We start from the raw sequence: 57,671 nt of genomic DNA on the forward strand, positions 1-57,671 counted from the left end.
CTGAATGTTTTCAACAGTAAAAGATGGATCATCAGAAGGAGTGAAAATCAGTTCTGCAGCTTTTGGATCTGCAATTGTTCCTTTTACGATTTTTGATGTTGTATAAACATCTGATTCTGTAATAAAAGTAAGCTTTGTGATTGTTTTTCCTACAAGTTCATGCTGAGGGTAATAATCATTGGCTGCAGGAGCCTTAAAGCCAATCTGTTTTTTGCCCCAGAAGAAATTACTGAGTGTAGTAAGACCATACTCTTTGCCATCTGAATCAGTTGCAATAATTGTCTTTAATGTGCTGAGCGGCTTGTCTGTAAGCACTTCTTCATCATTTTCATCTTTAGTAACAGTTTTTGCAATTTCTGCACCTGAAAATTCTTCGAGTTTTACAACTTTGATGCTGGTTTTAGTTTCAGAAAGTTCTTCTTCGGATTTATACAAAGCGATTGTTGGAGAAAAATCATGATGGGCTTCTCCGGCTGCAAGAGTAACATAAAGAGTTCCCATATCTTTTGGACTTGCCTTGATTTTGCTGAAGGAAACTTTATCAGCAGATTTAGCTGCTTCTTTATAATATTCTGGAGTTTCGCTCAGGATATAGTAGCTGTAATCCGGAGACTGGAAAAGATTCTGCTTTCCACTATAACGGATTGTAGAAGCACCACGGCCCGAAATTGTTAGATCGAAGGATGCTGAATCATCTGTAATTTCTGTTCCGCCCAGACTCTTCAGCAGTTCTTTTGAAATCTTTACAGGGCAGGTAATTCCTCTTGCAACAGCTTGTGCTGGTGTTGTTTCAATGTGGTATGTACCATAGCTCATTGAACCATTAGCAACCTTTTGTGTTGCTGATGTATAAGCGTCAAAATTTCCGTCTGTAGTTTCTGACTTGAAGAATTCTTCATACGGAATATTAACAAGTGCATATACTGAATCATCGGCAGGAGGATTATCCTGATTTCCGTGATTACAGCCACTTAAAGTTAAAGCAAACATTACGGCTAACAGACCGTAGTTGAGTAAACTTCTTTTCATTTTATTACCTCGAATTGTTATGAAATAAAGTTAGGTGATACTAACTAAAACTAATATATCCTAATGTTTTATGTTAAACAAGTAAGTTTTAACTAACAAATTTGTTTTTTTTACTGAAAACTTATTGATTACATTCTGTGGATTTGTTAGATTTTTTTTGTGAACAAAAATACATTTATAATTTTCCTTTTTATTTCTTTTCTTTTTATTTCCTGCGGTCAGGTTAAAACTTCAGAAAGTTTTACAGCCATGAATACGTATATGACTGTCAGTATTTATTCGAGTTCTTCAAAGAAGGGGAAGAATGTATGCCGTGAAATTCAGGAAAAGGTGTGTGAGCTGGAAGGTATTTTGTCTACTACGCTTACTGATAGTGATGTGTATCAGTTAAATCATAATAAAATACTTAATGCGCCTGTAAATCCGGAACTATCCGAGATTCTTGGTTTTTCAAAACAGATGTATTTACGCACCGGTGGTGCTTTTAATCCTGCGCTTTATCCTGTTATCCGGGAGTGGGGCTTTACTACAGAAGAGTACAAGGTTCCTTCGCCAGAACGTGTTCAGGAACTTCTTTTGAATACGGATTTTTCGAAGGTAGAATGCAATACTGCAGGCCTTTTGCTTTCTGATAGAATGGAGCTTGATTTTGGAGCTATTGGAAAAGGTTATGCTGCAGATAAGGCTGTGGAAATATTAAAATCAAACGGAATAAAAACTGCACTGCTTGATTTTGGCGGAAATATTCAGGCGGTTGGAAAAAAGCCGGACGGAAGTCTATGGCGTGTTGGAATTAAAAATCCGTGGGAAGGCGGTGCTGCTGCAGCCCTAAGTGTTGAGTCAAAGGCAGTTGTTACAAGCGGTGGCTATGAGCGATATTTTGAAAAAGACGGTGTGCGTTATATTCATATCTTTGATCCGAAAACTGGCTGTCCGAGCAACAGCAATCTTGAAAGTGTAACAATTGTCTGTGAAAGCGGAAAATATGCAGATGCTTTAAGTACTGCTCTTTTTGTTATGGGAAAAGAAGTCGCAATAGATTTTTACAAGGCTAATACTGATTTTGATTTTGTGCTTGTTACAAAAGAACGAGAACTTATTTACAGTGCGGGACTTAGCAGTTTTATAAAACCGCTAATTGAATTTTCCCGCATTGAGTGTGTATCTGATTAGTTTATTTGTCTGTAGAATTCTGCTTTAGTAAATCACGGATTTCTTCAAGAAGAATTGCTTCGTCAGATTTTACAATAGCAGGTGGTTCTTCAGGTTTTTCCTGTTCCTTTTTCTTGAACTTTTCGAAAATCTCAATAACAATAAAAATACAAAGTGCAACAATCAGAAAATCTACAACAGTCTGAATAAAGTTACCGTACTTAATTTCTGATTCGCCGATTTTTATGCTCAAAGATGCAAAATCAAGTTTACCGAGTGCAAGTCCGATAAGCGGCATAACAATATCATTTACAAGACTTGTTACAATTTTTCCGAATGCACCACCGATGATTACACCGACAGCCATATCAATTACATTTCCGCGGGAAATGAATTTCTTAAAGGCACCGAGTTCCTTTTTAGCAGCTCCAAGGCCGTTCTTTATAGTTTCCATATTTTCCTCCTATAAAAATGCCGGGCATATAACCCGGCATTTATTTTTTACTTCAAGTTGATCATTGATTTGTCATAATCTGTTGGTGGAACAAAGCCCATCAAAGTCATGAGAGTTGCAGGCCAAGAAGAGATTCCAAGACCGCTGTTGAGTTCAAGTTCGTATTCTCCCTTGTACTCTGGGTCGTAGATGATACCTGGAACTGGGTTCAATGAGTGAGATGTCTTTGGCTTTGGTTCGCCGTCAGCACCCATAGCAACTGAACCGTCCTTCTTGTGCTCGTACATATCGTCTGAGTTTCCGTGGTCAGCTGTAAGACAGAGGATACCACCTGCCTTTTCAATAGCTGCCTTAAGACGGCCAAGCTGGAGGTCCATACCTTCCATAGAACATACAACAGCGTTGAATACACCAGTGTGTCCAACCATATCACCGTTAGGGTAGTTGAGACGGATGTGGTCATATTTTCCGCTTTCAATAGCTTCGATTACTTTGTCAGTAATTTCAGCACACTTCATCCATGGGCGCTGTTCGAATGGAACAACATCAGATGGAACTTCAATATATGTTTCAAGATTCTTGTCGAATTCACCAGGGCGGTTACCGTTGAAGAAGTATGTAACGTGACCGTATTTCTGAGTTTCAGAAATTGCCATAAGATGAACACCAGTCTTTGTAAGATATTCACCCATAGTGCGGTCAATGCTTGGTGGGTTTACAAGGAACTGAGCTGGCTTGTGGTTATCACCATCGTATTCCATCATACCTGCATATTCAACAGCAGGGCGGCGTACGCGGTCAAAGTGAGTAAAGTTGTCTTCTTCGAATGCTGCAGTAATTTCAAGAGAACGGTCTCCACGGAAGTTGAAGAAGATTACGCTGTCGCCGTCTACGATTGGTCCAACAGGTTTTCCGTCTTTTGCAATTACGAACTCGTGCATATCCTGATCGAGAAGGCCAGCGTTTTCGTTACGGTATGTATTGATAGCTTCAGTAGCGCTTGCAAACTGACGACCATCAGCCAAAACATGAGCGTGCCATCCGCGCTCTACCATGCTCCAGTCAGCACCATAGCGGTCCATAGTGATGTACATACGTCCACCACCAGAAGCAATCTGATAGTCTACATCGCTGAACTCAGCAAGGAATTTTTCGAGTGGTTCAAAATATTCAAGAGCAGATGTTGGAGGAACATCACGTCCGTCCAGAAGAGCGTGAACGCGGAGAGTCTTTACACCTTCTTTGTGAGCCTGAGTAATCATAGCCTTAAGGTGATCAATGTGAGAGTGAACGTTTCCGTCAGAAACAAGACCCATAAGGTGGAATGTAGTTTCTTTGTCCTGAACGTTCTTTACAAGCTTCTTCCATACAGCACCTTCAAACATGCTGCCAGAAGAAATTGATTCACCAACAAGTTTAGCACCCTGAGCAAATACACGACCACAACCCATAGCATTGTGACCAACTTCAGAGTTACCCATATCATCATCACTAGGAAGTCCTACTGCAGTTCCGTGTGCCTTAAGCTGAGTGTGAGGGCAGTTCTTTGTAAACCAGTCCAGATACTTCATTTTAGAAGCCTTAACTGCATCTCCCTCTTCATACTTTCCATATCCAACGCCGTCCATAATTACAAGGACAACAGGACCACGACGACCCTTCCAGTTAGGGTTCTTTTCCAATGCATGCATTGTGTCTGCCATTTGTATTGCTCCTATAAAAATATATCAAATTAAACAATATTTACTATAATAATGAAAAAATAGATGTTTTACAACGAGGCAAAAAAAAAGCCGCGTTTCACAAAGTGAAATGCGGCCTCTAATTTATTCAGAAGAATAAATGGAATTATTCAGAATCTTTTGTAATAGTGATGGTCCTGGTTTCACCATTCTCAGTTTCTGTAATTATATACTCTGTTTTATCGTCATTTGAAGTAATATGTGCGCTTGAAGGTATTTTTGAAAAATCATAATTTCCTTTCATTTCTTCAAGTTCTTCATTTGTAAATGTATTAGTTATTAAAATCTCTTCGTTTTCACTATCATATGAGTAAGTATCAAAAGATAACATATTTAAAAATTCAATTTCGTTTTGAATTTCTTCATCTGTCATTTCAGAAAAATCCATTCCAGGAAAATTAGCTTTTGTATAAACAGTTGTGGTTGTTCCAGATGTGAAAACATAATTACCATTAGTAATAGTTGCTTTTAATGTAATAACAATTCTAGAAAGTGTTGGTAATTCAAATTCGGTTACCATAGTCCAGTTTCCATCAGAAAGAGTAATTGACTGGTAACTATTATCGTCATTATTTTTACATCCAATAAATAATGCTATTGAAAGCAAGAAAATTCCTAACATTTTTACGAACTTATTCATTTAAGCCTCCTTAAGAAATTAGTTCAAATTTAGTAATTACTATAATACTAATGGAAAAATTACTGTTTTACAACAAAAATATAAAAAGCAGTCTTTCACCAAGTGAAAAACTGCTACTGTTCAGTTTTTTTCTAACGATTAGTTTTTACTTAAATAAATTGTTGTAATTCTTGTATAAGGTTCTGATTCTGTACTTTGACTATTTTCATCCGGATTTATCAATTTTGTAAGTGTAATAATATATCGTGTATTTGAAGAATTTAAGGATACAAACAGGCAAAAAAAAGACCCGAAATCTTGCGATTTCAGGTCTTGATGGAGAATAGGGGGTTCGAACCCCTGACCCTCGGCTTGCAAAGCCGATGCTCTAGCCAGCTGAGCTAATTCCCCAAGGAATGAGTGTATAATATAGAATTTCTTTTTTTTGTTCAATACATTTTTTCAAAAATCATTTTCATTCTTGCGAATATAGGGGTTATGGCTTATAATTGAGGATATTATAGGAGACTTTTTATGAGTGATGGATTGGATCCAGAAATTGCAGCGCTTTTATCACAATCAGAAACTGGAGACTCGGCAGATAATGCAGTAACAGATATTTCAGATTCTGGAATGTTCAAATCTCCTTCTTCTGGAAGTAAAGAAACTTCTTCAAGTTCAGCAGGTTCTGTTTCTGTAAGATCTCTTCATGAAGTTGATTTAAGCCGTACTGAATTTGCACCTATCGAAAAGTTTACAAACGATACTCCTTCAGAAATATTTAACGATACAAAATATTATAAGACAGCACTTACTGGTGAAAATCAGTCAGCTCAGCGTGTTCATCAGATTCTTTCAAAATATCTTACCTGTCAGGATCCTAAAGACCGCGCTGTTTACCGTCAGCAGATAGTAACATCTTATTGGGAACTTCTTCGTGGAATGGTAGGTAAGATGGGATATACTGATACCCCGATGCCAAAGAAAATGCTGGTTCGCTTTGGCGTTGTTCTTCCTTCTCTTTTCAAACAGGAAACAAAGGATTTCTTTTCGAAGATTTTTGTTGAAAACCGAGAAGGTGAACCAATCATGTATGTTGATGAATGGTTCAAAGAGATTGCATCGGGCCGCATGAACAATTCTGCAACCGATGAAAAGAAGCAGGTGAAAACAGCCAATATGACACCTGATCAGGCTGCTTCTGCAGAACAGTCTCGTCTAATGCAGCTTCAGTCAAAGAACTCTGGAAAAATGCAGAGTACTGAAAATATCCTGAACATCAAAGAAAATGAACGCCGTATGCTCGAAGGTGAGCTTAAGCGTGATATAGAAGATTTGTGTGAGCATAATCAGGTGCTTGGACTTGAAAATCATTCTGCTGGATATACAGAAATGCAGCGTAAGCTTCTGCCGGAAATTACAGATATTCTGCATCGTCTTTCAAAGAATGATAAAGAGCTTTCTAAGGTTCTGGAAGAATTCAAAGAGGCAAAGGCAACTTACGATAATGTTCAGGACAAAATCAATGCAGGTGGTGGAGCAGCTGTAACAACAAATGATACAGAAGCCGTTAAGATAGAGTTTGAAACTGTTCGCCAGATGGCAAAAATGACAGTTGGTCGTCGTGGTAATCAGTTCCCTATTTTTACACGTGAATTCTACCATTGTACTGAGCGTGGTACAGGTACCCGTGAAAACGTAATCGATGTTCTTACATGGATTGAATCGCTCGATCCGGGAGTATTTCACAGAATACATAAGAATGTTCCAAACCGCATTGTGCCTTATGTTCTGCTTGTTCCAACTTATGGAGACCGTGGTTTCTGCTGGGAACCTTTCGACCGCTATAATCGTGTAACAAGCCGTGGACGTATTGTTGTTCCAATGTATCCTAAGGATTTAAAGATTGCCGTTCTTACAGCTGTAGCTGATTTACGCTGGCAGGTTGCTAAGGAAAAGGCTTCGTATTACTGGATGGAAGAAGGTCTTACCGGTCAGTACTATCAGCATTTTGACCAGATGAAACTGAAGGGTGATGTAAAGGAATTCTTTATTGAAGATTACATTCTCTGGATGACAAAGGAATCTACTGGTGTTCAGCGTCTGGACAAGGATGTTCGCGGAATCTTCTGGCGTAATATGCCATTCCCTAAGCCTCTTAAGGAAGAACTCCGCAAACGCTCTCTTGTTTATGATGAGCTTTGTAAGAAAGATGCCAACCGCGAAATGTCGGATGGTTATTGATTTCCCGTTACTCGCCGCTTAATGCAATTACAGGATCCAGCTTTGCCGCACGGCTTGCTGGATTCAGTCCAAAGAATATTCCCACAAATACCGAGAACACAAAAGAAATTATGCAGGCGTTCGTGCTGATAATCAGTGCGTTCGACTGTACATATTCCACTGCAAGACTTACGATAATTCCGACAATTATTCCAATTATTCCACCGAGAAGGGTAATGCTTGCTGATTCAATCAAAAACTGCTGTCTTATATCTGCAGGGCTTGCACCAAGGGCTTTTCGAATACCAATTTCCTGTTTTCGTTCAGTAACCGTTACAATCATGATATTCATAATTCCAATACCGCCAACCAGAAGGGAAATTGCTGCAATAGCACTGAGCATAATACTCATTGTACTTGTGATTTCGCTCATCTGTTCCAGCATAGACTGCATACTCATTACATTTACAGAATATTCTGAACCTGTCTTTTCTGTGTAATAGCTTTTGATTTCAGTTGCCAGTGCAACAGCTTTATCTGAAGAAGTTGTCTGAACCATTACAGTTGCTGCAGCCGGATTCGGTTTAATCTTCTTTGCGTAAAAGCCGCGGGGAATAAATGCAGAACCATTTTCCATACCTGTAGTCTGTTCTTTAAGTACGCCCACAACTTCAAAATTAAAAGTAGTGTTGCTTGCAACAAGAATTACCTGTTTGCCGACAGCATCTCCAGCAGGAAAATAGTTTTCTGCAGTATCATGATTCAAAATGATTTTCTGAGTTCCTTCTTCATTATCAGTTACAGTAAAGAAACTGCCTTTTTCAAGTTCAAGATTGTACATTTCCAGATAGCCTGTTTCAATAGCACTGCAGTTTACAGATGATGAAGTTTCTCCGTAAGTCATTGTTGCATTAAGCGTATTTTTGTACCAGATTTTTTTGATGTTTTTGATATTATCAAAAAGGTCTGTGCGGGCCGCTTCATCAAAAGTAACAGAAGAGGAATTTCCGCGGCGGCTCATAAAACCTGCACTGATACTTACAACATCAAGGCCGGCACTTCCAAAAGTGTCCTGAATCTGCTTTGTAGAACTGCTTCCCATACTTGTGATTACGATAACTGAAGCAACACCGATAATTACACCCAGCAGAGAAAGGAAGGTTCGTGTTTTATTGCTTTTGAAGTTTTTGAAAGCATTTATGAAGTCTTCTAACATGTGTTACTCCGTTACAATCTGACCGTCGAGAATTTTTATACAGCGTTCTGTAGATTCACCGATTCTCGGGTCGTGGGTTACGATAATTATGGTTGTGTTCTGCTCATTATTGATTTTGCGGAACATTTCCATAACCTGTTTTCCAGTTTCTGTGTCCAGAGCTCCAGTCGGTTCGTCTGCCAGAAGAATCTTAGGTTCTGTTACCATGGCGCGGGCAATAGCAACACGCTGCTTCTGACCACCCGAAAGCTCATGAGGTTTATGATGAATGCGTTCTCCAAGACCGACAGCCTCAAGAGCTGCCTTCGCTTTTTCAATACGAACGGCGCGGTCAACTTTCTGATATTTCAGAGGAAGCATAACGTTTTCAAGAATATTCATTGCAGAAATCAGATGATACTGCTGGAAAACAAATCCGACCGTTTTATTACGCAGAACTGCAAGTTCCTTTTCTGTCATAAGGGCAGTCTCGCGGCCATTTATCTTTACAATTCCCGAAGTAGGGCGGTCCAGACAGCCAATCATATTCATGCAGGTTGATTTTCCTGAACCGGAAGGTCCCATGATAGAAACAAATTCTCCCTGATGAATATCAAAACTGATTCCCCGGAGCGCATGAACTTCGTTTTCTCCCATGACGTAAGTTTTAACTACGTCCTGTAAGCTGACTACAGTTTCCATGATAAGCCTCCAGATTACATCGGACCGCCAGGTCCACCACCTGGGAAGCCACCTGGCATACCACCAGGCATTCCGCCGCCACTGTTTTTATTCTTACTGTTTCCACTTGAAGAACCTGGTCTGTTTCTATTCATGCCGGAAGCACGTGGTTTTGACTGCTGAATCAAAACTTCTCCACCTTCAAGGCCTTCAAGAACCTTTACGTATTCAGAACCATAAGGCTGAACTTTTACAGATTTTTTCTGTTCACCTTTAGCAAGTACAACAAATGGCTGTTTGTTTTCATAACCTATTGCATAGCGGGAAACAACAACATATTGCTCTGTTGGACTGATTTCAATTTTTCCAGTGAAAGAAAAGTTTGGAAGAATTTCATCAGGATAATCATCTATACGAAGTTTTACTTTTACAACAGTTGCGCCACGAGATGTCACAGTACCAATTGCAGGCCAGCCTGTTACATAACCTTTTACAGTTTCGTTGCTGTATGCTGGGAAAGTAAAGTTTACAGTCTGACCGATTTCAAGCTTAGAAACATCTGTTTCAGTTACTTCAACTTCAGCAGTCAGATAGTCGATGTTTACCAGAGTTCCAACTTCATCCTTAGCTTCGAGAGAATCTCCAACTGCAACATCGAGATCTGCAATAATTCCATCAAAGGTTGCAGTAACCTTGCGGTCTTCAACTTTCTGCAGCAGCGAATTCCGCTCCGTTTCCAGCAGCCTCAACTCACGCGCCGAGGCGGTCAACTTCTTAGTTGCCATGTTGTATTCCTGCTTTTCGAGGTTGTAAAGCTGCTCCGAATCATCCAGCTGAATGATGATATCGCCTTTCTTTACTTTATCACCGGCCTTTACATAAACCGCAGTAACAGTACCCGCACTGCGAGCCTGAAGAGTCTGTTCCTGAGCTGCAGCAACAGTACCTGAGATTTCGATTATATTTTCATAAGTCTCAACATTTGCTGTATAGAAAACCTTTTCAGTTCCAGAAGAACTTAAAAGAGTTTTTAGTAAAACAAGCCCAATACCAATTACTACCAGAACGGCAGCGCAGATTATTATGATTTTAATTTTCTTTTTCATTTTGTTACCTCGTTATCAGGAATAAAGTTCATAACAACATCATCGTTATACATAATCAAATCAATCTGATTCATTACTTTTTTTACGATATAAGAATTAAGATTTGTTTTTGCTGAAAGGTAATCGCTTTCGGTTGTAAAGCCCTGCTTATACATTGCAGCAAGATCTCTTTCCAGATCTTCATACATCAAAAGATTTTCTTGTACAGTTTTCTGTTCCCAGAGAAGTGAATCGAGCTTCTGCTGAGTTTCTACGATTAAGGTTTCGTAATCAATTTCTGCAGTTTCTATTGCAAGCAGTTCCTGTTCCTCTGTAAGGGAATCCTGTTTTTTAGAAATTGTATTTTTACGGAATGTATTAGGATTGAGGCTGATACTAAAATTGAGGGCAGGGTAGTTTGAAGTTCCACCTATAGGCATACTTACACCGGCTCCAAGTGAAAGCCCTCCGATGCTTCCTGTAAGTCCTGCATCAATTGAATCTGAATCAGTTGTTGAATTATCAAAGGTATAACCGGCTGTAGCAGAAAGCGAATAGTTCTTATTTGTGCTTCGCTCCATGATGTTAATCTTATAAGTCCATTTTGCACTTTCAATAGAAGTGTAGTTTTCCTTATCAAAATCAAGAATGTTCAGTGGTGTGCTTACTTCAATATCAGATGGAACCAGAGTCATAAGGTCTGTGTTATCATCTATCTGAATGTCATAACCACACTTTTTATAGAAGACAATAAAGTCATGGATAAAAGAATGCAGGCTGCTTTCAATATTGTGCTCGTCTGTAATTACTTTAAGTTCTGCTTTTCTGTAAGTAGAAGATGCTTTTGAATACCCCTGAATCTTTATTTTTTCAAATTCAAGAGTATCACTGTAAAGGTCTTCTTTTGCACTCATAATAGAGTTAATAGAAGAGAGAAGGGCTTTGAGTTCAGTATAGAATTCTTTTTCAGCTGAAAGAACCCGCTTGCCAAGTTTGCGTTCTGCTTCAATAACAGAGCGTTCTGCTTTTAAAAGGGAGATCTTGTTTGTAAGAGCTGAAGAGGAAATAATGTCTACTCCAAGTGAAACTGAAGTATCAGAAATTGAAGTGTCATCAGTTGTGTAGTTTACATTTGTCTGAACTGATGCAGAAAGATTTGATGCCTGTGGAAGTTCTGCTTTTACAGAAGGTTTTGCAGATATTGTAGTTCCGTCTTCTGAAAGTTTTATAGTTATGTTTCCACTTGCAAGACTAAAATCAAAACCTTTGTCGATTTTTGTAGCATCATAAGAAAGCTGTGTCTTTTTCGCAGCAATAGTAAGATTTTTTAGTTCGTAATCGTTTTCAATATATGAAAGTAGAAGTTGTGTTGTATCCGGCAAAGCTGTTGATGTTGTTTCAGCAGCGATGTTAAAGCCCAGAGTGCACAGTACTGTAATAATCAGCAGTTTCCTTTTAATCATTAATATCTCCTGTTGTATCTACATATATAAAAATGGAAATTTGAAAAAAGGAAACAGGTTTTTGGTGAATCTAAGAAGACTCTTAATGATTCTTATTTTTACTTAAGATTCTGGAGAATTCCGATTATGTCTGCTCCACCGATGAATGTTCCGAGTGTACTTCCAAGAGAAGAAAGAATAAACACCAGAAGAGTTCTTAAAATACGGTTTCTATAGAAGCCTTTAAGAGAAGATACATCTTCCTGAAGGTTTTCCATATCACTAACCTTTGGTTTACATACAATTGCCTGAACAATAGCTGTACAGAAACCAATTCCTATAAAAGGACAGAGGGAAGTAAATGGAGCTCCAACAAATCCAACGAGAATTGCCAGTGGATGTCCAAAGGCTACTGCTGTAAGAATTGCAGCCGGAATAGCATTCCAGAGGAACCAGGTAGAAAGAATCTGTGTTCCTGCATGAACTCCACCATATACAAAGCCTGCAATAATCAAACCGATAATACAAGCAGGAATTAACACTGCAAGAATTTTACCAAAAATACCAGGCTTTGGAAGAACTTCAAGTTCCGCTACATTTGAAGAAGCCTGTCCGGCTCCGAGTTTTTCAAGATATGCCTGTACTCCAGGTAAGTGACCTGCTCCAAGAACGGCAACAATATTATTACCTTCTGATTCCCAGATTTTTGAAGCAAGATACTGGTCTCTTTCATCTATTAAAACTTTCTTGATAACAGGCATGTAATCAGAAAGTTCATCCATCATAGAGTCCATTTCATTACGCTGCTTAAGCTTTTCAATTTCTTCTGGATCAACTTCTTCTTTGCTGAATGCGCTTGAAATAAGAGTTGCAAGAAGCTTGCATTTTCCCCAGAAACTGTTTTTGCCCCAGGCTCGTTTAAGGGTAATCTGAATAGGGCGGTCTACAAGAGTACAGCGGATATTGTTTTCTTCTGCTGCATTCATTGCCGCAATCATCTCATCACCTGGCTTTACACCGGCATTAAGACCCATTCTGCGCTGATATGAAGAAAGCATGATATTTGCAAGCAGAAGGAATCCCTGCTTCTTTTTAAGAACCTTTACCAGGTCCAGCTGACTGTAACGTGACGGATTTTTAATAGAATCTGCACGTTTTTCATCAAGCTCTACGGCTACGCAGTCTGGCTGTATATTTTTTATAGTTTCAGTTACTTCTTCAACACTTTCTTTAGAAACGTGTGCTGTACCTACAAGTGTTATCTTGCGGCCATTAAAGTCCAGTTGAATCTGAGTCTGGCTCATTGCATCAATCCCCATTCGGCAATCCTGTATTCAAAGAACATAGGAGCCTTCATACTTGTAACTTTAGCGTAATATTCTCTGGAGAGATCTTCCGCCTTGTTCAATTCATAATAAAGTCCCATGTAGAATAGCATTTTACCGCGGTTATTGCTATTAGTTTCTTTTGTGATTTTTTGAATCAGATTTGATTCTGCATTTCTATTGTAAGCATCGTTATAGAATCGTACGAGATCATATTCAGTTGTTTTGTTATCCAGTTTTTTAAGCTGTGCAGTAAGAACCTTTTTTGCTTCGAGAGGTTTATTGAGTTTGTACCAGCAGGCAGCAATCATAAGGCTATAGGCATAACTTGGGCTGTATTCATAAGTTTTAGTAAAGTATTTAATTGCATTTTCGTAATTCTTAGCATGGAATTCGAGAATAGCTGTAGATTCATATGCATAGAAATACTTTGGATTTGTTTCGATTACCTTATGATAGTTCTCGAGAGCTTCGTCAAACTGGCCTAAATCATCATAATTTCCGGCAAGATATGCATAGGCAAGGAAGTATGATGGATCAAGTTCAACGGCCTTTTTCCATGCATTTGCTGCATCCTTAAATTTTCCCTGATAACGGAGATATGTACCGTAGTCCATCCAGTAATCGTAGTTGTTAGGATCATATTTAAGAGCCTGCTGTACGAACTTTGTAGCACGAAGATAGTTTTCATTATCATAAGCAAGTTTTCCCATGTAGGCGAGGGCAGCTGCATTTTCAGGATCCTTGTCGAGGATTTTCTGGAAGTTGTCATTAGCTGATTTCAAATCATCTGTGTAGTAAGACATCTGAGCGTAGCCGAAAAGTGCGTCTGTATTCTCAGGATCTCCACGAAGTGCTTTTTTATATGAATCACGGGCCATTTTATACTTTTTGTTTACAGCATATTCCTCTGCTTTCTGAATATTTACAGAAGGATTGTATGGATCTGCTGCAAGAATACGGTCTGTTGATTCTTTGTATGCCTTTTTATCACCTTTTGCCCTGTTACACATAGCAATCAGTTCAAGTGCATCCATGTTTTCAGGTTCAACTGCAAGAATTTCTTCTGCTATTGCAATTGCGTTTTCATACTGGCTGTCTGAAAAATAAAGAGCACCAAGAAGATTTTTTAGTTCAAGATCGTTCTTCAAAGAAGAAGGAATCTCATCAAAATGAGCTATTGCGCCTTTAGTATCTCCTTTTGCAAGCAGTGCTTTAAGCTGCTTTACGAACTTTACGTTTGGAGGATCTTCCGGTTCCTTCTTTTTAGTTTCTTTTTTAGGTTCTGGAGTAGAAACTTCTGTTTTTGGAGTGGTGTCATCTGCAGGTTTTGAAGCACAACCTGTGATGAAGATAGTAGAGCTTAAAAGGGCTCCCGCAGCAAGAATCAGTACAATCTTAGAATTATTTTTCTTGATCATTCTTTTTACTTTCCTTTGTATATAGTTGAAATTAACCGAATCATTGGCTAAACTATTAATACAATGAGCATTCGGATATTAAAAAAAGCATTAGGACTGCTTATTGTCGATATCGTTATTATCATCGGCATTTTTGTCCTGCAATTTAGAACAGATTCCAATATTATTAAAAAAATCGGAAACCTGCAGATTACCCTTGAAGCTATTGATGAGCAGTCAGGTGTAATAGCCTATAAAAATAAGGCCAGACTTTCCTATAACGGTATCAATTTCTTTTTTGATGACCAGAATCCTGCTGTTATCACAAAGAAAGGCGTTGAATCTGCCGTTCAATTGCGAGATGTTCAACAGGAAGAACCACTCTCTATTACTTTAAACTTCACAGAAGGCGTAAAAGTTACGTTTGAACTGGCTTCTGAGGATCCAGCATCTTCTCTTGCTATTATTACTGATTTGCCGGATTCAGTTTCTGATTTTTCTATGCCTTACAATTATTCATCGAATATGAGCATAGTAAAGGCAGAAAAAGACAGCCTTGTTCTTAGCGGAAAACGTAATGCGTGGGAACTTGCAGGTCATGCTGTAAATACCGGACACTTTGATTTTACCTCTCGTAATTCTGTTGCAACTTATTCTATTTATGATGCTAATCAGAAATTTACATTTGATGATATTATTGATAATCCTATTGCAAGTCTTTCTGAATATGCAAAGACAGTTTCGCAGTTTAAGCGGGATCTTATCAATGCCTTTGAAACAAATAACGTTGAATCAAATATCACAGAACAGGTAGCAGTTTCTTATGTTGCAGCACAGGCTGAATCAAGAAAATACACAAATGCTATTGAAAATGTTCCTGAAAGTATAAAGAAGAGCAAGCAGAGAACTTATCTTTCTGCACCATATTTCAATACTCTTGAAGATATGAATAATAACCTTGAAAAGGTTATGAAAGAATATGAACGTCGAATTGCTGAAAGTGCCGACAGAGGAACTTTTGACTTATTTACTGTTCATAAGATTTCTGATTTCATTTATCTGAATCCAAATCAGACTGTTGTAAAGAAACTGCTTACAAATGCAGCTGGTGCTGATCCATATAACCTTTCAATTGCACAGATTTCTGGAATTATTCAGGTTTATGTAGATCTTATGAGTCTTTCACCGGATTATGCTTCAATTCTTGAGCCTATTCTTGATCCTTCAATTGAAAAAATTACAGAGGCATGTAAGTTTGAGGGTAATATACTGACTATTTCTGAAAATGATACCTTCCTTTCTGTAAATCAGGCTGTTGAAATCGGTATTGCACTTTTGCGCTATGGTAGACTTACTGAGTCTGAAACTCTTGAAAAGGCTGGTTATGCAATTGTTAATTCTTACCTTTCAGAGAGTTCTTCATTCGATTTGCGTACTCTCAGTAATCTTTATCCGATTGTTGCATATAATAATACCTTCTATCCTCATTTTGAGAAGATTTATGATACAAATGGAAAGATTATCTGGGCATGGACTTGTGCTAAGACAATCAGACTGGAACATGGTGTAGATCAGGATATTCTTACTATAGACTTCCCAGAGGGTGATACTCACTACATTATTATGAAGGGTATTCCTCAGTTCTACAGTATTTATATTTATGATATGGCATTCAGAACTGACCCTAGATTCGAAACTTATAATTCTTCCGGTTATGTATATAAGAAGCCTTCTGAAACTCTGCTCTTGAAATCACGTCATAAGACAGAATTTGAAAAGGTTCGTCTTGGATATCGTGCTCCAAAACCTGCTCCTGCAGTTGTAGTTGAAACTAAACCTGCTGTAGTAGAAAATACAGAAGAAACTGAAAATACAGCAGAAGCACCTGCTGAAACTGAAGAAGAAAGCAACGAATAAGAATATTAGATTTCTTCAATATAATCCTTAGAGTTCGAACGCTTAAGAACTATAAGGGTTATATCGTCTTTATATTTTTCATGTCCTATAAAATCAAAGAATTTGTCCATTATGCGGTTCATAATCATAATGGCACTTTCATGGTGATAATCCTGAAGAGTTTTGATGATTCTTTCTTTTGTGAAGTCCTTTCCACTGCTGTTAGTGCAGTCTGTAAGTCCATCTGTATAGCAGATAATGATATCATCTGGTGATGCACGGAAACTTATAGGAGGGAAGGAAACATCCAGACCTTCAACACCAAGAATACCGTATTGCTTTTCATTTTCCGGCTTTAATTCGATAACTTTATTTTCCGCAGCGCTGTACAAGAGTGGATATGGATGTCCAGCGTTTGCAAATTCTACACTACAGACATCTTTTTTATTAAATTCACTGAAGCGGAAAAGAAGACCTGTTATATAGTTTTCAACATCAACTTTTTCTTTTATATATGATTTATTGATATCCTTAAGAACGTTTGAAATTGATTCTTCCTGATTTTTTCCAGTAATAAAATGCTGGCTTATAATGCTTTTAGCAAGAATTGTCATGAGGCCAGCTGGAATACCATGACCGGATACATCAAAAATTCCCATTCCGTCAAGAATGCCGTCTGAGAAGTAATAATCATAAAGGTCGCCGGAAACATTATTATCAACAGCATTATAGGAAATCGCTAAATCCCAGCCGCGGAAAACCCTGTTTTTAGAAGGCAGGAAGTTCTTCTGAACATGGGCAACTGTTTCAAGCCCCTTTGAAAGTACATAGTTTGCTTCTGAAAGTTCTTTTGTTCTTATAGCTACAACATCTTCAAGATGATTTGTAAAGTCAGCGAGTTTAATATTAAGTTCGGTGTTATGCATATACATAGCGCCAAAACGAAGCAGAAGTGAACCAAGGAAGATGAAAAGAGTAATCTGCCAGCCATAAATCGTAAAGAAAGGCAGGTTAGGACTAAGATTTCCAAATTTTAGTACTGAATCAATGATTACGCCTGCAATAACAGGAGAAAAGCCTATGAATAAGAAAATGGCATCTTTTCTGTTTTCTTTATCAATAAGGGCTTTGATAAGCCGTGGGATACTGAAGGCAAATTGTATTGATGCAAAAAAATATAAGATAGGCATAAAATTATTAAGACTTTTTGTTGAAGTACGGGTAAAACCCCAGATTAAGGGAATAATATATATAATAAGTCTTGCAATGATAATAGCAGGAGGATTTTTTTCCTTTAAGTATGCAATGATAAATGAATTTGCAAAATATATTGTTGTAGCAGAACCTCCATAAAGGAAAAGGCGAATTACCCATGTATAAGAAAGCCATGTCGGTTTTGCCCATAAAATCTCTGAAAGGAAGAAAGGAAGGAGGAATAGAATGGTATTTAGATTTAATAGTGCGAAGAACAGATATACATTACGATTTTCATAATTTTTCATTACTACATAAAGGAAAATATAGATAAAGAAGATTACGAGCATGATTGCGGCAAAAGAAAGAATAATCTTTGCATTAAAGAAATTAATTCTTTCGCTTGCAGTATAAATATCCGGACGCTCTCCAAGATACATTTTTGTTGCAACACTTCCGAAGGCATCTGGCCATACTTTTATGAGAACTGTATTTATTCCAACCTGATCAAGATTTGATTTAGAGAACATAAAGTACTGGCCGGTAAAGCCTGCACTGTTTGCAGCCGGAGGAAATTCTCCGTATTGTCTTATGCTTATATTATTTAAGAAAAGAAGATCTGCACCACGAATATAGCCGATGTAAAGTCCAAGATCACGGTATCTAAGGTCTTCCGGAAGAACAAATTGTATTTTCAGCCAGATATAATTATCTTTATTTTCAAGAACCTTGATAAGGTTGCTCATATTTTTTTTGCTGAGAGGTTTAAAATCAAAGGTGAGTGGTAATACATCTCCAAGTTCATATTCTGGAGGTGTTTCAAGATATGATACAAAATTGGAAACGTCGTATCGTGCAGTTTTGTTATTACTGCTGCAGGCAGAGAAGGTGAATACTGTTATCAGAATGATAAAAACTGCTAAAACAGACCGTTTCATCTAAAATAACAGTATAAACCATAATAGCAAAAAAAGCGAATTTAATTAGAAGCGCTCTGCTTTTTTACCGTTCTTCTTGTAGAGTGCAGCTCCACCATTTTTGCGTGATGAAGAACGTTCTGTCTGTGCATGAACGTTTGGCTTATTTCCCTTTGCATTAAGACGGCCACGAGGTGCCTTATCTGATTTTGCAGAGTCTCGTTTACCACGAGAAGGGCGTTCACTGCGAGACGGAGCAAAATCTGCTTTGTCATTATGAGGTCTGCGAGGTCCTCTTCCGCCGTCTTTTTCATCAAAGTGCATATGCGGAAGCTTTCGGTTAGATTTTGACATCTCAATAGCTTTGCGTGCAGAAGCAACAGGAAGACTTACAAGAGAGAACTTCTGAGCAACATCGATGTCGTCTACGAGGCGGCCTGGAATATGAAGCAGTTCGCTGAAGTAGTCTGCAATTTCTTTAGCACGGTATCCGTCTTTTTTACCAAGAGAAATGAAAATACGTTTCTGATCACCGCGTGGTGCAGAAGAAAGTGTATTGATTTTTCCGTAGTGCTTTGGAGAAAGCTGATCGCCGTATACAGTTGAGAGAACTCCGGCAAGTACCTGCTGTGCATCCTGTCCTTCGCAAAGAGCTGCAGCGAGGTCTGTGAAAAGTGGAGTGAGGAGTTCAGATTTTACGGTGGATACGGTGGTTGTGCTTGTCGAAACTACCGCAGATGTCGCATCGTTGTTGAGTTCTTCGGATGTTTCGATACACTCGCTTTGCGAGCTCTCAACAATCGTATTGAATACTTTTTCCTTCAACTCTTTGATAACGCGTTCGTTCTTTACGTTCAAAACTTCGTTTACACTTGGAATTTTTCCTTCGATAAACTCGCTCTTTGTGGCCTTCTTAATATTCTTTGAAAGGAAGCCGAGCTTACGACGTTCTTCCGGACGAACGAATGTAACTGCAATACCTTCTGTTCCGGCGCGGCCTGTACGACCAATGCGGTGAACGTAAGTTGCTGTATCAAAAGGAAGAGAGTAGTTTACAACGTGAGAAACTCCCTTAATATCGATACCGCGGGCAGCTACGTCTGTTGCAACGAGGATGCGTGTCTTTTTCATGCGGAATCGTTCAAGAACTTTTTCACGCTGGTTCTGCATGATATCGCCGTGAAGGGCAGCCGCTTCGTAACCGCGGAGGTCGAGTTCGCGTGTAACACGGTCTGCATCTGATTTTGTCATTGTAAATACAAGACCATAGAAATCCGGTGAAATGTCGATGAGGCGAACAAGAGCTTCAATCTTTTCGCTTTCCTTTACAACCCAGTATTTCTGGTCGATGAGGAGTGCTTCGTCAATTACATTTTCCTCTTCGATAATGTCATACTCGCCCATAAAATCGCCGGCAATCTTGAGGATTGGGGCAGGCATAGTTGCACTGAAAAGAAGGATACGGCAGTCTGGATTAGCGTGACGGAAAATTTCTTCGATGTCGTCAATAAAGCCCATATCCAGCATTTCATCACCTTCATCAAGAATGAAGTATTTGATTTTGCTGAGGTCGAGAGTTTTGCGGTCGATGTGATCTTTAATACGTCCCGGTGTTCCAACAACAACTTCGCAGCCACGCTTGAGGTCTTTAATCTGAGCAGCGTAAGAAGCACCACCATAAAGTACAGTAGTTCGTGGATAGTCTGAAGTAGAAAAAGACTGCATCTCAGTGCAGGTCTGCATTGCAAGTTCACGGGTTGGTTCAAGAATCAAAGCTTCAACATGGTCAGACTTACCGCGTACGTTCTGAATAATAGGTAATCCAAAAGCGGCAGTTTTTCCGGTACCTGTTCTGGCACGAGCAATGAGGTTAGTATCTCCTGTAAGAAGGCGCGGAATAGCGAGCACCTGAATTGGAGAAGGTGTAACAAAGCCTTTTTTCTCAACGGCTTTCAATGTGTATTCATCAAGTCCTAAATCTTCAAAAGTTACAGTGTCTGGAGTTTCGTTTTCGATTTTTTCGTCAGTGAATGTCGAGTCTGCAGTCTGATCTGCAGTGTTTTCAATAAAATCTGTCATATAAGTTCAGATAATATACAAGAAATTGCAAAGTTAAGCAACAAATGTCAAAGTTTGCAATAGTCATAAGAGCTTCTTCATTCTAAAATAATCATCGTCAAAATTGGCTTCCGGTCGCGTATTTGCAAGACAAAAACGCGCAATATTGCGCTAGACGTTGTTTGTGGTATAGAAACTATTATACTGCCGCTCTCGCGGCAGCCACAAACAAAGTCTTTTTGCCCTGCAAATCCGCTTCCTCGCGCCAAATTTTCCTTAATTCTTTAAAATATCGGAGTACTTTTGGTTTTTTCAAGATTTCTGTGATTTATTGATCTCACTGTAAATTTCATATTGATTGAATTTTTCATTTTTTTGATGTATAATATAGAGAATATGGCACAAAAATTTAAAATTAACCAGAAAGTGGTTTACCCAAGTCAGGGTGTTGGAATTGTAAAGGAAGTTTTTGAGAAGTCTTTTAAAGATAATACTGTCCTTTACTATAAGATTTATATTGAAGCCTCTGATATGGTTGTTATGGTTCCTGTTGAGAATGCAGAGAATCTTGGTATTAGACAGATAGTTTCTGCCAAAGAAGCGCAGGAAGCTTTGAATCTGCTTTCAGATGATTTTGAACCAATCACTTCAGACTGGAAACTCCGCTATCAGATGAACCTTGACCTTCTTAAGAAGGGTACTGTAAAAGATATCGCTACAATTGTTCGCTGCCTTTACAACAGAAGTAAGGTAAAGGAACTTCCAATCCTTGAGCGCAAACTTTATGATTCAGCAAAGAAACTTCTTGAAGATGAAATTGCTTATGCACTTGGAAAATCTTCAAAGGATATTGAAGCCGAGATTCATACAAAGCTCGAGCCACCTGGAGCAACTCCAAAAATCAAACATACAATGATTCTTGATGATGATGAAGATGATGATTTGATGGATGATATTTCGGAAGGAAATAACAGACGCAGCTCAGATGATTCTGATGATGAAGATGATTCAGCTGACGATATGGGTGCGGATGACGATTTTGACGACGAAGACGATTCATTCTAAAATTGCAATTATCATTACTGCGGCCGGTTCTTCTACAAGAATTGGCGGCGGTATAAAAAAAGAATATCTTCCTTATAAAAACGGCACAGTCCTCTCGGTCTGTGCTGAAACTTTTTTAAATGCCTGTGAAGGGCTTGAAATTACAGACTTTATAGTAACCTGTCCTGCTGGCGGAATTGATAAGTGTATCGAAGCCCTCGGTAAAATTGCTCCTGAAGTCAGAATTACTGAGGGTGCTGAAACCCGGCAGAAATCTGTTTACCACGGATTACTCGCTGTAACGGGCCAGCCTGATATTGTTTTGATTCATGACGGGGCAAGGCCTTTTGTGAGCCGGGAAGTTATTATGGAAGCACTGGAAGCTGCTGTAAAATACGGAGCTTCTGTTCCAGGCATTACTCCAACTGATACTCAAAAAGAAATAGACAGTGAAGGTTTTATAACCCGTCATCTGGTGCGCAGCAACCTTACTGCAGTGCAGACGCCTCAATGCTTTGAGTTTAATAAACTTCTCGAGGCTCACGGCCGCGCAGCAGCAGATGGTAAAGAATACACCGACGACACAGAAATCTGGGGTGTATATTGCGGCCGTGTCCGTGTAACTCCAGGCGACGTAAATAATATAAAAATCACATATCCGTCAGATTTGGAAATCCTGAATCGAGTTCAGGATGACAGCGACTTACAAAATGACCAGGAGGTGCCGGATGATTCGAGTTGGGCTTGGTTATGATTTACATCGCCTCGTTGAGGGCAGACGTCTGATTCTTGGCGGCGTTGTTTTTGATTTTGAAAAAGGGGAGGACGGCCATTCTGACGGCGACGTTCTTCTTCATGCAATAACTGATGCACTTCTTGGTGCTGCCGGTCTTGGAGATATCGGTTCGTATTTTCCACCTGAGGATGCTAAGTGGAAGGATGCAGATTCTGCAGAATTGCTGAGAGCAGTGTGGAAAGATGTCCGCAATGCAGACTGGAAACTTGGAAACCTTGACTGCGTTATAAAACTTGAAAAACCAAAGTTCCTGCCTCATCGTCAGGAAGTAATAGAAAGTATTGCTGCCATCCTTGAAGTTGAAGCTTCTCAGGTCTTTGTTAAAGCAAAAACCGGCGAGAAACTCCCGCCGGTTGGTACATCAGATGCCATAGAGGCACAGGCAGTTTGCTTGCTTGAACGATAGGCGTATGGGCGGCTTGCATAGTCTCGCCGCTTGAGGCGTTTTCTGGTTGAGCCTAAAACGACCCGCTGTCGCAGCTCGTTTTTTAACGGCTCTTCTATTATAGCCTACTCCGGTAACTGAAGAATCAAATCAACTTCGTTTTCTGTAAGCTTTACATTTTCTGCAATTTCTGCAATTGTCCAGCCCTTACGCTTAAGGGTTCTTACAGTCTCGTTAATCTGAGGATTTATTGTATTTCCCTTTGCTCTTGGCTTTTTAGCAAGTTCCTGCTGAGTCATCTTCTGTAAGATGTTGAACTTGTTATCAACATCGCGGTTGATGCCTTCAAGATCGAGCTGTGTCTTCTGAATACCTTTCTGAACAGAATTGAGTGCTTCAATACGCTTTTCTGTATCAGTGATAATACCATCAAGATCTTCAAGTTTTCCGATAGCTGTAGTAAGTTTAGGTCCACTCTGGAGAATCTTATCAACGTTTGCCTGAACCTCTTTGATTTCCTGTGGCAATGAAACAGCCTGACGGTTACAGTTTGTAAGTCTCTGTTCGAGTTCCTTAAGTTTTTCAAACTGATTATCAACATCAGTCATAATGCGTGTTACAACTTCATCTTTTTTGTCCAGACGTTCATATTGTTCAGAAACGTACTGAAGACGGTCGTTGTAATTACGTACTGTAACTTCCATAGATTGCAGGTCATCAGAAGTTGTGTTCAAAGACTGAATACGATCATCAATTGTGTTTGAAAGAGCGAGCATCTTATTGAACTGCTGCTCAAGACCAATAACGCGGTTTTTCTGTGCTTCCATTCCTGCAAGCTGGCGGTTAATTTCTTCGTTTATCTTAAGGATAGAAGTATACTGAACATTCATCTTATCAGCTGAATCTGCATAGCCCTTAAGTTTTGTGAATGAATTGTTAAGCTCTGCAACATTTGCTTCGAGCTGACGGCGCATCTTGTCTGCAGTTTCATAGTTCTGAATGTTAGATTTAACGTCCTGCAATTCCTTTTCAATGTCGCCGAGACGGGTCTGAATAAGGTTTGCGTTGTCCTGCATCTTAAGAGTGAAGGCAGATTGATTTGCAGCATTTCTGTCTTCTGCTTCCTTGATGTCTTTCTTGAATGCTTCTGTTCTTTCTTTTGCAGCTGCTTCCTGTTCTTCGAGACGAGACTTAGTATCTTCAAGCATTTTCTTGTACATACTGCCCATCTGATTTAAAATTGATTTTGACTTTTCTTCGTATTCTTTAATAGAAGTACCGGTCTTGTTTTCAAGATCAGCAATCTTGTCGTTGAGTTCATTATGCTGATTCTGAACTGCAACTGCGTAATCATTCATATTCTGGAGAAGCTTCTGTGCTTCTTCGTTAATCTTATCATCAGACTGTGCCTTGAACTTTTCAAGGTCAGTATTGAAGATTGCGGCTGAATCCTCGAACTGAGTTTTAAGCTGCTGCTTCCAGGTATTGAATTCTGCAAGAGCGGCATCGATTGAAGAGGAACCTGTTTCCTGTCTTGTCTTAAGAGATTCTTCAAACAGCTTAAGGTCTCCAAGCAATTCTTCCTGAAGCTTTGAAAGGGTAGTCTGTACAAGTTCTTTATTGTTTTCAATTTCTTTCTTAAGAACTTCTTCAGATGTTTTTGTAAGAGTGTTGAGGGAATTATCTGTATCACTCTTATAGCGGTTAACAAAGTCCTGAATGTCTTTAATTGAATCTTCCATTTCCTGCTTTGTGCGTTCAATGGATGCTGCAACCTTTGTGTACTGATCAGAAGCTCTTGTCTGAAGTCCTTCAATTCCTGTCTTGAACTCATCAAGATATTTAGTCTCAAGCTTTTTACGGTTGTCTTCGTATGTGTTGGAGATTTTTGTGAGCTTTGTATCAAGGTCGCTCTTCCATTCAGAAAGATCAGAATCAATCTGATTGCTCTTTGTTGAAAGAATCTGATTAAACTCTGATTCAAATTCCTGAATCTTAGCACTCATGCTGCCGGTTGCAGTTTCTTTGAGGCTGTCGAGTGAGCGGTTGATTTCTGTAATCTTAGATTCAATTTCGGCTGAATCTTCTTTGATTGTATTACTGAATTCTTCATGCTTCTGCTTCTGGCTTGTAGTAAAGGTATCGAAGTCTCTGAGAATTCTGTTCTGAACTTCAGCCATTGCAGCCTTAAGGCTCTTTTCGAGTGTATCGATATCGCTTTCTGAAACCTGAATCTGTGACAGTTTGTATTCAATATCTTTCTTATAGGCATTGAGCTGACTGTCAACATTTTCAAGAATATTGAGGTGTTTAACTTCGCTTTCTGAAACTGCCTTGCGAACAGAATCGGTAATGATTTTTGTAAGGCTTTCGAGACGAGCGTTTGTTTCGTTCTGGAAGTTGTCGAGACGGGTTGTAGTATCTCCCTTAAAGCCTTCAATCTGGCGGTCTGCTTCGTTCTGGAAGTTTTCAAGTTTTGCAGTTGTATCCTTTTTGAATTCTGCAATCTGAGTTTCTGCTTCATTCTGGAAACTTCCGATTTTTGAAGCAGCATCTTTCTTAAAGTCTTCAATCTGGTTATCAGCTTCGTTCTGGAAAACTTCAATCTTTGTATTTGTTTCTTTTCTGAAATTATCAAACTTAGAATTGCTTTCTGCCTTGATAGTTTCATACTTCTGTGCAGAATCACTCTGAAGTGCTTTAAGTGCCTGCTCTGTTTTAGCCTGGAACTCTTTGATTTTTGTTCCTGTCTCAGAAAGAATTGCAGTAATCTGATTATCTGCCGAGGTCTGAATACGATCAATCTTTTCTTCAGTTTCTTTCTGGATTTCTTCAATATGATTTTCAGATGAGTTCTGGAACTGTTCAAGTTTGTCAGACGTTTCTCTCTGAATGGCTGTAATCTGAGAATCAGATGCATCCTGAAGCTGTTCAATCTTTGAAGTTGTTTCTTGTTGAATTGCGTTAATCTGAGCTTCTGTTGCAGACTGAAGTCTTTCGAGTTTCTGGAGAGTTTCGTTCTGAACGTTGTCGAGGCTCATATTCATCTGAGCAATCTTTTCTTCGAGTTCTGGTTTAAGAGCTGCAGCCTTGCGTTCTGCTTCATCACACTGAGTCTTGATTGCCTGTACAGAAGATTCTGCATTCTGAACGGAAGTTGTAGCTTCTGAAGCAACCTGTTTGAGGGTTTCAGTAAGTTTTTCCTGCATGTCAGAAATTTCTGTCTGGAGAGAAGCTGAACGTTCGTTGCACTGACGAAGACTGATTTCGAGCTGACTGCGGAGGTTTTCAATTCTTGCCTTGTAATCATCTTCTGTATTAGAAAGCTCTTCGATACGGTTTCCAAATACATTCTGAAGGCCGTCAATCTGCTGTGAGTATTCATCCTGAAGAGACTCAAAGCGACCGATGTATTCTTCCTTGATTTTTGTATATTCTGAATTGTAGATTTCGTTCAGGCTCTGAATCTGTTCATCCTGAGAATCCTTGAGTTCTGCAAGCTTTCTGTCGTTTACGCTCTGTGATTCATTTATTGCTGCAGCAAAATCCTGAACAAGGCGTTCATGCTCTTCTGCAAACTTTTTATGTTCTTCTACAAAGAGCTGGTTGAAGTCATTTACCTTCTTATTATTTGTAGCGGTTGCATTCTCAAAAGCAGAAGTATAGGCTTCCTGGAATTTCTGGAAGTCACTGTTGAACTTTTCAGAAAGGGCAGAGTAGTTACCTTCATTTTTCTTCTGAATGCTTTCCATCTGCTTTGTGTATTCTGCTTCAAGCTTATTGCTGTCTTCATTAAAGCGGGCAAGTGTTTTTGCAATAATTCCGTCGTTACGTCCGCCGATAGATTCAAGCTGCTGATTGTATTTTGTCTGAAGTGCATCCACTTTACCGGCAAAGGCTTCTGAAAGCTGTCCGAGTTTTTCGTTGAACTTTTCGTTAATCTTTATGAGATTTGTTTTTGCATCTGTAAGGAGCTTGTTTTCAGATTCTTTGTAAGAAGCAGTTGCAGCGGCTGTCTTATCTTCAAACATTTTGATAAGTTCTTTTTCTTTTGCTTCAAGTTCAGAATGAATGATTCCTGTTCTGTTTGTAATGTCATTTCTGATTGCGAGAGTCTGCTTTTCGAGTTCACTCTGAAGGGCTGCTGTCTGATCACCGAGTTCTTTAAGATATTTATCTGTTCTCTGCTGAGCCTGCTCGCTGAGGTGAACAAAGGCTGTGTTTTCAAGTTTTTCTGCACTTGCTGCAGCATCATTATAAGCTTCCTGAATACTCTGTCTGATTTCACTGAGAGCTTTTTCTGCATCTCCCTGAGATGCTTTAATATCTGCTGTAAGTTTTGCAGCACGGGTTTCGTAGTTCTCAATGAGGGTAGTGCCAACAGCCTTAAGCTGTTCTGCATTCTTTGCTGAGAATTCCTTTGAGATTTCTGGAATTTTCTTTTCGATTGCGACAATCTGCTGCTGCTGTTTTGAGAGCTTTCCATCAAGAGAAGTAATTACACCGCTTTCCTTATGAAGACGTTCAAGATTTTCTTCAACCTGAGCTGTCATATCATTGAGCTCGTTGAGAATTTTTGAATATGCATCAATCTGAGATTTAATGTTTTTTACTGCATTGATGCTCTGATCAAAGGTCTGCATCTTAGCATTAAAATCTTCATTCTGCTGCTTTAAAAGTTTTACTGCGGCATTTGCCTGTGTCTGCTGTGCGTTGAAGTCTGAAATAATCGTATTGAATCTGGTCTGAATTTTTCCAAAAGCTTCGTTGAGTTCATTAGTTTTCTTGTTTGCAAATTTATTGATTCGTTCCAGAGGGTCGTCTTTCTTACTCAGCATACGGAAGTACAAAGACACTCCCATTGAAATGACTGTAGAAAAGAGAATTGCGATTACGATTTCCATTTTTTATCCCCACCCAATTTTTTATTGTTATTCTGAACCAAAGAACCAGTCTGATAACTGGTTATAATGCCAGAAAGTTAAATCAGCTATTTTTGATTTTTTACCAATCCATCCGCAATGCGGAAGAATCAGCCAGGCTGTTTTCATGCCTGCGTTGTGCGCTCCAAGAATGTCGTATTTGTGATGATTTCCCACATAAAGAATTTGTTCCGGCGGCAGGTTGAATTCCTTTGCCAGTCGGAGAAATGGAGTAGGATCCGGTTTAAGAGCTCCCGCCTCTTCTGAACCAAGAACTACATCACATAAATCACGGACTCCCCAGATATCACCCTTCTGTTCAGGAGGGAAATCAGAGAGAAGTCCAAGTTTATATCCATTATCTTTGAGTTTATGAATGAATTCCAAAGCCCCTTTGCAAGGCTTCAGGTTTACAAAGTATTTTTCCAGTCCTTTGTAAATAATCTTTTCAAGTCTTTGTTCTGCTTCTTCCGGCGAACACTTGAGCTTTTTTGCCATGTGCGAAGCCTGGAGTTTTACAAATTCTGGAGTTGGCTCAGTTCTATGCATAATGTTGCGAACGAGACCATATTTCAAGAAGAAGAAAGAATGAAACAGAAAATAAGGAGCAATACGAAGATTGAACTTCCATGCCCTGTAGAGAGTACCATCGATGTCAAATGCAACAGCCTTAATCTGTTTTAAATCAACATTATTCACCTTTCCATTATAACATAATATAGAAAAAACGTATATATAATTGTGCAAGGGAGATATTTTAAGTATAATCGACTTCTATATATAGGGAAGAAGAAATGCCTGGTTTTTATGATTATTATGATGTGGCTGTTGTAGGAGCCGGTCACGCGGGAATTGAAGCAGGACTTGCCTGCGCACGAATGGGATTGAAAACTGTACTTATTACCCAGACTCCAGATGCAATTGCCAGAATGAGTTGTAACCCTTCTATTGGTGGAATCGCAAAGGGAAATATTGTTCGTGAAATTGACGCACTCGGCGGCCAGATGGCTAAGCTGATTGATAAATCTATGATTCAGTTCCGCATGCTTAATAAGAGCCGTGGCCCTGCTGTTCAGGCACCTCGCTCTCAGGCTGATAAGATTACTTATTCTCAGCTTGCACGTAAAACCTGTGAAACAACTGAAAATCTTTATACATTGATGGATACTGTAATTGATATCCTGACTACTGCATCTACAACACCTCTTCCTCCGAACAGCGATAGTGCTGCGGAGAAGGGAACTATCCCTGGCGAGTTCCGTGGAGACGGACGCACAGAAGCTGCAAAGAGCGGAATGCGTCAGAAGGTAACCGGCATTGTCACTGAACGCGGCAGAATTATTCCTGTTCGCTCTGTTGTTCTTACAACCGGAACCTTCCTTGGCGGACGTATTTTTATTGGTGAATATGATGCTCCTTGCGGACGTGTAGGGGAGCCTGCAGCATACGGTCTTACAGAAAGCTTGCATCGTCTTGGTTTTACAACCGGTCGTCTTAAGACAGGAACACCACCGCGCATCCTTCGCAAAACTGTAGATTTTTCTAAACTCGACGAACAGCCGGGTGACACAGAAGTAATTCCTTTCAGTTTTGAGACAGAGCGTGTAGAACGTCCTCTTGTAAACTGCCATATCGTATATACAAACGAAGAAACTCATAAAATAATCCGCGACAACATTGGCCGCTCGCCGCTTTATTCTGGTAAAATCAGTGGTATTGGTCCTCGCTACTGTCCTTCTATTGAAGATAAGGTTATGCGCTTTGCAGACCGCGACCGCCATCAGATTTTCGTAGAGCCGGAAGGTCTTGAAACAGATGAGATTTATTTGAATGGACTTTCTTCGAGCCTTCCTGAATGTGTACAGGATGCTTTTATGCGTACAATGCACGGTTTTGAAAATGCCGTACAGAGCCGTCCGGGGTATGCCGTAGAATATGATTTTGTTGAGCCAACTCAGTTGTACCCTTCGCTTGAAACAAAGCGTGTCGCAGGCCTTTTTAATGCCGGACAGATTAACGGAACCTCTGGTTATGAGGAAGCAGCCGGTCAGGGACTTATTGCCGGAATGAATGCAGGTCTTTATGCGCGTGAGCACATTAAGCTTTGCGGACCTCTTGCAGAAATCCCTCATACACTCAATGGTGTTGCTTCAAGTACAGAGCCAGGTGCTTTCCGCCCTAAGGCAGATATGACAAACGAAGAAAAAGCAAAGTTTGCCGAAATCTCAGAACGCGAAACTCACGAACTCAACGACTATGAGCGTGGCGTTCAGAAAAATGCCGGCTTTGATGCCTTTGACAAGATTCCAGACTTTGAGCCGGTAATTCTTGGTCGCGACGAGGCTTACATCGGTGTTCTTATTGATGACCTTGTAACTCTCGGAACAAAAGAGCCTTACCGTATGTTTACTGCCCGCGCAGAATACCGCTTAAAGCTCCGTCACGATACAGCAGACCGCCGCCTTGCAAAATACGCTTTCCGCTGTGGACTTAAGACTCAGGCTCAGTTTGATGCTGTAAACGAAAAATATGCGCGTCTTTCAGAAATTGAAGCACTGCTTCTTAAAAAGCCTGATATGGAAAACCCCGGCTACCCTGAAGCAGACTGGGAAATGGCAAAAATTGACGCAAAATATAAGTATTATATAGAAAAGCAGGATAAGCGCGTGGAAAAACTTCACAAAATGGAGAATGCCCGCATTCCTGCAGACTTTGATTACGGCAGTATTCCGTCGCTTTCGGCAGAAAGCCGCAATAAACTCGAAGCAATCCGTCCGGTAACTCTGGGACAGGCAAACCGTATCAGCGGAATCAGAAACAGTGACATTATGCTGTTAATGGTTTACCTGAAACGCTAGGGTGTTATATCTCGTTGATTGTTGAACTGTAGTAGGCTTCCAGTTGTGGGCGGCAGTCTATAAAGATTGACCCCATAACTGGGTCAAAGTGTTTTCCTAAATCATTTCTGATAATTTCAAAAGCTTTATCAAAAGACTTTGCTTCCTTGTAGCAGCGTTTACTTACAAGTGCATCAAAAACATCTGCAAGCGCCATTATACGTGCTTCAAGAGGAATTGCTTCTCCGCTAAGCTTTTCCGGATACCCAGTTCCATCCCATTTTTCATGATGATAATGAGCAACGTTTACAGCAATCTTCCGGAAATCTTCGTTATCAATTCCTGTAAGAACCTTTTCTACGATTACCGCACCTTTTGCAGGATGTTCCTTCATCTTTTCATATTCCTCTGGAGTAAACTTTCCAGGTTTTCGGAGAATGGAATCATCTACGGCAATTTTTCCAAGATCATGCATAGGAGCCGCTTTTACCAGCAGCTTACAGAACTCTGGAGAGATTATTGTAATCTCTTTATGTTTTAAAAGTTCTTCTGCAAAAATCTGAATACAGTCGCTGGTACGCAGAATATGGCCACCCGTAGAGTTATCGCGGCTCTCAACCATAGTCGCAATTCCCCTGATGATGGAATCCTGCATGTCAGTAACCTGTTCGGTTTTTTCTTTAACAAGATGAGAAAGTTCTTTGTTGAAGGAATTGAGTCCTTTTATATAATTCTGCTGTTCTGTGTCATCTCTAAGTTCCAGAAAATATCCCATCTTCATTCTGCTTGTAGAAATTCTGTGAATTGTGCAGATACCGGCTTTATTCCCATATTGAATTCTGAAATCTTCGTTACAATGTTCATTCCACTCCCATTTTGGATCTTTGTAATGAAGATTTTCAATAATGTTTGAATAGGATTTTGGAATATAAGAATCGAGAGAGAGGTCTCCTAATTTCGGAAAAAAGGTGAGAGCAAAAGCATCACAGCCTAAAAAACGTTTTTTATTATCAAAAGCAATATAACCATAGCCTGTACGGTTTTTATATACATTAAGCAGATTCAATTGAAGATCATAAGTATTTGTTTTTGCCGAAAAATACAGGAAGAAAGCTTCCATAATAATATAGGTATATGGCATTAAGTTTATTCTGGTGCCAAGTGAAATCGGAATAATATAAGCCATTGTGCCGAATATCAGCATGCATAAAAGAATCTGCAGGGATTTTTTGGAAACATTTTTCTTTGTAAAAATTGAATGAATAACGGTGAGTATTGCGCTAAGGTTTATTAGTGCAAGAAACCCTATGTATAAAATCATTGCAGGACCCATTTTAAATTTTATTAGTGTTAAGCCATACTGTTTTATAATATATGGGTCACTAAAGAAAAAGCCTGTTTCTTTTGTTGTAGCTAAAAGAATGCTGATTACAGTTGCTGTGATTACAAGCCCAAAGCGAAGAATAAAATAAAAACGTTTATGACACATGTCTATGACAACAACAAGTCCAAATAGAATTGTAAAAATACTTCCGATATATGAAAGAAGATTTCCCGAAAGAGCTCCTTCCAGAGTGTCTGCATGTACAGACATTGCATATCCGAAATTTGATACAAAGGTTGTCAGAAATAGTGTAAGGTAGTTTTTGTTAAGATTATTTGAATTGAATTCGTAGTAGATGTAAAGTGCAACAAGTGAGATGAATAACGCTATTAAATAAATGATTCGTAAATCCATCATAATTTATTATAAACCCTCTTCTTTGTTTTCACTAGTTTTTTTGGAGTATGTCTACACAATGGCTTCCTGCTCCTGTCAGTTCCGGCTGTTCACAGATTGAAAGCTGGAATTGACAGAAGGCTTCAAATTCTTCCGGACTCATTTCGTTGAGTTCGCGGCGCATATAATCTGCAGGTCCATCTGCAGAAATAATTTTGATTCGTTTAAGACCTCCGGCCGCGGCGTTTAGTCTGTTGATATCTTCAAGACGAACGTAGTCATATAGTTCGCTTTCATCACAGATGGTGTGGAAATCTGGACTGAGTCCGCCCTTAGCTGCGACTTCATTCCATTTATGTTCCTTAAAACAGTAGGAAATCACACTGTATTCATTCATTACATAGGCAACAAGAATTATTCCGCCTTTTTTTGTGATTCTCTTTGCTTCATTAAGTGCCTTGAGTTTTTCTTCGTCGCCATGAAGATGATAAAGTGGTCCGAAGAGTAGGGTAACGTCAAAAGTTTCGTCATCCAGAAAGTGAAGGTTACGGGCATCTCCCTGCCAGGTTTTGATGTTTTCATGCTTGGCGCGGAGTACTTCCAGATTATGCTTTACAAGTTCTACGGCAGTCACATCATATCCACGGTGGCAAAGTTCAACTGAATAACGTCCTGTGCCTGCTCCAAGGTCGGCGATTTTTGCAGTACCAGCGTCAAAGTTCTTAAGGGCTTCTTCAATGAAATGCATGGTGGTACGGAATTCTACCTGCCCATGGCGGGTTGTGAGACGGTGTTCTTCGTGGAATTTGTTATAGTATTTTTCTAAATCTGCCATGCTGCGTCGACAGATTTTACTGCTTCTTTCTTCTCGTTGTCGCTCATAAATGACTGACGGAAACTGTTTTTAACGAGTTCCTTAATCTCATCCATTGTAAAGTTCAGGTCGTTGTGACAGATCCAGAACTCATCGAGAAGGGTAGTCTTAAAGAATACAGGGTCATCAGTGTTTATGTTTACGGCAATTCCCTTGTCGTAGAAGGCACGAACCGGATGATCCTTAGCTTTCTGAACAATCTTCTTTGTAAATGTATTTGATGTAATACAGATTTCGATTGGAAGTTGTGATTTTTTGAGTTCTTCCATCAGTTTTTCATCCTGAATGGCAGTAATTCCGTGACCAACGCGTTCTGTATGAAGATAATTGATGGAATCCCAGATACTTTCCGGACCTACGTCTTCACCGGCATGTACTACTGCATGCCAGCCTTCTTTAAGAGCAAGTTCGTAAACTGGAGCAAAGTCTTTTGCAGGGCCTTTTGCTTCTGCTCCACCAAGACCAATTCCAATTATGTCTTCACATGGATACTGCTTTAAGAGTTCATAGTTATGCATTGCGTTATCACAACCAAAAGTACGGCTTACATCCATCAAAAGCTTAATGGTAATACCGGTTTCTTTTTTGATTTCTGTGATTTTTTCGTGGAAAACACGAACCATGTCTTCGTATTTAAATCCAAGTTTTAGGAATGCTGTAGGCGCAAAGAAAACTTCTGTATAAGTAATGCCGTTTTTAACAAGATAGTCCTTAAGTTCATCAAAAACTATACGGAAGTCTTCAACAGAAGAATACAATCCCTGAATTTTAAGGAACGACTGAATGAAGCCGTTCAAATCATTATATGAAAAGAGCTCTTTCTGCTCTTCTTTTGTCATTTCTTTGTCAAATTTATTCTTGTAGAGCTTTTTAATTCCGTTTAATGAAATTACTGCTTCAAGATGAATATGAAGTTCTGCTTTTGGAATAGCTGATAAAAATGTTTTAAACTCTGACTTGTCCAATTTAATCGTCTCCTAACTTTTAACAACAAAGACAATTTTATCACGGTTCTGTGTATATTGCAAATGCTGTATAGTTATACTTAACAATTATCGGACGAAAAGTTACGAATCTTTAGGAATTTCTGGATGCGTGCTTTATCTCTTTCTCTTTATAGAGTACCTGGTCTGCTTTTGAAAGCAGTTCATCAAGTTCACAGTTTTCAGGAGTAAACTCAACATAACCAAGACTGATGGAAAGGGTAATCGGAAGTTCTGCTTTTTCAGAATAAAGCCTGTTCAGCTGATCCAAACGCTGTCTTATTGCAGATATATAGCCTTTTGTAAGTCCGGTTGAAACAATTGCAAATTCATCGCCGCTGAGACGTCCGACTATATCTGATTCGCGGAAAGCTTCAATAAGAATCTTTGCTTCTGTCTGAATTGCTATGTCGCCTACTTTATGACCCCAGGTATCGTTGATTTTTTTGAGGCCATCCATATCTGCAAAGAAAACAATACCACTTTTTCCGTTTTTGGCGGCACGTTTGAGTTCTTTTTCTGCATGGTCAATAAAGCCACGGCGATTAAGAACCTTTGTCAGTTCATCTTCGATAGACTGGATATTAAGTTCGTGATTATTCTTTAAAAGCCGTTCGTTACGGTTAGAAAGCACTTCGTTTATATCCAATGTCTGATTAAATTCATAGGCATGTGCAATGGCGTTTATAATCAGCTTCAGATATATATGATGCATTTCAAATTTTGTGTTTGGAACCTGAATTATCAGATATCCATACTGCTTTTCACCCGCAAAAATAGCATGAAGGATATAAACTCCTGACATCTGTGCAAAATAAGTATCCGGCAAAAGCTTTTTATGAGGATTGATTTCAATTCCTTTATCATCATAAGGAATAATCTGCTTGTTATTATCAATATAACTGCGTAAATATGCCTTATCTGGAATAACAATGGTCTCTTCTTTCTTAAAACTTACTGGTTTTTCATAAAGAACAACTGCCATTGAGCTGAAATTAAGCTGCACTGTAATTTGTGAAAGGGTTCCGAAAAGTTCTTTTAAGGTATGAGTGGTATGGAAGGTATCAATCAGTGTGTAGATTGCTACTGTATCAGAAAAGTGTTGTGTATATTTTTCCAGAGTTTCTGAATTTAAGCGCTGATTCTGAATGTTTTTTCCTTCCTGATTTTTACTTGCAAAGGTTGTATTACTCTGTGTAATACAGCCGCAGGATTGTCTGTAAATAGGAGAGGCGGAAGTTTTTGTCTCTCGTGGAATTGTTGCGCCGGTAAGCAGTTTATGTGCAAGTTCTGATGCCTTGTATCCCTGCTCAAAAATATTCTGATCTATAGTAGAAAGTGAAGGAGTTGTAAAGGAAGCTCTGGTAGAATCATCAAAACCAATGACTTTTACCTGTTTTGGAACTTTTACTCTAAGTTCTTCAAGGGCTTCCATGCAGCCTTCTGCCATGAGGTCATTTGCAGCAACAAGAGCATCAAATTCTATTTCATTTTTTGATTTAAATCTGTCTAAGGTGATGTTTTTTGCAGCTTCTCTTATAAAATAGCCTTCTATTGTCCAGTCCGGGTTGTATTTCAGACCATTTTTCTGCAGGGCTTTTTTGAAGGCATCAAAACGAACCAGAGCTTCACTGGAATTGGTAGCATTTGCTGAAACAAAACCGATTTTTGTACAGCCGTGAACATTTTTAAGATGGCTTACAATCTGATCAAAGGCTTTGTCGCAGTCGCAGCTGGTATAATGTACATCTTTGAACGGTAAATCTACGGCAATTGAAACAATCGGTTTTTTTGTAAAAGGCTCTAAAAATTTGCGCAGTTCTTCTTCTTTGATATAGGTCTCGTAGGTGCTTGAGACCAGCATGAGCAGGTCAATATCATCAGAATTCAGAATTTCGGCAGAAGCCCAGTACTGATATTCATAAAGTCCATAAGGGTAGTGCGGCTGATTTGTCTGAGCAAGAATCAACTGCACATCCTTATCTTTTGTATAATAAGCGGCTGCTCCCTGAGCTACGGTAAGGGCATATTCTACTGTCAGATTATGAACAAATAATGCTACCTTTTTCATTGCAATAATCAATTATGTATCAGATTTCGCAATTCCGCAATTATTTTTTTGAATTCGTCACATGCATCCTGAACTGGACCTGTCTGAGACATATCTACGCCAGCAACTTTAAGTGCTTCAATAGGATAACGTGAACCACCGCTCTTAAGGAACTTAAAGTAGTCTTCTCGTTCAGCTTCTCCGCCGTTTGTAACGCGTTTTGCAAGAGCAAGAGCTGCAGAAACACCTGTAGCATACTTGTAAACGTAGAATGCGCTGTAGAAATGAGGTATACGGAGTCCTTCCATATCGCTGTTAGATTCAAAATGCATTTCCGGACCAAAGTACAATTCAAGAAGTTCACGGTAAATCTTGCGGAGCAGTTCTGGAGTAAGAGGAGTTCCACTTTCAACCAGTTCGTGAGCCTTAAGTTCAAACTCAGCAAACATTGTCTGTCGGTAGAGGGTTGCAAGAATGTCATCTGCACGCATTGCAAGAAGATATTTTTTCATATCTTCGTCTTTAGCATTCTTATAGAGATATTCAAATACGAGTTCTTCATTGAAAGTTGAGGCAACTTCTGCTTCAAAAATAGTGTAGTCATAGCACATAAACGGATTATTGTGTACTGCATACCAGCTGTGCATACTGTGTCCGCCTTCATGTGCCATTGTGAATACATCACGTATATTTTCTTCATTATAGTTGAGAAGAATATATGGATCTCCAATATAACATCCTGAACTGAAAGCACCGCTTCTTTTACCGATGTTTTCATAACGGTCTGCCCAGCCATTGAGTAAGCCGTTACAAAGACGGTCTGTGTATTCTTTTCCAAGTGGGGCAAGGGCATTGCGGCAGATTTCTACTGCTTCTTCGTAAGTTGTCTTTGTTTCAACTGATTTTACAAGAGGAACGTATACGTCGTAATGGCGGAGTTCTCCCTCTGCAAGGCCGAGCATTTCGCGGCGAAGCTTGTAATAGTCGTGGAGGGCTGGAAGATTCTTGTGAACACAGTCAATTAAGTTATGATATACAGAAGTTGGAACCTTGTTTCCGTAAAGAGCCTGTTCAAGAGAACTCTTATATCCGCGGGCACGCATGCTGAAAACATCCTGATTTACAGAACCTGCATAAAGGGCTGCAATAGTATTCTGATGTTCTTCAAACTTTGCATAGAATTTTTTATAAGCTTCTTCACGAACGGCGCGGTCCTGAGAATGCATGAAAAGACCCCAGGTAGTTTCTGTAAGTTGTTTTTCCTCACCGTTTTCGGTTACTGTACCGAAAGTCTTGTTCATATCAACATTTGTAAGTACGCTGAATGCTGTTTCTGCTGTCTGACCAGGTTGCATGGCAAGAGAAAGAATTCTTTCTTCTTTTTCACTCAAAATATATTGCTTAAAATGTAAAAGTTTTTCTATAAAAATACGATAATCTGCAAAATCCGGCTGGCTAATCCATGTACGGAGCTTTTCTTCTTCAATTTCCTGAATTTCAGGATCAACAAAGCTTAATTCTGCCTGCATCTGGGTATAAGCCATCATTGCACGACCGTCACGGTCTGTAGCCTGAGTATCATCTTCATCTGCTTCATGCTGAAGTGATGCATAGTGATAAACAGTTTCCATTACAAGATTTACTTTTTCAAGTTCTTTGAGTGCAGAAAGCAGAGTTTCAGCTGATTCGCCGAGGCGACCTTTAAAAGCTGCTGCTTTTTTAGTAAGTTCTGGAAGCGATTTAAGGGCTGCTTCCCATTCATAATCTGATTTATATATAGAAGATAAATCCCATTTATCCTTAGAAGGTACATCTTTTCTGGCTGGTATAGTTTTAGCGCACATAATTATTCCTTTTGTTAATTATTTGTTTGTGTTGTATAACAACAGTGAGTATATAACTTTTTAAGAAGAGTGTCATTCGAGGAACAGATAATCGGTAAAATAAATGCTGCTGATTTTTCCAAGTGCCATGTCGGCATTTATTTCATCCATTATAACATTTACGATTTTTTCTTCGGTTTCGGTAAGAAGCTGATTTTTTGTTCTTGCAGAAAAATAAGCCTGAAATATTCCTTTTATAGTTCCGCTTTTTCGGGAAATCTCTTCAAAGAAAACAGTGTCGCCTGCAGGGTAGGCTAACCATGGGGAAAGAATCATTATAGAGCCGCCTTCTTCTGAATCTGCCTTTGCTGTTGAAACGCGGATTGTCCCAAGTTCATAATAAGAAACTTCATCAGTGTCTGAAGGGCTCATAAGACTTACTGCTTTTCCCTGGGCTATAAGATTTTGAGGTGTATTTTTTTTCCTTGCAGCCAGGGCGTAAATGGTTCCCACAAGAATTATGAACAGAATAAAAGCAATTATTGTGAGAAGAATTTTATTGAGAAGTTCGTCATTTATTCGTGACATAGATTTCCTTCTATATAATAGATTTTATTCTGTGATGTATGGCGAAAGAAGTGCTGCCAGTCTTCCAGTTGCACGGGCTGTCAGATGAACTCCATCATCAAGCCATTCTTCTTTTTCAATACAGCCGGCTTTTTTCAGTTCGTTTATGAGAACTGTCTGTGTTGGCGGAAGAATATAATTTGCAACATCTCCATAAAGCAACTCGTATATCTTTGATTTCAAATCAAGGAAGCCGATTTCTTCTTTTGCACTAATCAGAATTGCATCAGGGAATTTTAGGCGGAGTTTCTGAAGAGTGTGATTTTCATCATCACCCTTATCAATCTTGTTCAAAAGTATGAGTCGTGGATTTTTATCTGCCCCAATATCTTCAAGAACATTACATACTGTATCATACTGGAATTCTGCATCCGGATCTGAAGAATCAAGAACGAGAAGGAGTAAATCTGCATAAACTGCTTCTTCCAGAGTAGACTTAAAAGCGTCTATAAGGTGATGTGGAAGATTGCTTATGAATCCAACTGTATCTGTTATAAGAACTCCGGCACTTTCATTAAGCGGAAGTTTTCGGGTCAGCGGATCCAGGGTTGCAAAAAGTTTGTTTTCTACGTATGCGTCGGCACCTGTAAGTGCATTCAAAAGGGAAGATTTTCCGGCATTTGTATAACCAACAAGCGCACAGGAAGGCATTTTATCTCTCTGTTTACGCTGTGTTTTGCGGTTTAATTCAATTTCTGCCAGTTCTTTTTTGATTGCGCTTATTTTGTCGCGAACCTGGCGCTGATCCAGCTCAAGCTGAGTTTCTCCCGAACCTTTTGCACCAAATGCTCCACCGCGCTGTCGTGAAAAGTCCTTGTTCATATGGGCAAGTCGTGGAAGCGAGTAGGAAAGCCGTGCAAGTTCTACCTGAAGAACTGCTTCTTTTGTCTGAGCACGCTGTCCAAAAATACGTATGATAACTTCCTGCCGGTCAAAGCATGAAATACCGGAAAGTTCTTCCCAGTTTCTCTGCTTTCGTGGTTCAAGATTAAAGTCAAAAATAATACAGTCTGCCTCAATCTGTTTTGCAAGTTCTGCAATTTCCTGAGCCTTACCTTTGCCAATGCCATAGGCCGGATGAACTTCCATTCGGTTAAGAGTGAGACGTTGAATTACATCCATGCCCAGAGTGAGCACCAGACCCTTGAGTTCCTGTAAATTGTTTCCGGGCTCTCCCACCAGTAATGCACGTGGAACAGCCTGCTGTTCTTTCTCTACATCAATCATCGCGTTAAGTTTACCTCATTTATGATTATTCCGCAAATATTTTCGAGTTTTTGACATGCAGAAATCGGCCTTTTATGCCGATAATGTATAAGTAGAAATGACTTCTGGCCAGAAGATTGCTTTCAGTCTGCTAGCGGCGCTCGCGCTGTTTGCGGTTTTTGTCTTGAGTTTAAATTCCAGATTGTTTAAAACGCTGGAAACCAGATTTTATGCTCAGTCAAAAATCGAAGAAAACACGGGTCAGCTAGATAAGATTTCGGAGAGCTGTGATTCATACATTTCGGAAATTCTCTCTTTAGTTGAAAAAGGTGACAATGCCTGGACAAAAAATGCCTCGGTGCGCTCATATTATGTCCAGAATCCTTCGGAAAGTGACGTAAATACACGCCGAAAGCTTACGGAAACACTTTTTTCAGATATTCCAGCCCTCAGTGGTATAAGAATTGTTGATAAGAACGGGCGAAACGTTCATTACAGTTCTTATGATGATACGGATTTACTGAAACAAAGCGGAATATCCAAAATCTACAAGAATTACAACGACATTATAAAAGACGCAGGTGAAATTCCGTTTGAGCAGCTTCAGAAAATCACAAGTGAAACAAAAACTGTTCTCCTTTGTGATGAAAACCGTTCCCGTCTTATTATCAGCGTTCCATTCTGCTGGGTAGATGGTATTTATTCTGGAATTGCTCTTTTCTATCTGAATCTGAATGAAGTTGAAAATGAACTTATCCGTCGGGATGTAGTTTCGATGGGTAGGGGACTCACTCTTTATTCTGATGATGATTATAACGGCGGATTTGTCCTTGATATTCCGCGTGGAACTAAAAATGAGTTCCGTACTCCGTTTATCAGCTACTGGAAGGCCAGAAGTGAAGTTTTACGTGGCGGAGATGCAGTTCAGCAGCCGCAGAAGCTTCTTGCAATGCCGGACGGCCGTTATTATGTGAGCCTTTCAAGTAACAGAATTGGAAAAATACGCATAAGTTCTGTATATACAAGTGATATTTTTGAGCTCTCTGCAGAAATCAGAATCCTCATTTATATCTGTATTTTTATTTCGATTCTGCTTGTAGTATTCTTGATTTTCAGTTTTATCCGTGATCCTATGGTTACACTTCAGAAGCGCATAAAAAAGATTCAGCTGGAAATTGTTGAAAACTATATTGATGGAAAAGAAAAACGCGAGTGGAATGATGTAGCACGTCATCTCCGCCAGCGCAGAAATGATTTAAGTGATGAAATTATAAAGAGTCTCCCTGTTCATTCAAAGAAACGCCGAAAAGAGCTTTCTGATTATCTTGAAAAGAATTGGGAAGATATTTTTGCGATTTTTGAGAGTAAAGCAGGGGAAAGTACTGGAACTGCAGGAACATCGGCAGCTGCAAATGCTTCTGGAACAACTGAATTAACTGGTGCATCAATTGCAGAAATCCGCCGTATGCTTGAAGAAGTTCTTCAGAACAGAAATATTGTAATGCCTGTTGCAGCAGCCGGGACAGGTGCCGTTGCAGGGGCTGCAGTGAGTGCGGTAAAAGCTGTTAAGACTCCAGTACAGGCCGATGAAGTTGAAGAATTAGATGATGTTGATGAGCTTGATGATGCTGAAGAACTAGATGAAGTTGAGGAACTTGCTGACGATGTAGAAGACCTCGCAGAAGATGTTGATGAGATTGATGAAATCGAAGATCTTGCAGAAGACGTTGATGAGATTGATGAGGTCGAAGAGCTTGCCGAAGATGTCGAGGAGCTTTCAGAAGAAGCCGAGGTAACTGACGAAGTCGAAGAGCTCGCAGAAGACAGCGATGTAACTGAGGAAGTCGAAGAAGTTTCTGAAGAGGTCGAAGAAGAACTCGAAGATGCAGACGAAGTAGAAGAACTGGACGAGGTAGAAGAACTCGATGAACTCGACGAAGTTGATGAGGAACTCGAGGCTCTTGATGAAGAAGAACAGGAAGAAAAATCAGAAAGAATTAAACTTGAAGCATACTTAAAATCTCTCGTAGCTCCAGAAAGAAAATATAGAACATCTAATGAAACATTCTTTGCATCAGAAAAATTCCCAACAGTAGAAAATCTCTATGCAGAAGAGCTCAAACTTGGCGATTTCAGTCCATATTTTGTATCTGGGTCAGATACTATTGATATAAAACTCTATCCAATTCCTGAATATAATCAGCCGGAAGTGGCAGAAACTGCACAGCCGGAGACATCCCCACAGGAAAATCAGGAAACTCCGGTAGAAGAACTTTCCGAAGAAATACCAGATTATCTTCCGGAACCAGATTTCTCAATGATATCTTTTGGTGAAAATATTGATCAGGAAATTCCAGAACTCGAAGATGCTTCTGCAGAATCAAATAAAACTAAAGAAGTAATCGTAGAAAATGACGGTGTATTCAGTATTTCAGAAGGGCTTGAGTATTCAGGTGTTGTTCAGGATGCTGATTTTAAAAAACTGGTAGATTCTATTCTATAAATACCTACTTGTACTAAATCCCGCATAGAATTATAATAATTTCGTTATTTTTTTTTAACGGAAGGTTTCTTATGACATTGGAGATGCTTGATAAGGCTGTGCGCCGTGTACCTGATTTCCCAAAACCAGGAATTCTTTTCTATGATATTACAGGAGTTCTTGTAAATCCTGATGCTCTTAAATTTTGTATTGAGCAGATGATTGAAAAATATAAGGATGTTAAATTCGATGCAGTTGCAGGTGTAGAAAGCCGTGGTTTTATTTTTGCAGCTCCATTTGCAGAAAAGCTCGGAATTCCTCTCGTATTGATTCGCAAAAAAGGAAAGCTCCCTGGAGAAACATACCAGTGCAGCTATTCTCTTGAATATGGTACTGCAACAATAGAAGTTCACAAAGCCGACATTAAAAAAGGCGGACGCTATCTTGTTGTAGATGATTTAATTGCTACTGGCGGCACGCTCGCAGCTGCCAAGAACCTGATTGAGCAGGGAGGCGGGGAAGTAACTGATTTCTTTGGCGTTATCGGTCTTCCCGCATTAAATTATAAGTCTGTTCTTGCACCTTGTAATGTAACAACACTCATTAACTATGATGGTGAGTAAACTTAATTTTTCAGGAACTGACTTATGATTAAATTACCAAGTAAATATAAAGCAATTCTCGGAACTCGTGAAACCGAGCATGCAATTGTTGCAATAAAAGATTTCTTCCAGCTGGCTTTGAGTACAGAACTCAACCTTACACGTGTTACTGCACCTCTTTTTGTAGATGCTGGAAAAGGAATTAACGATGACCTCAACGGTGTTGAGCGCCCGGTAAGCTTCCCTGTAAAAGATCTCGGGGATGCAAAAATGGAAATCGTTCAGTCACTTGCAAAATGGAAGAGACTGAAGATAACTTCACTCGGACTTGAACCAGGCTTTGGTATCTATACTGATATGAATGCCCTCCGCCCTGATGAAGAACTTGATGCAATTCATTCTATATATGTAGACCAGTGGGACTGGGAAATGGCAATCGATCCAAAAGACCGTACTGTTTTCTATCTTCATGAAATTGTAAAGAAGGTTTACCGCTGTATTCAGAGAACAGAGTTCTTCCTCTACGACCGCTATCCACAGCTTAAACCAATTCTTCCAAAAGATATTAAGATTTTTTATGCAGACGATTTGCAGAGACAGTATCCAAAGCTGACTCCAAAAGAGCGCGAGGATAAGGTTGCAAAAGAGTACGGTGCTGTATTTATTACAGGTATAGGCGGTAAACTTGATGATGGAACTATTCACGATGGACGTGCTCCAGACTATGATGACTGGATTACTGAATGTGGAGACGGACACCGCGGACTTAATGGAGATATCCTTGTATGGAACCCTGTTCTTGAAAGAGCATTCGAGCTTTCTTCAATGGGTATTCGTGTAAGTCCAGAAAGTCTTAAGGCTCAGCTTGAAGAACGCGGCTGTCCTGAACGTGCTAAGTTTGAATTCCATTCACGTCTTCTCAACGGAGAACTTACACAGACTCTCGGTGGCGGTATCGGCCAGTCTCGTCTTTGTATGTTCCTGCTCCGCAAGGCTCACATTGGTGAAACTCAGGTAAGCGTTTGGACAGACGAAATCAAAGCTGACTGTAAAAAACACGGAATAGAACTGCTCTAGTTGAAGAAATGAAAGAATATAAATTTAAGGCAGAGGAACTGGAAGCTCAGATTTCGCACCTTACAGAAAAGGGCATTACTGAGCTTTCCGTAACCGATGAAAAGGTTTCCCGTGATAAAAATAAACTCCTCCGCCTTATGAAGCTTGTGGCACAGCATGCGCCACAGGTTTTTGTTTCTTTTTTAGCTGAGGCTTCTGTAATTGACCGCGAGGTTATTGCAGCGGCCTCTAATATTTTCTGTTCTTTTGATATACCTCTTGTCTGTACGGAAAAAGGCGGACATCTTCTTTTTGATAAAAAATTCTACGCAAATAAAGCTAGACTTCTCAATGAAGCTGGCCTTGTATTTGGTTTCCATCTTACTTATGCGACAGTTCCTGGTGATTCGCAGAAACTGTTTATGGAACGTCTTGATTTTGCAGTTCAGCAGTATCCGAACCATATAGATTTTCCGCAGACAGAAAATGAAGAAGTAGAAGCTAAGGTGAGCGGAACTTTTTCGGCTGCCGATATCCGTTACTGCCGTGACACTGCATTTGCATGCAGAACATTCTATACTGCGGGCCGTGCAGTTCCGTGGTTTCTTTCTATATTAAAGCCACTTCGTATATACCCGTCACGCTTCTTTTCAGATTTTGCAGAATGGCAGCGTGTGAACAATTGCAGTTATAAGAGTGGTTTTGTTCCTGAAGCAGAAAATCATAAATCCATAGAAAAAATGCAGCTGCTTTTTCTTGATGAAAAATATGAAGAAAAGCACTGCCATAATCTTATAACCTTAATGCATGATATTGTTGTGATTAACGGTGCAATGTCCCGTCTTGCCGGAGAAGGAGAGGAATCAGAGATAGAAACTTCCTATCATCCTGATGATCTTCTTGGGCCAGAGGCTTGTGACCTTACCGCCTTTGCAGAAGATGTCTGTATGGAACAATGCAGGGTAAAAATATTTTCTAATGGCGAATATCCGGATTATGAGATAAAATAGAACCTAAGGAGAGGGTTTTGTATAACGTAGCAGTTCTGGTTCATAATTTTGCGGTTGAATATGCAGATCAAATCCTGCATGGAATATACCGTTATTTCTCTGATAAAAAAGATGTCCGCGTTTTCTTTGCGCAGACTAGAACTCCTCATATTATTGATGGCCTTTACGATTACCAGTGCTGGGCATCTGTTGAATATCTTACATCAAAAGTTATTGATGAAGTAATAATTGTTTCTAATACATATTGTCTTTACAGAAGTCGTGATGAACTGAAAGAGCTCTTTAGACCGTTCTTTTCAAAAAAAGTTATTTCAATTGGAATGGATTTTGATGAGCCTGGTGTTTATTATACAACTGCTTATTGTGATTCTGTTTACGACGAAATTGTCGGACATTTGAAAAATGAACATGGCTGTACAAAAATAGCTTTCTTTTCTGCAAATAAAATACAGTCGCAGGAAGCCGAAGAAAGATTTAAGGCTTTTAAAAATGCCCTGAAAAAACATAATCTGGAATTCCATGAAGAGTGGGTGCTCAACGGAGCCTTTACAAGATCCTCTGCCAGAGCAGAACTTGAATCAAAATATCACAAAAAAGAAGATATCGAATATGAAGCAATAATCTGTGCAAATGATCTTATGGGAATGGCCGTTCTGGATTATTTTTCAGAACTGGGAATAAAGATTCCTTCTGAAATGAAGGTATTTGGTTTTGATAATACTTCCCATTCAATTCTCTGTGTACCGACACTGGCTACAGTTGATCAGTCAATTGAAGAACAGGGGTATGCTGCTGCAGAATTCGGAATGCGGTTGCTAAAAGAAGAAGGTACTGATTTTCCAAAATTTGTTAACACAGAACTAAAGGCTGTTTACCGCCGTTCCTGTGGTTGTGAAGATTTTCTGGAGCAGAAGAAAAGAGATGTCTTTAATGCGGCTGTTAGTCATTATGAGGAAGTTCGCCGGGTTGGAAATCTTTTTGATGTAATAAAAGGTACTTCAAGTTTGAGCGATTTTGCAGAATCCTTTAAATCTATTGTAGATACTTCAGGATTTTCTAAACTGGTTGTATTTGTATTGCGTGAACCGGTAACTGTAATGCGCGAAGGTACTTTTAATATGCCGGATGAAGCAAGACTCCTTTTGCGGGTAGATACTAAAAATGGAGATGCTGATTATTTTGAAGAAAACGAATATATCAATATAAAAGAATCTCTTTTTAATCGTGAGAGAATGCAGTCAAATCCAGGATGCTATATTTTCCAGCCGGTAATTATGGGAACAGTTCAGTATGGTTATCTTTTCTGTAAGGCAGAGAGAACTGATTTTGGAATGAACAGTATTCTCCTTAAGGTAATTACCAGTGTTATTGTTCAGGCTTACGATTATACAATGACAGTGAATCAAAAGCGTCTTCTGGAAACAATGAATAAGGAACTTAAGGAACGTAATTATGACCTTAGCATCAGTTCAAAAACAGATGAGTTAACACATCTGTTAAATCGCCGTGGTTTTATGGAATATGGTCAGAAACTGATTTTCTTTTCTGATGAGGTTGATACGAATGGTATTGTGTTCTTTGCAGATTTAGACTGCTTGAAAACTATAAACGACAAATATGGTCATGAAAATGGAGATAAAGCAATTATTGCTGCTGCGGAAGTATTAAGAAAAACCTTCAGAAAGATTGATATAATAGGCCGCTTAGGTGGTGATGAATTTGGTGTTATTGCTTCTGGAATGGACATTGCCTTTCTTGATAAACTCCGTGAAAAAATCGATAATATCTGCGTAGAAATCAGTGAAAGAAATAATTTAATCTTTAAGCTTTCTATGAGTATCGGAGCAGCACGTTTTAGTCCAGAATATAAAGATTTAAATGAGCTTCTGATGATGGCAGACCAGGATCTGTACGAACAGAAGAAAATACACCATGCAAGAATCAAAAATTAAATTAGAATCAAATGGGGGAGAACGGCTTGATTCTTTTCTTCGTCGTGAGTTACCGCTCGCAGCGAAGATTGAAGGAGATTTTTCCAATTCAAAAATCCGCCGGCTTATAATGGCGGGCACAATTCAGGTTAATGGCAGGGTAGTGAACCGTCCGGCCTTTGAATTAAGAGGTAAATCCAGTATTGAAGTTCGCTTTGATCCTGAACGTTTTTTTTACGAAAAACAGCCTGATGATGTTGCTTTTGAAATGTCGGATTCTTCTATATTATACGAAGATGAAAATCTGATTTTTGTTGATAAACCTTATAATTATCCTGTTGAACAGACAATTACCGGAAACCGTGCAAATCTTCATGATGCAGTTGTAGATTATTTATGGAAGAGAAATCCTTCTCTGCGTAACCCGCCGTATGTGGGAATCATGCACCGTCTGGACCGCACAACCAGCGGAGTTATTCTGTTTACTAAAACAAGAGCTGTAAACGGTGCAGTTTCAGAACTTTTCCAAAGTCATGACCTGACAAAGCAGTACCTCGCCATAGTAGAAGATAAAAAAAATGTAGAAAAATCTTTCACTGTAGAAATGTATATGGGCCGAATCACCGGAAAATCCCGGCAGGGCAAATGGGGTGAAGTGCCGGACTGCCGAGGAGGCCAGTACTCTAAAACTGATTTCCGCGTCCTCAAAAAAATCACTGTAGAAGGCCGCCCGTGCCTTCTTATAGAATGCAGTCTCCACACTGGCCGTACTCACCAGATTCGCGTTCATCTCGCAAGCCGCGGCCTTCCCATCCTCGGCGATACATTATATGGTGGTACACCTGCAAAAAGACTGTATTTACACTCTGAAAAGCTTACGTTTTCATTGAATAATAAGCAATATTATGTAGAATCCTCTATAAAAATATAAAAAAAATCTTAAAAATTTATTGACGTTTTAAACATAAAATTAGTAATTTATAATATAGAAATCATTTTTCACGGTGGAAAACTAATGGCTGAAGAGAAAACAGAACAAGCTGAAAATCAGACTGAAGAAAAAGCAACTTCTCAGGAAGCTGCTGCTGATTCACAGACTGCGGATGCTGCTCCAGAGTCGGATAAAGCAGAAGAAAAGAAAGAACAGACTCCAGAAGAGCGCATTGCTGCCCTTGAAAAAGAAAATGCTGATCTTAAGGATCAGCTCTTGCGCCGCGCTGCAGACTTTGATAACTACCGCAAGCGCATGATGAAAGAAAAGCAGGACACTTACGACTACGCAAACGCCGGACTTTTGGGCGACCTGCTTGACAGTCTTGATAATTTTGACCGTACAATTGATGCTGCAAAGGACGCAAAAGATGCAAAATCAATCGCAGACGGAATCAAAATGATTAACAAGGCTCTTGTTAAAATGCTTGAAGACAAATATGGTCTTGTTGGTTACGGCAAGGAAGGAGATGAATTCAATCCTGACGAGCACGAAGCAATTGGCCGTATGGAAGATGAAAAGGCCAAGAAGGAAACATTGGCTCAGGTTTATCTCAAGGGCTACAAGCTCAAGGATAAAGTTATTCGTCACGCTAAGGTAATGGTTAAGGTACCAAAGGCGTAAAATAAAGCTCGTCATTGCGAGCCGAAGGTGAAGCAATCCATTTATAGATTGCCACGTCGCTACGCTCCTCGCAATGGCAAAAGAATTGTAAATTACAAAGCGAGGTAAATAAAAATGGGAAAAATCATAGGTATTGACTTAGGAACAACAAACTCTTGTGTTGCCGTAATGGAAAACGGTGAACCAGTAGTAATTCAGAACTCAGAAGGTGGACGTACAACTCCTTCTATCGTAGGTTTCACAGCTAAGGGAGACCGCATTGTTGGTGCACCTGCTAAAAACCAGATGGTAACAAATCCTAAAAACACAGTTTACTCTGTAAAGCGTCTTATCGGACATCGCTTCAGTGAACTTCAGGGTGAAGCAACAAAGCTTCCATATACAATTATTGATAACGGTTCAGACTGCCGTGTAGAAGTAGAAGAGGGTGGAGCTAAAAAGCGCTACTCACCTCAGGAAATTTCAGCTTTCATTCTTCAGAAGATGAAGAAAACTGCTGAGGACTACCTCGGAACAGAAGTAACAGACGCTGTAATTACTGTACCTGCTTATTTCAACGACTCTCAGCGCCAGGCTACTAAGGATGCTGGTAAGATCGCCGGTCTTAACGTTCAGCGTATTATCAACGAACCTACAGCAGCTTCTCTTGCTTTCGGTTTCAAACAGGATCAGGACAAGGAAAAGACAATCGCTGTATACGACCTTGGTGGTGGTACATTCGATATTTCTATCCTCGAACTCGCAGACGGCGTATTCGAAGTAAAATCTACAAACGGTGATACACACCTTGGTGGAGATGACTGGGACCGCGTTATCGTAAACTGGCTCATCGACGGCTTCAAGGCTGATACTGGTATTGACCTTTCTAAAGACCCAATGGCTATGCAGCGTCTTCGTGAAGCAGCTGAAAATGCTAAGATTCAGCTTTCTTCACAGACTTCTACAGATATCAACCTTCCATTTATTACAGCTGATGCAACAGGTCCAAAACACCTTCAGAAGTCTTTGACTCGTGCTCAGTTTGAACAGATGACAGATGACCTTTACGAAAGAACAAAGGAACCTTGCCGCAAGGCTCTCCAGGATGCTGGTATTACAGCAGACAAGATTGACGAGGTTCTCCTTGTTGGTGGTTCTTCTCGTATGCCAAAGGTACAGGAAGTTGTTAAGGCAATCTTCGGAAAAGAGGGTAGCCGTGCTGTAAACCCAGATGAAGCAGTTGCAGTAGGGGCCGCTATTCAGGGTGGTGTACTCCAGGGTGATGTAAAGGACGTTCTTCTTCTTGATGTAACTCCACTTTCACTTGGTATTGAAACAATGGGTGGCGTATTCACAAAGCTCATCCCAAGAAATACAACAATTCCTACAAAGAAGAGCCAGATCTTCTCTACAGCTGCTGATGGACAGACTGCCGTATCAATTCACGTACTCCAGGGTGAACGTGAAATGGCTGATCAGAACCGTACACTCGGCCGCTTCGACCTCGTAGGTATTCCAGCCGCTCCTCGTGGTGTTCCACAGATTGAAGTTACATTCGATATCGATGCTAACGGTATTGTTCACGTATCTGCTAAGGATCTTGGAACCGGTAAAGAGCAGCACATTCAGATTACTTCTTCTTCTGGACTTTCTGATGAAGAAATCGAGAAGATGGTTAAAGATGCAGAAGCAAATGCAGCTGCAGATAAGGCTAAACGCGAAGGCGTTGATGCACGTAACGAAGCAGACAGTTTGATCTATGCTACAGAAAAGACACTTAAGGATCTTGGAGACAAGGTTGATGGTGGCGAAAAGCAGAAGATTGAAGATGCAATGGCAGCCCTCAAGCAGGCTATGCAGGGCGACAATGTAGAAGACATCAAGGCTAAGACAGAAGCTTTGAAGCAGGCTTCTTACAAGATCGCTGAAGAACTCTACAAGCAGCAGGCAGCTGCAGGCGGAGCTCAGCCAGGTGCTGACGGTGCCGCTGGTGCAGATGCTGGAGCTGGTGCTTCAGATGCAGGCGCAGAAAACAAATCATCTGGCTTCAACAAAGGCTCAGCAGACGACGTTGAGTACGAAGTAAAGGATGAAAAATAAAGCCTAAAATCGAAAATCCGTTAAAAACCGGGCTGCGACAGCGGGCCGGTTTAGGATTATCGAAAGAATGGCTCAAGCAGCGAGACTATGCGAGCCGCAATTTTTTTATTATTGGATAAATTATCATGGCAAAACGCGATTATTACGAAGTATTAGGTGTTGATAAATCAGCTGATCAGGATGCAATTAAAAAGGCATACCGCAAGCTTGCTGTAAAATATCATCCGGACCGAAATCCAGGAGATAAATCTGCCGAGGAAAAATTCCGCGAAGCAACAGAAGCATACGAAGTTCTTTCTGATGCAGAAAAACGTCCTATTTACGATCAGTACGGTTTTGCCGGTCTTGACGGAATGGGAGCTGGTGGCGGTGGTGGAGCACAGTATTCACATGCTTTCCACGACTTCTCAGACCTCTTTGGTGGAGCCGGTGGTGGCTTCTCTGATATTTTCGACAGTATTTTCGGCGGTGGCTTTGGCGGTGGTTCACGCAGTTCAAGAAGCAGTGGTCCTGCAGCTGGTGCAAGCCTCCGCTATGACCTTCATATTCAGTTTAAGGATGCCGTATACGGTACAACAGCTGATATTCATTTTAAGCACAATGAGCCTTGTGAGGCTTGTAAGGGTAGTGGTGCTGCTGCCGGTGCTTCTAAAAAGACTTGTCCTACCTGTAATGGTATGGGCCAGGTACGCCAGGGCAATGGTTTCTTTACTATTCAGCAGACATGTCCTAAATGTGGCGGTAAAGGTACTATAATTGACAAACCTTGTCCAAGCTGCCGCGGAAAAGGTATTCAGGAAAAATCTAAGCAGATGTCTCTTAAGATTCCTGCCGGAGTTGATAACGGAAAGCGTATCGTAATCCGCGGAATGGGTGATGCCGGAGAAAACGGTGGACCAGCAGGAGACCTCGTAGTTGTATTACACGTAGAACAGCATCCATTCTTTGAAAGAGACGGGGCAGACCTCTACTGTGCTGTACCAATCAGCATTGCTCAGGCTGCTCTTGGCTGTGAAATCACTATTACAGCCCTCGATGGCAAGAAATTAGCAATTAAAATCCCAGATGGCACTGCAAACGGCAAACTTCTCCGCATTAAGGGCGAAGGTGTTCCAATGAGCGGTTCTTCTCGTAAGGGTGATTTGTACGTTAAGATTATGGTTCAGGTTCCAACTCATCTTTCTTCTAAACAGAAGGATCTGTTGAAGCAGTATATGGATCTGGAAAATCCTCCTAAGGAACCAAATCTCCTTAATCTTTCAAAACTCGGTGATTAACCGTATTTATTGAACTTTTTTCCAAATTCCTCCGATAATATGATAGAATAGTATCATTCTATTTAAAATTTACAGTTAGAAAATCAGGGGTAATCATGTATAAAACCAGGAAAAGAGCTGTCCTTATCTCTATAAATGTTTTGACTATAATATGTTTTGTTGCGGCATGTCTTATGCTTTTGCCGCAAAAAACAACAGAAGGTTTTTCTTGGATAACGCTTTTGGTTGCGTTTATTGTTTTCTTTGCTACGGTGTTCTGGGGCAATAGATTCCGTTCATTCCTTCTCGCAAAGGTTAGGAAAGATACTCTTGAAACAGGTGAAACTGTTATTCTTAACGATTTCATTAACCGTCTGCGTTTCTGTTATTCCCTTGATGACTTTTACGTTGTAATTGGTGATGTTCTTGAAAAGCAGGGTGACTGTTCTGTACTTCTTATTGATCGTACTAAAAACTACATTCTTTACAACAGTCCAAACAGAACTTCAACTTCTGATACTGTAAGAAATAAGCTTGATCAGCACTTTACTGAACAGTGGCCGGATGGTTTCTACTTTTTTCGATCGCCACATTGGTGTAACTACAAATTACCGTAAGGCACGCGGATTTTTTATGTGCTGCGACGGATATCATCTTTATGTTTTCTGCCGTTATACAAGACTTTTTGACCTCGATGTATATAAGAGACTTCTGGAAGAGTACAAGCGTTTTGTAAGCCGTTCACGTACAATTACAACACTTTCTGAAATTTCTGCTACAACAAAGGAATGGGAACAGCTGGCTGAAACACAGCAGTCATTCCTTCCACAGAAGATTCCAAACATTCCAAAGCTCAAAATTGCAACTTACTACCGTCCTCTCGTAAACGTATCGGGAGACTACTTCTCAATTCTTCCAATTGATGCTTCAAAGACACTTCTCATGCTTGGAGACGTATCTGGTAAGGGACTTCCTGCTGCCCTCATCATGGGTTTGGTTATGAACACTGTAAAGATTATCGAAGACAAGGAAGATCTTGTTGGTGTGCTTCATGCAATCGATAAAGCGATTAAGGGAATGCACCTTCAGGATAAATATACTGTATTGTTCCTTAGTATTATTGATACTGAAAAGATGCGTATCCGTTATATCAACGCTTCCATGTCTGATCCTATTATTCTTTCACCTTCGCCAGATGGTTACCGAATCAAGCCTCTTACTTCAAATGCTTCGCTCATCGGTATTCTTGATGTTGGTGATGTTAATGTTGCAGAAAAACGTCTTTTCCGTGGAGATACCATTCTGATGGCAACCGACGGTGTATCGGAAGTAATGGATGAAAGTGGTGTAGAGCTCGGTGATACAGATATCTATAAAAAGACCCTTATGGCTGGTGCTGCAAAAGAGCCTCAGCAGATGGTTGATGATATTGTAGACCTTATCATGAAATACAATGGCGATAAAAAACTTCATGATGACGTTACAATGATGATTGCCAAGGTAGGTTACTAATATGATTTATATTATTCTTAATATTGTTTGTGCACTTTTCATAATTTTCTTTACACATCTTATAGATACTAAGACAAAGTCAGATAACCTTGGAGTTTCTTCTTTTTCTGTTGCCATGCTTGTTACTGCAATAGAATCAATTCTGTTTGTTCTCGTACTTATAATGCGCTATACGAACTTTGAAGCTCTTATAGTTCCTGTTATGCGTATTTGTCTGGCATTGGATGGAATTGCCTTTGTAATTGTCAGTTTTGGTATTTTTGAAATTGGAAGACCAAGAAAATATCTGATTACATCATTGATAAAATATGCTCTTGTTTTATTTGCAGTAATTATTTCATTCTTTCAATTTACAACAATTGATGTTTCCTTTGAACATGGAATTGTTATTGCATCAGAGTATCTGATTCCTGCTCCTGCCAGAGAGTTTTTTCCTCTGACCTGGACATCTTTGTTTACAAATTTATATCGTTATGTAATTCCTATCACAGGAATGCTCTTCCTGGTAATTCTTCAGGAAGATAAGAATGCTACTCAGCTTGAAAAATATCAGACCTCAGTAATGGCAGAAGGTATTCTTTTGATGTGGGCAATTAACCTTGCAATTAAGTTTGTATCTACATCAGCTCCAGCCTTCTCATTGCTGTATATGTACTCATACCTGTTCATGTATGTTGTATTCTACATGGCTCTTACAAAGATTTCAGTTCCTTCTGGAAAGGCAATGTTTGTTACATTGTTCAAATCATTGGTATCATATATTCTTCCTGCAGTTGCTGTAGGTGTTCTTTCTATGTTTTTACAGCCTGCAACCGGCGAATATACAAAAGTCTTTATTGCTCAGTTTATTGCTTATTCTACAGTTGCTGTTTTGTTCTCTCTGTGGATTAGTTCTGTACTTTCTTCATCGTCAAGACTTTATACAGCAGATTACGAAGCTTCTCTTGAAAAGGAACTTGCTAAGATTGACTATAAAGAGAGTGAAATGGACCAGATTACAGCAAAGATGTTTGAAATCATGCGAAGAAACGTTGAATCTTCATCGATGACCGTATACATTCTTTCTGGCCAGAACGAACTTGATGTTGCTTATTCTTCAAATAATATGAATATTAAGATTCCGTTAAACAATCCTATGTTTGATGCACTTCTTAATATCAACAAAAGTATTGTTGTAAAGAGTCAGATTGAAAAGCAGCATGATCTTGCCGTTGCTCAAAAGGAACTTGAAGCTTTCTTTGCTCATACAAAATCAGATGCTCTGTTTATTTTGAACGAAGGTCATAACATCTTTGGTATTATCACTCTTGGTAAAAAGGCCAGTGGTGACCACTATAAGGAATATGACTACAACGTATTTGTAAAGCTTTACTCATACTTCTTCGTATTCGGTTACTACATGCGTAACATTTCAAATAAAGATGTATTAGGTGTCGTAAACCGGGAAATTAAGATGTCTTCACAGATTATTACTTCCATCCAGGAAAACATTGATCATGTAAAGACTCCAAAGGTTGATATAGGATACATGATGGTTCCTGCTCACAACATTGGTGGTGAGTTCATTGATATGATCCGTCTCACAGAAAAGCGACACCTCTTTGTAGTAGGTGACCTTTCTGGAAAGGGTATTGCGGCTTCCATGAACATGGTCATCTTAAAGTCCATCATCCGTTCTTATCTTGCCGAAGTTCATGACTTTAAGCAGCTTGTTGTTAAGCTCAATACCTTCGTAAGAGATTCGCTTCCAAAGGGAACTATCTTCGCTGGTTTGTTTGCACTTATTGATTTTGAAACTGATACGATGTATTACATCAACTGTGGTATTCCTGCATTGATGATGTATACTCAGGTTTATAATAACGTAATTGAAATTCAGGGTAGTGGACACGTTCTTGGATTCGTAAAGGATCTTACACCTTATGTTTCTGTAAAAACTACAAAGCTTAATCATGGTGATATCATCATGGCTTGTACTGATGGTTTGATTCAGTCACACTCACTTCGTGGTGAACAGTTTGGTAAAGAGCGTGTTCAGCAGGCTCTTCTTGATAACTCAACTTATCCTGCACAGCGTATGGCTCAGTTTACTTTTGAAGGTCTTCTTAAGTTTATGTCTAAGGAAATGGAAGATGACGTATCTATCCTCGTAATTAAATATGAGGGACTTCCAGAAGAGAAGAAGGAAACTGTTGAAGCACCGGCAGAAGGTGAGGCTGTTGAAGCAACTGAGGCTGCTGCTGAAACTACAGAGACTGTCGAGGCTCCTGCAGAAGAAACCCCGGCTGAAGAGCCAGTAGATACACAGATGGATGCAGTCGCAGATGAAACTGTAACTCCAGAATCTGCAGCTGCAGAAATGGCTGCTGCGGCAGAAGCAGCTGCTGTTGAAGAGCCTGCAGAGAAAAAGCCTGCAATCCCAGTTGATGATATGACAATGCCGGAAGGCTTTGAAATGCCGGATTTAAGCGATCTTGATGCAATGATGAAGGAGGCTGGTTTATAATATGGAACAGTTATCAATTGTAGAAAAAGACGGTGCAAACTACCACCTGTACGAACTCGAAGGCGCTTTGAATGCCTATACTATCGGTGAATTCCAGAACATGCTTTATGACGCTGTTCATAAAAACAATATTGTTCTTGATATGTCAAAACTTGTTGAACTTGATCCTGCAGGAATAGGATTCCTTATGGCTGCTTTCAACGATAGTGAAGATGTTGGTCATAAACTGTATTTTATGTCGATGTCGAATGAGGCAGAGAAGGCGATTTCTGCGACGGGGTTTAAATACTTATTCAACCTTATAAATTCGGTGACTGAGGTTAATTAGTCGGCTCATATAAAAAGAAATCCGTCTGCGGGTCCCAGCGACGGAAAAAAAAGCAAGGTATCCCCCATCATTCGCTTACCCACGCTTGCTTCGCTCGCGTGGCCGCTGATGGTTCCCCCTTATCATTTTTTGCCTGCGTCCCACAGACGGATTCCTTTTTATAAGGTCAGTAATCTTAATTATTCCCCGATTTGTTCGGGGAATAATTATTTAACTTCCGGCTTATTTAACGACGATGTTAACCAATTTATCTTTTACGACGATACACTTTACAATTTCGTGACCATCTGTAAATTTCTTTACTCCGTCACGAGCGAAAGCGATTTCCTTAAGACTGTCGTCTGAACTGCCTGGGGCTGCTTCAAATGTATCGCGTTTTTTACCATTAACCATTACAACGATTGTCTTTACATCATCCTTAGCAAAGTCTTCGTTGATCTTTGGCCAAGCCACGTAAGCGATAGTCTCTTTATTTCCAAGTTTTTCCCAGAGCTCTTCGCCGAGGTGAGGAGCGTAAGGTGAGAGTACCTTTACGAAGTCGCTCCACATTGCCTTTGGAACTTCAGGAAGCTTTGAAAGCTCGTTGATGAAGATCATCATCTGGCTGATTGCTGTGTTGAAGTTTAATGTTGCTGTATCATCAGTTACCTTTTTGATCGTCTGAGCAAAAGTCTTGCGTGCGCTGATGAGAGCCTTGTCTTCGAGCTTACCTGTGATGTCGATATCAGCCATTGGCTTTTCGCTTACTGACCATACCTTTTCGAGGAATCGGTGAATACCAACAATACCCTGTGTTGCCCATGGCTTACTCATTGTAAGAGGTCCCATGAACATTTCGTACATACGTACTGAGTCAGCACCGTATGCTTTAATTTCATCATCAGGATTTACTACGTTCTTTAAAGACTTAGACATCTTTGCAACAATCTGCTCGAGTTCTTCGTTTGTTGCTTTCTCGTAGTATTTTCCGTCTTCGCGCTGTTCAACTTCATCAACAGGAACCAGAGTCTTGTTCTTTCTCTGGAAAGCAAATGAAGTGATCATACCCTGGTTTACGAGGCGCTGGAATGGTTCTTTTGTAGAAACAACTCCGATATCATAAAGTACCTTGTGCCAGAAGCGGGCATAGAGGAGGTGAAGAACTGCGTGCTCAGCACCACCAATGTAAAGGTCTACAGGCATCCAGTACTTTTCTTTTTCCGGTGCACAGAAAGCCTTGTCGTTGTGTGGATCGAGGTAGCGGAGGTAGTACCAGCAGCTTCCGCCCCACTGAGGCATTGTGTTTGTTTCTCGCTTAGCAGGTTTACCGCACTTTGGACACTTGCAGTTTACCCATTCATCAATTGCGGCAAGTGGAGATTCTCCTGTTCCTGTTGGCTGATATGATTTTACCTCAGGAAGCTTCAATGGGAGCTCTTCTTCTGGAACTGGAACTGTTCCACAGTCTGGACAGTGTACCAGAGGAATTGGTTCACCCCAGTAGCGCTGGCGGCTGTATACCCAGTCGCGGAGTTTATAGTTAATAGCCTTGCGGCCGATTTTCTTTTGTTCGAGGAACTCGAGCATCTTTGCAATTGCATCAGCTTTGTTCAAACCGTCGAGGAACTCAGAGTTT

42 protein-coding genes and 1 tRNA gene (2 of these 43 running past the window's edge) are annotated in these 57,671 nt (G+C 39.9%); 20 read left to right on the forward strand and 23 right to left on the reverse strand.

The genetic code is table 11. From position 1 onward, the window contains the following. Positions 1-1,029: the 5' portion of a hypothetical protein gene (locus AABJ44_RS04110; protein WP_338370636.1), read on the reverse strand. The gene continues 9 nt to the left of window position 1, outside the view; only the first 1,029 of its 1,038 coding nucleotides appear in the window; the start codon lies at positions 1,027-1,029; the stop codon falls past the left edge of the window. A 159-nt stretch (positions 1,030-1,188) separates the two neighbouring features. On the opposite strand from AABJ44_RS04110, the gene AABJ44_RS04115 reads away from it, so the two are divergent. Continuing rightward, on the forward strand, positions 1,189-2,202 hold the full coding sequence (locus AABJ44_RS04115; RefSeq protein ID WP_338370638.1) for an FAD:protein FMN transferase: 1,014 nt from the start codon (positions 1,189-1,191) through the stop codon (positions 2,200-2,202). A 1-nt stretch (position 2,203) separates the two neighbouring features. On the opposite strand, the gene mscL is transcribed toward AABJ44_RS04115, so the two are convergent. From mscL to AABJ44_RS04135, 4 genes are all read right to left on the reverse strand, one after another. Continuing rightward, on the reverse strand, positions 2,204-2,635 hold the full coding sequence (gene mscL / locus AABJ44_RS04120) for a large-conductance mechanosensitive channel protein MscL (protein ID WP_338370640.1): 432 nt from the start codon (positions 2,633-2,635) through the stop codon (positions 2,204-2,206). 47 nt (positions 2,636-2,682) lie between these two features. Beyond that, complete coding sequence (gene gpmI, locus AABJ44_RS04125; protein WP_338370641.1) at positions 2,683-4,338, reverse strand: 2,3-bisphosphoglycerate-independent phosphoglycerate mutase; 1,656 nt, start codon at positions 4,336-4,338, stop codon at positions 2,683-2,685. A 145-nt stretch (positions 4,339-4,483) separates the two neighbouring features. Next, positions 4,484-5,017 (reverse strand): hypothetical protein, encoded by a 534-nt coding sequence (locus AABJ44_RS04130; protein ID WP_338370642.1) that lies wholly within the window; start codon positions 5,015-5,017, stop codon positions 4,484-4,486. 316 nt (positions 5,018-5,333) lie between these two features. Beyond that, positions 5,334-5,407: transfer RNA gene (locus AABJ44_RS04135), tRNA-Ala, on the reverse strand. A gap of 123 nt (positions 5,408-5,530) precedes the next feature. On the opposite strand from AABJ44_RS04135, the gene AABJ44_RS04140 reads away from it, so the two are divergent. Continuing rightward, complete coding sequence (locus AABJ44_RS04140; RefSeq protein WP_338370644.1) at positions 5,531-7,240, forward strand: hypothetical protein; 1,710 nt, start codon at positions 5,531-5,533, stop codon at positions 7,238-7,240. A gap of 7 nt (positions 7,241-7,247) precedes the next feature. On the opposite strand, the gene AABJ44_RS04145 is transcribed toward AABJ44_RS04140, so the two are convergent. The 6 genes from AABJ44_RS04145 to AABJ44_RS04170 all read right to left on the reverse strand — a co-directional run bounded on the left by AABJ44_RS04145 (position 7,248) and on the right by AABJ44_RS04170 (position 14,368). Beyond that, positions 7,248-8,435, reverse strand: coding sequence for an ABC transporter permease (locus AABJ44_RS04145; protein ID WP_074643100.1), 1,188 nt, complete (start codon positions 8,433-8,435; stop codon positions 7,248-7,250). A 3-nt stretch (positions 8,436-8,438) separates the two neighbouring features. Further along, entirely contained in the window at positions 8,439-9,116 is a 678-nt protein-coding gene (locus tag AABJ44_RS04150) for an ABC transporter ATP-binding protein (RefSeq protein WP_177177732.1), read from the reverse strand. A gap of 14 nt (positions 9,117-9,130) precedes the next feature. Further along, positions 9,131-10,201: an efflux RND transporter periplasmic adaptor subunit gene (locus AABJ44_RS04155; protein WP_338370646.1), complete on the reverse strand. Its 1,071-nt coding sequence runs from the start codon at positions 10,199-10,201 to the stop codon at positions 9,131-9,133. After that, a complete protein-coding gene (locus AABJ44_RS04160; RefSeq protein WP_338370648.1) occupies positions 10,198-11,643 on the reverse strand; it encodes a hypothetical protein in 1,446 nt (481 codons plus the stop codon). The genes AABJ44_RS04155 and AABJ44_RS04160 overlap by 4 nt, the downstream gene beginning before the upstream one ends. Before the next feature lie 98 nt (positions 11,644-11,741). Further along, on the reverse strand, positions 11,742-12,926 hold the full coding sequence (locus AABJ44_RS04165; RefSeq protein WP_074643548.1) for a TraB/GumN family protein: 1,185 nt from the start codon (positions 12,924-12,926) through the stop codon (positions 11,742-11,744). Then, complete coding sequence (locus AABJ44_RS04170) at positions 12,923-14,368, reverse strand: tetratricopeptide repeat protein (protein ID WP_074643090.1); 1,446 nt, start codon at positions 14,366-14,368, stop codon at positions 12,923-12,925. The genes AABJ44_RS04165 and AABJ44_RS04170 overlap by 4 nt, the downstream gene beginning before the upstream one ends. Positions 14,369-14,431: 63 nt before the next feature. Between AABJ44_RS04170 and AABJ44_RS04175 the strand changes: the two genes are divergently transcribed. Beyond that, on the forward strand, positions 14,432-16,264 hold the full coding sequence (locus tag AABJ44_RS04175; protein ID WP_338370650.1) for a hypothetical protein: 1,833 nt from the start codon (positions 14,432-14,434) through the stop codon (positions 16,262-16,264). 5 nt (positions 16,265-16,269) lie between these two features. Here AABJ44_RS04175 and AABJ44_RS04180 read toward each other — a convergent pair whose 3' ends face one another. Together AABJ44_RS04180 and AABJ44_RS04185 are read right to left on the reverse strand one after the other, a co-directional pair. After that, positions 16,270-18,375 (reverse strand): SpoIIE family protein phosphatase, encoded by a 2,106-nt coding sequence (locus AABJ44_RS04180; RefSeq protein WP_338370651.1) that lies wholly within the window; start codon positions 18,373-18,375, stop codon positions 16,270-16,272. Between the two features lie 45 nt (positions 18,376-18,420). Next, positions 18,421-20,433, reverse strand: a complete 2,013-nt coding sequence (locus AABJ44_RS04185) for a DEAD/DEAH box helicase (RefSeq protein WP_338370653.1) — start codon at positions 20,431-20,433, stop codon at positions 18,421-18,423. 375 nt (positions 20,434-20,808) lie between these two features. Here AABJ44_RS04185 and AABJ44_RS04190 point away from each other — a divergent pair, with 375 nt between their 5' ends. From AABJ44_RS04190 to ispF, 3 genes are read left to right on the forward strand one after another with little or no spacing between them, the layout of a single operon-like run. Beyond that, positions 20,809-21,477, forward strand: coding sequence for a CarD family transcriptional regulator (locus AABJ44_RS04190; protein WP_338370654.1), 669 nt, complete (start codon positions 20,809-20,811; stop codon positions 21,475-21,477). Beyond that, entirely contained in the window at positions 21,452-22,210 is a 759-nt protein-coding gene (ispD, locus tag AABJ44_RS04195; protein WP_074643066.1) for a 2-C-methyl-D-erythritol 4-phosphate cytidylyltransferase, read from the forward strand. The genes AABJ44_RS04190 and ispD overlap by 26 nt, the downstream gene beginning before the upstream one ends. Next, the gene (gene ispF / locus AABJ44_RS04200; RefSeq protein ID WP_338370656.1) at positions 22,185-22,658 is read left to right on the forward strand and encodes a 2-C-methyl-D-erythritol 2,4-cyclodiphosphate synthase; all 474 of its coding nucleotides are present in this window, start codon (positions 22,185-22,187) and stop codon (positions 22,656-22,658) included. Before ispD ends, ispF begins: the two co-directional genes overlap by 26 nt. A gap of 104 nt (positions 22,659-22,762) precedes the next feature. Here the strand turns inward: ispF and AABJ44_RS04205 are convergent, their stop codons facing one another. Both AABJ44_RS04205 and AABJ44_RS04210 read right to left on the reverse strand, forming a co-directional pair. Next, positions 22,763-27,541, reverse strand: coding sequence for a SpiroCoCo family coiled-coil protein (locus AABJ44_RS04205; RefSeq protein ID WP_338370659.1), 4,779 nt, complete (start codon positions 27,539-27,541; stop codon positions 22,763-22,765). Between the two features lie 27 nt (positions 27,542-27,568). Beyond that, positions 27,569-28,258 carry an HAD family hydrolase gene (locus AABJ44_RS04210; protein WP_074643059.1) on the reverse strand — a complete coding sequence of 230 codons (690 nt, stop codon included), beginning with the start codon at positions 28,256-28,258 and terminating at the stop codon, positions 27,569-27,571. A gap of 95 nt (positions 28,259-28,353) precedes the next feature. Here AABJ44_RS04210 and AABJ44_RS04215 point away from each other — a divergent pair, with 95 nt between their 5' ends. After that, on the forward strand, positions 28,354-30,417 hold the full coding sequence (locus AABJ44_RS04215; RefSeq protein ID WP_338370662.1) for a tRNA uridine-5-carboxymethylaminomethyl modification enzyme MnmG/GidA: 2,064 nt from the start codon (positions 28,354-28,356) through the stop codon (positions 30,415-30,417). 4 nt (positions 30,418-30,421) lie between these two features. Here AABJ44_RS04215 and AABJ44_RS04220 read toward each other — a convergent pair whose 3' ends face one another. The 7 genes from AABJ44_RS04220 to hflX all read right to left on the reverse strand — a co-directional run bounded on the left by AABJ44_RS04220 (position 30,422) and on the right by hflX (position 39,700). Beyond that, a complete protein-coding gene (locus AABJ44_RS04220) occupies positions 30,422-32,137 on the reverse strand; it encodes an HD domain-containing phosphohydrolase (RefSeq protein ID WP_338370664.1) in 1,716 nt (571 codons plus the stop codon). A gap of 31 nt (positions 32,138-32,168) precedes the next feature. Continuing rightward, a complete protein-coding gene (locus AABJ44_RS04225) occupies positions 32,169-32,951 on the reverse strand; it encodes a class I SAM-dependent methyltransferase (RefSeq protein WP_338370665.1) in 783 nt (260 codons plus the stop codon). Then, positions 32,939-33,955, reverse strand: a complete 1,017-nt coding sequence (add, locus tag AABJ44_RS04230; protein WP_338370667.1) for an adenosine deaminase — start codon at positions 33,953-33,955, stop codon at positions 32,939-32,941. Before add ends, AABJ44_RS04225 begins: the two co-directional genes overlap by 13 nt. A gap of 112 nt (positions 33,956-34,067) precedes the next feature. Next, on the reverse strand, positions 34,068-36,044 hold the full coding sequence (locus tag AABJ44_RS04235) for a diguanylate cyclase domain-containing protein (protein ID WP_338370668.1): 1,977 nt from the start codon (positions 36,042-36,044) through the stop codon (positions 34,068-34,070). A gap of 8 nt (positions 36,045-36,052) precedes the next feature. Further along, a complete protein-coding gene (pepF, locus tag AABJ44_RS04240; RefSeq protein ID WP_338370669.1) occupies positions 36,053-37,867 on the reverse strand; it encodes an oligoendopeptidase F in 1,815 nt (604 codons plus the stop codon). Positions 37,868-37,939: 72 nt separating this feature from the next. Then, on the reverse strand, positions 37,940-38,434 hold the full coding sequence (locus AABJ44_RS04245; protein WP_338370670.1) for a flagellar basal body-associated FliL family protein: 495 nt from the start codon (positions 38,432-38,434) through the stop codon (positions 37,940-37,942). 24 nt (positions 38,435-38,458) lie between these two features. Then, positions 38,459-39,700, reverse strand: a complete 1,242-nt coding sequence (gene hflX / locus AABJ44_RS04250) for a GTPase HflX (protein WP_074643041.1) — start codon at positions 39,698-39,700, stop codon at positions 38,459-38,461. Between the two features lie 181 nt (positions 39,701-39,881). Between hflX and AABJ44_RS04255 the strand changes: the two genes are divergently transcribed. The 13 genes from AABJ44_RS04255 to AABJ44_RS04315 all read left to right on the forward strand — a co-directional run bounded on the left by AABJ44_RS04255 (position 39,882) and on the right by AABJ44_RS04315 (position 56,056). Next, positions 39,882-42,182 (forward strand): hypothetical protein, encoded by a 2,301-nt coding sequence (locus AABJ44_RS04255; RefSeq protein WP_338370671.1) that lies wholly within the window; start codon positions 39,882-39,884, stop codon positions 42,180-42,182. A 71-nt stretch (positions 42,183-42,253) separates the two neighbouring features. Continuing rightward, positions 42,254-42,784 carry an adenine phosphoribosyltransferase gene (locus AABJ44_RS04260; RefSeq protein ID WP_022931078.1) on the forward strand — a complete coding sequence of 177 codons (531 nt, stop codon included), beginning with the start codon at positions 42,254-42,256 and terminating at the stop codon, positions 42,782-42,784. Between the two features lie 24 nt (positions 42,785-42,808). Further along, a complete protein-coding gene (gene asnA / locus AABJ44_RS04265) occupies positions 42,809-43,840 on the forward strand; it encodes an aspartate--ammonia ligase (RefSeq protein ID WP_338370673.1) in 1,032 nt (343 codons plus the stop codon). An 8-nt stretch (positions 43,841-43,848) separates the two neighbouring features. Then, on the forward strand, positions 43,849-44,829 hold the full coding sequence (locus AABJ44_RS04270; protein ID WP_338370674.1) for a hypothetical protein: 981 nt from the start codon (positions 43,849-43,851) through the stop codon (positions 44,827-44,829). Between the two features lie 17 nt (positions 44,830-44,846). After that, positions 44,847-46,781: a diguanylate cyclase gene (locus tag AABJ44_RS04275; RefSeq protein ID WP_338370676.1), complete on the forward strand. Its 1,935-nt coding sequence runs from the start codon at positions 44,847-44,849 to the stop codon at positions 46,779-46,781. Beyond that, entirely contained in the window at positions 46,762-47,691 is a 930-nt protein-coding gene (locus AABJ44_RS04280; RefSeq protein ID WP_338370678.1) for an RluA family pseudouridine synthase, read from the forward strand. The genes AABJ44_RS04275 and AABJ44_RS04280 overlap by 20 nt, the downstream gene beginning before the upstream one ends. Before the next feature lie 84 nt (positions 47,692-47,775). Next, the gene (locus AABJ44_RS04285; protein WP_074643025.1) at positions 47,776-48,375 is read left to right on the forward strand and encodes a nucleotide exchange factor GrpE; all 600 of its coding nucleotides are present in this window, start codon (positions 47,776-47,778) and stop codon (positions 48,373-48,375) included. 114 nt (positions 48,376-48,489) lie between these two features. After that, positions 48,490-50,454: a molecular chaperone DnaK gene (gene dnaK / locus AABJ44_RS04290; protein ID WP_338370679.1), complete on the forward strand. Its 1,965-nt coding sequence runs from the start codon at positions 48,490-48,492 to the stop codon at positions 50,452-50,454. 125 nt (positions 50,455-50,579) lie between these two features. Next, positions 50,580-51,731, forward strand: a complete 1,152-nt coding sequence (dnaJ, locus tag AABJ44_RS04295) for a molecular chaperone DnaJ (RefSeq protein WP_074643020.1) — start codon at positions 50,580-50,582, stop codon at positions 51,729-51,731. Between the two features lie 95 nt (positions 51,732-51,826). Then, positions 51,827-52,327, forward strand: coding sequence for a hypothetical protein (locus tag AABJ44_RS04300; RefSeq protein ID WP_338370680.1), 501 nt, complete (start codon positions 51,827-51,829; stop codon positions 52,325-52,327). Further along, entirely contained in the window at positions 52,275-53,222 is a 948-nt protein-coding gene (locus AABJ44_RS04305) for a PP2C family protein-serine/threonine phosphatase (protein ID WP_338370681.1), read from the forward strand. The genes AABJ44_RS04300 and AABJ44_RS04305 overlap by 53 nt, the downstream gene beginning before the upstream one ends. A 1-nt stretch (position 53,223) precedes the next feature. After that, a complete protein-coding gene (locus tag AABJ44_RS04310; protein ID WP_338370683.1) occupies positions 53,224-55,728 on the forward strand; it encodes a PP2C family protein-serine/threonine phosphatase in 2,505 nt (834 codons plus the stop codon). Between the two features lies 1 nt (position 55,729). Continuing rightward, complete coding sequence (locus tag AABJ44_RS04315) at positions 55,730-56,056, forward strand: STAS domain-containing protein (RefSeq protein WP_074643013.1); 327 nt, start codon at positions 55,730-55,732, stop codon at positions 56,054-56,056. 222 nt (positions 56,057-56,278) lie between these two features. Here the strand turns inward: AABJ44_RS04315 and leuS are convergent, their stop codons facing one another. Next, positions 56,279-57,671, reverse strand: partial view of a leucine--tRNA ligase gene (gene leuS, locus AABJ44_RS04320; protein WP_338370685.1) — the 3' portion only. 1,160 nt of this gene lie beyond the right edge of the window; the window shows 1,393 of its 2,553 coding nt (coding positions 1,161-2,553); the start codon falls outside the window, past its right edge; the stop codon is at positions 56,279-56,281.

It is taken from the genome of Treponema bryantii (assembly GCF_036492245.1).
Classification (GTDB): Bacteria; Spirochaetota; Spirochaetia; order Treponematales; family Treponemataceae; genus Treponema_D; species Treponema_D bryantii_C.

Excerpts from the sequence above, each read along its gene's own strand:
- mscL (WP_338370640.1), bottom strand. The coding sequence starts at position 2,635 with ATGGAAACTATAAAGAACGGCCTTGGAGCTGCTAAAAAGGAACTCGGT.
- gpmI (WP_338370641.1), bottom strand. The coding sequence starts at position 4,338 with ATGGCAGACACAATGCATGCATTGGAAAAGAACCCTAACTGGAAGGGT.
- AABJ44_RS04130 (WP_338370642.1), bottom strand. The coding sequence starts at position 5,017 with ATGAATAAGTTCGTAAAAATGTTAGGAATTTTCTTGCTTTCAATAGCA.
- AABJ44_RS04140 (WP_338370644.1), top strand. The coding sequence starts at position 5,531 with ATGAGTGATGGATTGGATCCAGAAATTGCAGCGCTTTTATCACAATCA.
- AABJ44_RS04145 (WP_074643100.1), bottom strand. The coding sequence starts at position 8,435 with ATGTTAGAAGACTTCATAAATGCTTTCAAAAACTTCAAAAGCAATAAA.
- AABJ44_RS04150 (WP_177177732.1), bottom strand. The coding sequence starts at position 9,116 with ATGGAAACTGTAGTCAGCTTACAGGACGTAGTTAAAACTTACGTCATG.
- AABJ44_RS04155 (WP_338370646.1), bottom strand. The coding sequence starts at position 10,201 with ATGAAAAAGAAAATTAAAATCATAATAATCTGCGCTGCCGTTCTGGTA.
- AABJ44_RS04160 (WP_338370648.1), bottom strand. The coding sequence starts at position 11,643 with ATGATTAAAAGGAAACTGCTGATTATTACAGTACTGTGCACTCTGGGC.
- AABJ44_RS04165 (WP_074643548.1), bottom strand. The coding sequence starts at position 12,926 with ATGAGCCAGACTCAGATTCAACTGGACTTTAATGGCCGCAAGATAACA.
- AABJ44_RS04170 (WP_074643090.1), bottom strand. The coding sequence starts at position 14,368 with ATGATCAAGAAAAATAATTCTAAGATTGTACTGATTCTTGCTGCGGGA.
- AABJ44_RS04175 (WP_338370650.1), top strand. The coding sequence starts at position 14,432 with ATGAGCATTCGGATATTAAAAAAAGCATTAGGACTGCTTATTGTCGAT.
- AABJ44_RS04180 (WP_338370651.1), bottom strand. The coding sequence starts at position 18,375 with ATGAAACGGTCTGTTTTAGCAGTTTTTATCATTCTGATAACAGTATTC.
- AABJ44_RS04185 (WP_338370653.1), bottom strand. The coding sequence starts at position 20,433 with ATGACAGATTTTATTGAAAACACTGCAGATCAGACTGCAGACTCGACA.
- AABJ44_RS04190 (WP_338370654.1), top strand. The coding sequence starts at position 20,809 with ATGGCACAAAAATTTAAAATTAACCAGAAAGTGGTTTACCCAAGTCAG.
- ispF (WP_338370656.1), top strand. The coding sequence starts at position 22,185 with ATGATTCGAGTTGGGCTTGGTTATGATTTACATCGCCTCGTTGAGGGC.
- AABJ44_RS04205 (WP_338370659.1), bottom strand. The coding sequence starts at position 27,541 with ATGGAAATCGTAATCGCAATTCTCTTTTCTACAGTCATTTCAATGGGA.
- AABJ44_RS04215 (WP_338370662.1), top strand. The coding sequence starts at position 28,354 with ATGCCTGGTTTTTATGATTATTATGATGTGGCTGTTGTAGGAGCCGGT.
- AABJ44_RS04220 (WP_338370664.1), bottom strand. The coding sequence starts at position 32,137 with ATGATGGATTTACGAATCATTTATTTAATAGCGTTATTCATCTCACTT.
- AABJ44_RS04225 (WP_338370665.1), bottom strand. The coding sequence starts at position 32,951 with ATGGCAGATTTAGAAAAATACTATAACAAATTCCACGAAGAACACCGT.
- AABJ44_RS04235 (WP_338370668.1), bottom strand. The coding sequence starts at position 36,044 with ATGAAAAAGGTAGCATTATTTGTTCATAATCTGACAGTAGAATATGCC.
- pepF (WP_338370669.1), bottom strand. The coding sequence starts at position 37,867 with ATGTGCGCTAAAACTATACCAGCCAGAAAAGATGTACCTTCTAAGGAT.
- AABJ44_RS04245 (WP_338370670.1), bottom strand. The coding sequence starts at position 38,434 with ATGTCACGAATAAATGACGAACTTCTCAATAAAATTCTTCTCACAATA.
- hflX (WP_074643041.1), bottom strand. The coding sequence starts at position 39,700 with ATGATTGATGTAGAGAAAGAACAGCAGGCTGTTCCACGTGCATTACTG.
- AABJ44_RS04260 (WP_022931078.1), top strand. The coding sequence starts at position 42,254 with ATGACATTGGAGATGCTTGATAAGGCTGTGCGCCGTGTACCTGATTTC.
- asnA (WP_338370673.1), top strand. The coding sequence starts at position 42,809 with ATGATTAAATTACCAAGTAAATATAAAGCAATTCTCGGAACTCGTGAA.
- AABJ44_RS04270 (WP_338370674.1), top strand. The coding sequence starts at position 43,849 with ATGAAAGAATATAAATTTAAGGCAGAGGAACTGGAAGCTCAGATTTCG.
- AABJ44_RS04280 (WP_338370678.1), top strand. The coding sequence starts at position 46,762 with ATGCAAGAATCAAAAATTAAATTAGAATCAAATGGGGGAGAACGGCTT.
- AABJ44_RS04285 (WP_074643025.1), top strand. The coding sequence starts at position 47,776 with ATGGCTGAAGAGAAAACAGAACAAGCTGAAAATCAGACTGAAGAAAAA.
- dnaK (WP_338370679.1), top strand. The coding sequence starts at position 48,490 with ATGGGAAAAATCATAGGTATTGACTTAGGAACAACAAACTCTTGTGTT.
- dnaJ (WP_074643020.1), top strand. The coding sequence starts at position 50,580 with ATGGCAAAACGCGATTATTACGAAGTATTAGGTGTTGATAAATCAGCT.
- AABJ44_RS04300 (WP_338370680.1), top strand. The coding sequence starts at position 51,827 with ATGTATAAAACCAGGAAAAGAGCTGTCCTTATCTCTATAAATGTTTTG.
- AABJ44_RS04305 (WP_338370681.1), top strand. The coding sequence starts at position 52,275 with ATGGTTTCTACTTTTTTCGATCGCCACATTGGTGTAACTACAAATTAC.
- AABJ44_RS04310 (WP_338370683.1), top strand. The coding sequence starts at position 53,224 with ATGATTTATATTATTCTTAATATTGTTTGTGCACTTTTCATAATTTTC.
- AABJ44_RS04315 (WP_074643013.1), top strand. The coding sequence starts at position 55,730 with ATGGAACAGTTATCAATTGTAGAAAAAGACGGTGCAAACTACCACCTG.